52 protein-coding genes and 4 pseudogenes (1 of these 56 running past the window's edge) are annotated in these 55,565 nt (G+C 67.8%); 29 read left to right on the forward strand and 27 right to left on the reverse strand.

The window, feature by feature from the left end; all coding sequences use genetic code 11:
• On the forward strand, positions 1 to 555 hold a 555-nt coding region (locus DQP58_RS07390; RefSeq protein ID WP_205869366.1), incomplete at its 5' end, for an MCE family protein.
• A 52-nt stretch (positions 556 to 607) separates the two neighbouring features.
• Here the strand turns inward: DQP58_RS07390 and DQP58_RS07395 are convergent.
• Together DQP58_RS07395 and DQP58_RS07400 are read right to left on the reverse strand one after the other, a co-directional pair.
• The gene (locus DQP58_RS07395; RefSeq protein WP_112707805.1) at positions 608 to 1,525 is read right to left on the reverse strand and encodes a DMT family transporter; all 918 of its coding nucleotides are present in this window, start codon (positions 1,523 to 1,525) and stop codon (positions 608 to 610) included.
• Between the two features lie 100 nt (positions 1,526 to 1,625).
• Complete coding sequence (locus DQP58_RS07400; RefSeq protein ID WP_112707806.1) at positions 1,626 to 2,519, reverse strand: oxidoreductase; 894 nt, start codon at positions 2,517 to 2,519, stop codon at positions 1,626 to 1,628.
• 149 nt (positions 2,520 to 2,668) lie between these two features.
• On the opposite strand from DQP58_RS07400, the gene DQP58_RS07405 reads away from it, so the two are divergent.
• The 5 genes from DQP58_RS07405 (at position 2,669) to DQP58_RS07425 (ending at position 10,313) form a co-directional block, all read left to right on the forward strand.
• Positions 2,669 to 3,661, forward strand: a complete 993-nt coding sequence (locus tag DQP58_RS07405) for a diacylglycerol/lipid kinase family protein (protein ID WP_112707807.1) — start codon at positions 2,669 to 2,671, stop codon at positions 3,659 to 3,661.
• A gap of 422 nt (positions 3,662 to 4,083) precedes the next feature.
• Complete coding sequence (locus tag DQP58_RS07410) at positions 4,084 to 7,341, forward strand: thioester reductase domain-containing protein (RefSeq protein ID WP_112707808.1); 3,258 nt, start codon at positions 4,084 to 4,086, stop codon at positions 7,339 to 7,341.
• 32 nt (positions 7,342 to 7,373) lie between these two features.
• Complete coding sequence (locus DQP58_RS07415) at positions 7,374 to 8,282, forward strand: metal-dependent hydrolase (RefSeq protein ID WP_112707863.1); 909 nt, start codon at positions 7,374 to 7,376, stop codon at positions 8,280 to 8,282.
• 13 nt (positions 8,283 to 8,295) lie between these two features.
• The gene (locus DQP58_RS07420; protein ID WP_112707809.1) at positions 8,296 to 9,228 is read left to right on the forward strand and encodes an alpha/beta fold hydrolase; all 933 of its coding nucleotides are present in this window, start codon (positions 8,296 to 8,298) and stop codon (positions 9,226 to 9,228) included.
• A gap of 8 nt (positions 9,229 to 9,236) precedes the next feature.
• Positions 9,237 to 10,313 carry a PDR/VanB family oxidoreductase gene (locus DQP58_RS07425; RefSeq protein ID WP_112707810.1) on the forward strand — a complete coding sequence of 359 codons (1,077 nt, stop codon included), beginning with the start codon at positions 9,237 to 9,239 and terminating at the stop codon, positions 10,311 to 10,313.
• Between the two features lie 13 nt (positions 10,314 to 10,326).
• On the opposite strand, the gene DQP58_RS07430 is transcribed toward DQP58_RS07425, so the two are convergent.
• From DQP58_RS07430 to DQP58_RS07440, 3 genes are read right to left on the reverse strand one after another with little or no spacing between them, the layout of a single operon-like run.
• Positions 10,327 to 11,031 carry a class I SAM-dependent methyltransferase gene (locus DQP58_RS07430; protein WP_112707811.1) on the reverse strand — a complete coding sequence of 235 codons (705 nt, stop codon included), beginning with the start codon at positions 11,029 to 11,031 and terminating at the stop codon, positions 10,327 to 10,329.
• 41 nt (positions 11,032 to 11,072) lie between these two features.
• Positions 11,073 to 11,906 carry an alpha/beta fold hydrolase gene (locus DQP58_RS07435; RefSeq protein WP_112707812.1) on the reverse strand — a complete coding sequence of 278 codons (834 nt, stop codon included), beginning with the start codon at positions 11,904 to 11,906 and terminating at the stop codon, positions 11,073 to 11,075.
• Entirely contained in the window at positions 11,903 to 12,430 is a 528-nt protein-coding gene (locus DQP58_RS07440) for a MarR family winged helix-turn-helix transcriptional regulator (protein ID WP_112707813.1), read from the reverse strand. The genes DQP58_RS07435 and DQP58_RS07440 overlap by 4 nt, the downstream gene beginning before the upstream one ends.
• A 148-nt stretch (positions 12,431 to 12,578) precedes the next feature.
• Between DQP58_RS07440 and DQP58_RS07445 the strand changes: the two genes are divergently transcribed.
• The 3 genes from DQP58_RS07445 (at position 12,579) to DQP58_RS07455 (ending at position 15,666) form a co-directional block, all read left to right on the forward strand.
• The gene (locus DQP58_RS07445; protein WP_112707814.1) at positions 12,579 to 13,865 is read left to right on the forward strand and encodes a hypothetical protein; all 1,287 of its coding nucleotides are present in this window, start codon (positions 12,579 to 12,581) and stop codon (positions 13,863 to 13,865) included.
• A 45-nt stretch (positions 13,866 to 13,910) separates the two neighbouring features.
• Positions 13,911 to 14,201, forward strand: coding sequence for a YiaA/YiaB family inner membrane protein (locus DQP58_RS07450; RefSeq protein ID WP_112707815.1), 291 nt, complete (start codon positions 13,911 to 13,913; stop codon positions 14,199 to 14,201).
• Between the two features lie 136 nt (positions 14,202 to 14,337).
• Positions 14,338 to 15,666 carry an acyltransferase family protein gene (locus DQP58_RS07455; protein ID WP_112707816.1) on the forward strand — a complete coding sequence of 443 codons (1,329 nt, stop codon included), beginning with the start codon at positions 14,338 to 14,340 and terminating at the stop codon, positions 15,664 to 15,666.
• A gap of 52 nt (positions 15,667 to 15,718) precedes the next feature.
• On the opposite strand, the gene DQP58_RS07460 is transcribed toward DQP58_RS07455, so the two are convergent.
• Entirely contained in the window at positions 15,719 to 16,384 is a 666-nt protein-coding gene (locus DQP58_RS07460; RefSeq protein ID WP_112707817.1) for a response regulator, read from the reverse strand.
• The gene (gene macS / locus DQP58_RS07465; protein WP_112707818.1) at positions 16,374 to 17,534 is read right to left on the reverse strand and encodes a MacS family sensor histidine kinase; all 1,161 of its coding nucleotides are present in this window, start codon (positions 17,532 to 17,534) and stop codon (positions 16,374 to 16,376) included. Before macS ends, DQP58_RS07460 begins: the two co-directional genes overlap by 11 nt.
• Positions 17,535 to 17,676: 142 nt before the next feature.
• On the opposite strand from macS, the gene DQP58_RS07470 reads away from it, so the two are divergent.
• Positions 17,677 to 18,651, forward strand: coding sequence for an Acg family FMN-binding oxidoreductase (locus tag DQP58_RS07470; protein WP_112707819.1), 975 nt, complete (start codon positions 17,677 to 17,679; stop codon positions 18,649 to 18,651).
• Positions 18,652 to 18,660: 9 nt separating this feature from the next.
• On the opposite strand, the gene DQP58_RS07475 is transcribed toward DQP58_RS07470, so the two are convergent.
• Entirely contained in the window at positions 18,661 to 19,077 is a 417-nt protein-coding gene (locus tag DQP58_RS07475; protein ID WP_112707864.1) for a pyridoxamine 5'-phosphate oxidase family protein, read from the reverse strand.
• A 217-nt stretch (positions 19,078 to 19,294) separates the two neighbouring features.
• Between DQP58_RS07475 and DQP58_RS07480 the strand changes: the two genes are divergently transcribed.
• Positions 19,295 to 19,963, forward strand: a complete 669-nt coding sequence (locus tag DQP58_RS07480; protein ID WP_112707820.1) for a response regulator — start codon at positions 19,295 to 19,297, stop codon at positions 19,961 to 19,963.
• A 101-nt stretch (positions 19,964 to 20,064) separates the two neighbouring features.
• Complete coding sequence (locus DQP58_RS07485) at positions 20,065 to 21,672, forward strand: GAF domain-containing sensor histidine kinase (protein ID WP_112707865.1); 1,608 nt, start codon at positions 20,065 to 20,067, stop codon at positions 21,670 to 21,672.
• Positions 21,673 to 21,699: 27 nt separating this feature from the next.
• Here the strand turns inward: DQP58_RS07485 and DQP58_RS07490 are convergent, their stop codons facing one another.
• Both DQP58_RS07490 and DQP58_RS07495 read right to left on the reverse strand, forming a co-directional pair.
• Entirely contained in the window at positions 21,700 to 22,377 is a 678-nt protein-coding gene (locus DQP58_RS07490) for a PAS and ANTAR domain-containing protein (protein ID WP_112707821.1), read from the reverse strand.
• 83 nt (positions 22,378 to 22,460) lie between these two features.
• Positions 22,461 to 22,910, reverse strand: coding sequence for an Hsp20/alpha crystallin family protein (locus DQP58_RS07495; protein WP_112707866.1), 450 nt, complete (start codon positions 22,908 to 22,910; stop codon positions 22,461 to 22,463).
• A gap of 141 nt (positions 22,911 to 23,051) precedes the next feature.
• Between DQP58_RS07495 and DQP58_RS07500 the strand changes: the two genes are divergently transcribed.
• Both DQP58_RS07500 and DQP58_RS07505 read left to right on the forward strand, forming a co-directional pair.
• Positions 23,052 to 23,417, forward strand: coding sequence for a MerR family transcriptional regulator (locus DQP58_RS07500; RefSeq protein WP_112707822.1), 366 nt, complete (start codon positions 23,052 to 23,054; stop codon positions 23,415 to 23,417).
• 62 nt (positions 23,418 to 23,479) lie between these two features.
• Positions 23,480 to 24,016, forward strand: coding sequence for a DUF1360 domain-containing protein (locus DQP58_RS07505; RefSeq protein WP_112707823.1), 537 nt, complete (start codon positions 23,480 to 23,482; stop codon positions 24,014 to 24,016).
• Positions 24,017 to 24,034: 18 nt separating this feature from the next.
• Here the strand turns inward: DQP58_RS07505 and DQP58_RS07510 are convergent, their stop codons facing one another.
• On the reverse strand, positions 24,035 to 25,345 hold the full coding sequence (locus DQP58_RS07510; RefSeq protein WP_066876910.1) for an NAD(P)/FAD-dependent oxidoreductase: 1,311 nt from the start codon (positions 25,343 to 25,345) through the stop codon (positions 24,035 to 24,037).
• Between the two features lie 303 nt (positions 25,346 to 25,648).
• Between DQP58_RS07510 and DQP58_RS07515 the strand changes: the two genes are divergently transcribed.
• Positions 25,649 to 26,356 carry a GAF and ANTAR domain-containing protein gene (locus DQP58_RS07515; RefSeq protein WP_112707824.1) on the forward strand — a complete coding sequence of 236 codons (708 nt, stop codon included), beginning with the start codon at positions 25,649 to 25,651 and terminating at the stop codon, positions 26,354 to 26,356.
• A gap of 30 nt (positions 26,357 to 26,386) precedes the next feature.
• Here the strand turns inward: DQP58_RS07515 and DQP58_RS07520 are convergent, their stop codons facing one another.
• Positions 26,387 to 27,541: an NAD(P)/FAD-dependent oxidoreductase gene (locus tag DQP58_RS07520; protein WP_240629605.1), complete on the reverse strand. Its 1,155-nt coding sequence runs from the start codon at positions 27,539 to 27,541 to the stop codon at positions 26,387 to 26,389.
• Positions 27,542 to 27,624: 83 nt separating this feature from the next.
• On the opposite strand from DQP58_RS07520, the gene DQP58_RS07525 reads away from it, so the two are divergent.
• The 4 genes from DQP58_RS07525 to DQP58_RS07540 all read left to right on the forward strand — a co-directional run bounded on the left by DQP58_RS07525 (position 27,625) and on the right by DQP58_RS07540 (position 33,841).
• A complete protein-coding gene (locus DQP58_RS07525) occupies positions 27,625 to 28,806 on the forward strand; it encodes a zinc-dependent alcohol dehydrogenase (RefSeq protein WP_112707826.1) in 1,182 nt (393 codons plus the stop codon).
• A gap of 92 nt (positions 28,807 to 28,898) precedes the next feature.
• A complete protein-coding gene (gene glgX, locus DQP58_RS07530; protein ID WP_112707827.1) occupies positions 28,899 to 31,049 on the forward strand; it encodes a glycogen debranching protein GlgX in 2,151 nt (716 codons plus the stop codon).
• Between the two features lie 176 nt (positions 31,050 to 31,225).
• Positions 31,226 to 32,980: a sensor domain-containing diguanylate cyclase gene (locus DQP58_RS07535; protein WP_112707828.1), complete on the forward strand. Its 1,755-nt coding sequence runs from the start codon at positions 31,226 to 31,228 to the stop codon at positions 32,978 to 32,980.
• 93 nt (positions 32,981 to 33,073) lie between these two features.
• The gene (locus tag DQP58_RS07540; RefSeq protein ID WP_112707829.1) at positions 33,074 to 33,841 is read left to right on the forward strand and encodes an SDR family oxidoreductase; all 768 of its coding nucleotides are present in this window, start codon (positions 33,074 to 33,076) and stop codon (positions 33,839 to 33,841) included.
• A 9-nt stretch (positions 33,842 to 33,850) separates the two neighbouring features.
• Here the strand turns inward: DQP58_RS07540 and DQP58_RS07545 are convergent, their stop codons facing one another.
• The 3 genes from DQP58_RS07545 to DQP58_RS07555 form a co-directional block, all read right to left on the reverse strand.
• Complete coding sequence (locus DQP58_RS07545) at positions 33,851 to 34,822, reverse strand: aldo/keto reductase (protein WP_112707830.1); 972 nt, start codon at positions 34,820 to 34,822, stop codon at positions 33,851 to 33,853.
• Between the two features lie 13 nt (positions 34,823 to 34,835).
• On the reverse strand, positions 34,836 to 35,846 hold the full coding sequence (locus DQP58_RS07550) for a sensor domain-containing protein (protein ID WP_112707831.1): 1,011 nt from the start codon (positions 35,844 to 35,846) through the stop codon (positions 34,836 to 34,838).
• Between the two features lie 71 nt (positions 35,847 to 35,917).
• Positions 35,918 to 36,985, reverse strand: a complete 1,068-nt coding sequence (locus tag DQP58_RS07555; RefSeq protein ID WP_112707832.1) for a hypothetical protein — start codon at positions 36,983 to 36,985, stop codon at positions 35,918 to 35,920.
• 144 nt (positions 36,986 to 37,129) lie between these two features.
• On the opposite strand from DQP58_RS07555, the gene DQP58_RS07560 reads away from it, so the two are divergent.
• Both DQP58_RS07560 and DQP58_RS07565 read left to right on the forward strand, forming a co-directional pair.
• Positions 37,130 to 37,690, forward strand: a complete 561-nt coding sequence (locus DQP58_RS07560) for a hemerythrin domain-containing protein (protein ID WP_112707833.1) — start codon at positions 37,130 to 37,132, stop codon at positions 37,688 to 37,690.
• A 70-nt stretch (positions 37,691 to 37,760) separates the two neighbouring features.
• Complete coding sequence (locus DQP58_RS07565; RefSeq protein ID WP_112707834.1) at positions 37,761 to 38,429, forward strand: UdgX family uracil-DNA binding protein; 669 nt, start codon at positions 37,761 to 37,763, stop codon at positions 38,427 to 38,429.
• A gap of 21 nt (positions 38,430 to 38,450) precedes the next feature.
• On the opposite strand, the gene DQP58_RS07570 is transcribed toward DQP58_RS07565, so the two are convergent.
• The 3 genes from DQP58_RS07570 to DQP58_RS07580 form a co-directional block, all read right to left on the reverse strand.
• On the reverse strand, positions 38,451 to 40,244 hold the full coding sequence (locus DQP58_RS07570; RefSeq protein WP_112707835.1) for a thiamine pyrophosphate-requiring protein: 1,794 nt from the start codon (positions 40,242 to 40,244) through the stop codon (positions 38,451 to 38,453).
• Positions 40,245 to 40,753: 509 nt separating this feature from the next.
• The gene (locus DQP58_RS07575) at positions 40,754 to 41,806 is read right to left on the reverse strand and encodes a DNA topoisomerase IB (protein ID WP_112707836.1); all 1,053 of its coding nucleotides are present in this window, start codon (positions 41,804 to 41,806) and stop codon (positions 40,754 to 40,756) included.
• Positions 41,807 to 41,936: 130 nt separating this feature from the next.
• The gene (locus DQP58_RS07580; protein ID WP_112707837.1) at positions 41,937 to 42,335 is read right to left on the reverse strand and encodes a heme-binding protein; all 399 of its coding nucleotides are present in this window, start codon (positions 42,333 to 42,335) and stop codon (positions 41,937 to 41,939) included.
• Between the two features lie 450 nt (positions 42,336 to 42,785).
• Here DQP58_RS07580 and DQP58_RS07585 point away from each other — a divergent pair, with 450 nt between their 5' ends.
• Positions 42,786 to 43,073, forward strand: coding sequence for a DUF3349 domain-containing protein (locus DQP58_RS07585; RefSeq protein WP_112707838.1), 288 nt, complete (start codon positions 42,786 to 42,788; stop codon positions 43,071 to 43,073).
• A 6-nt stretch (positions 43,074 to 43,079) separates the two neighbouring features.
• Here DQP58_RS07585 and DQP58_RS07590 read toward each other — a convergent pair whose 3' ends face one another.
• From DQP58_RS07590 to DQP58_RS07610, 5 genes are read right to left on the reverse strand one after another with little or no spacing between them, the layout of a single operon-like run.
• Complete coding sequence (locus DQP58_RS07590) at positions 43,080 to 43,844, reverse strand: endonuclease/exonuclease/phosphatase family protein (RefSeq protein WP_112707839.1); 765 nt, start codon at positions 43,842 to 43,844, stop codon at positions 43,080 to 43,082.
• 58 nt (positions 43,845 to 43,902) lie between these two features.
• The gene (locus DQP58_RS07595; RefSeq protein ID WP_240629607.1) at positions 43,903 to 44,529 is read right to left on the reverse strand and encodes a class I SAM-dependent methyltransferase; all 627 of its coding nucleotides are present in this window, start codon (positions 44,527 to 44,529) and stop codon (positions 43,903 to 43,905) included.
• The gene (locus DQP58_RS07600; RefSeq protein WP_112707840.1) at positions 44,526 to 45,299 is read right to left on the reverse strand and encodes a PIG-L deacetylase family protein; all 774 of its coding nucleotides are present in this window, start codon (positions 45,297 to 45,299) and stop codon (positions 44,526 to 44,528) included. Before DQP58_RS07600 ends, DQP58_RS07595 begins: the two co-directional genes overlap by 4 nt.
• A complete protein-coding gene (locus DQP58_RS07605) occupies positions 45,296 to 46,246 on the reverse strand; it encodes an acyl-CoA dehydrogenase family protein (protein WP_112707841.1) in 951 nt (316 codons plus the stop codon). Before DQP58_RS07605 ends, DQP58_RS07600 begins: the two co-directional genes overlap by 4 nt.
• Positions 46,243 to 46,965 carry a glycosyltransferase gene (locus DQP58_RS07610; protein ID WP_165827816.1) on the reverse strand — a complete coding sequence of 241 codons (723 nt, stop codon included), beginning with the start codon at positions 46,963 to 46,965 and terminating at the stop codon, positions 46,243 to 46,245. Before DQP58_RS07610 ends, DQP58_RS07605 begins: the two co-directional genes overlap by 4 nt.
• Before the next feature lie 91 nt (positions 46,966 to 47,056).
• Here DQP58_RS07610 and DQP58_RS07615 point away from each other — a divergent pair, with 91 nt between their 5' ends.
• Positions 47,057 to 47,635 carry a nucleotidyltransferase gene (locus DQP58_RS07615; RefSeq protein WP_112707843.1) on the forward strand — a complete coding sequence of 193 codons (579 nt, stop codon included), beginning with the start codon at positions 47,057 to 47,059 and terminating at the stop codon, positions 47,633 to 47,635.
• On the opposite strand, the gene DQP58_RS07620 is transcribed toward DQP58_RS07615, so the two are convergent.
• From DQP58_RS07620 to DQP58_RS27575, 3 genes and pseudogenes are all read right to left on the reverse strand, one after another.
• Positions 47,629 to 47,886 carry a DUF7218 family protein gene (locus DQP58_RS07620; RefSeq protein WP_066870937.1) on the reverse strand — a complete coding sequence of 86 codons (258 nt, stop codon included), beginning with the start codon at positions 47,884 to 47,886 and terminating at the stop codon, positions 47,629 to 47,631. The genes DQP58_RS07615 and DQP58_RS07620 overlap by 7 nt on opposite strands.
• A gap of 74 nt (positions 47,887 to 47,960) precedes the next feature.
• Positions 47,961 to 48,330, reverse strand: a pseudogene (gene katE, locus DQP58_RS26750) (catalase HPII); the annotation flags it as partial.
• A gap of 6 nt (positions 48,331 to 48,336) precedes the next feature.
• Positions 48,337 to 48,586, reverse strand: a pseudogene (locus tag DQP58_RS27575) (catalase); the annotation flags it as partial.
• Positions 48,587 to 48,702: 116 nt separating this feature from the next.
• Between DQP58_RS27575 and DQP58_RS07635 the strand changes: the two are divergent.
• The 5 genes and pseudogenes from DQP58_RS07635 to DQP58_RS07655 all read left to right on the forward strand — a co-directional run.
• A pseudogene (locus DQP58_RS07635) lies at positions 48,703 to 49,014 on the forward strand (chemotaxis protein CheB); the annotation flags it as partial.
• Entirely contained in the window at positions 49,011 to 49,769 is a 759-nt protein-coding gene (locus tag DQP58_RS07640; protein WP_112707844.1) for an STAS domain-containing protein, read from the forward strand. The pseudogene DQP58_RS07635 and the gene DQP58_RS07640, both read left to right, overlap by 4 nt.
• Before the next feature lie 86 nt (positions 49,770 to 49,855).
• Positions 49,856 to 50,326: pseudogene (locus DQP58_RS27580) on the forward strand (CheR family methyltransferase); the annotation flags it as partial.
• A 475-nt stretch (positions 50,327 to 50,801) separates the two neighbouring features.
• The gene (locus DQP58_RS07650) at positions 50,802 to 51,968 is read left to right on the forward strand and encodes a glycosyltransferase (protein ID WP_112707868.1); all 1,167 of its coding nucleotides are present in this window, start codon (positions 50,802 to 50,804) and stop codon (positions 51,966 to 51,968) included.
• A 42-nt stretch (positions 51,969 to 52,010) separates the two neighbouring features.
• The gene (locus tag DQP58_RS07655) at positions 52,011 to 53,105 is read left to right on the forward strand and encodes a helix-turn-helix transcriptional regulator (RefSeq protein WP_112707845.1); all 1,095 of its coding nucleotides are present in this window, start codon (positions 52,011 to 52,013) and stop codon (positions 53,103 to 53,105) included.
• Positions 53,106 to 53,122: 17 nt separating this feature from the next.
• Here DQP58_RS07655 and DQP58_RS07660 read toward each other — a convergent pair whose 3' ends face one another.
• On the reverse strand, positions 53,123 to 54,508 hold the full coding sequence (locus DQP58_RS07660) for a flavin monoamine oxidase family protein (RefSeq protein ID WP_112707846.1): 1,386 nt from the start codon (positions 54,506 to 54,508) through the stop codon (positions 53,123 to 53,125).
• A 119-nt stretch (positions 54,509 to 54,627) separates the two neighbouring features.
• Between DQP58_RS07660 and DQP58_RS07665 the strand changes: the two genes are divergently transcribed.
• Positions 54,628 to 55,565 carry the 5' portion of an alpha/beta fold hydrolase gene (locus DQP58_RS07665; RefSeq protein ID WP_112707847.1) on the forward strand. Its footprint extends 28 nt past the window's final position, so 938 of the gene's 966 nt are visible here — the first part of the coding sequence; it begins with the start codon at positions 54,628 to 54,630; its stop codon lies off the right edge, out of view.

Consider the following 55,565-nt stretch of genomic DNA (forward strand, 5'->3'; position numbering starts at 1 on the left):
CGGGCGTTGTTGTCGGCGGCCGGGTTCGGTAACACCGGTGCCGAGCTGTTCAACAAGGCCGGGCCGTATCTGGCGCGCGGCGCCGAAGACCTGGTGCCCTCGGCGCAGCTGCTGGACACCTACAGCCCCGAAATCTACTGCCTGATGCGCAGCGAACACGATGCGCTGCCCGCCACCGGGGCGGCCGAGGGCGGGTTCAACGGCTACTCGCTGAACATGGACACCGAGGTGCTCTCCGGGCTGGGACTGATCGCGAACCCGGTATCCGCGGTGCCCGTCATCGCGTCGCTGGTCGGCGGTGTCGCCGGAGTCGTCGGGGGCGCGCCCAACCCGTACATTTGGCCGGAGAACCTGCCGCGGGTGAACGCGCGCGGCGGGCCGGGCGGTGCGCCGGGCTGCTGGCAGAAGGTCACCCGCGACCTGTGGCCCGCACCGGAGCTGATCATGGACACCGGCAACAGCATCGCGCCCTACAACCACCTCGACACCGGGTCGCCGTATGCCATCGAATACGTCTGGGGCCGCCAGGTCGGCGACAACACCATCAACCCCTGAGCGGACGCCGGCGTCGTGAGAACGCCTTTCCGGCAACCCTTTTCGGACTATCTCAGGCCTGGGTGGTCGCCGTGGGGCGGGCGCTGGATTTTACGTCCCGGCCCGCGCCGGCCGACATGGAGGCGGCCTCACCGCGGGCCAAGCCGACCGTCGCGACGATCACCACGACGAGCGTCGCCGCCAGCACAAACCATTCCCAGCCGCCGGCTGCCAACGTCTCGCGGAGCACGATGATGCCGAGGATCCCGCCGACCACCGGCTTCGCCACGATGATCGTCGGCAGCGAGGCGGTGAGCGCGCCGGCTCGATACGCCGATTGGTGATAGATCATCCCGGCCGCTCCGCAGAACACCAGCGCGTACAGCTCGAATGACACCCACACCTGGCCGGGGTGGTGTTCCAGGACGTCGACCACGCCCTTCATCAGCACGGCGAACACCGCCAGCAGCGTGCCGGCGACGGCCGCCAACAGCAGCGCCGCGACCGGGCGATCCGCCCAGATCCGCGCGCCCAGGAGCCCGAGCAACAGCAGCGGGCCGATTACCACGGCGACCACGATCCAGATGTGCAGCGGCGCCCGCTGCTGGCCGCCGGTGGGGTCCCCGACCGCGATCAGCACCGCCAACGCCACCGCCAGCACCAGCGCCCAGGTCCACTCCCGGCGGGTGATCCGGTTACCGGTCATCCGCGAATAGATCGGCAGGGCGAACAGCAGGGCCGTCACCTGCAACGACATCACCAGCAGCACCGAGCCCTTGTCGAGCGCGGCGGCCAGCAGCACGTAACTGCCGATGTCCCCCAAACCGCCCAGCCACCAACGCTTGTCGCGCAGCAACATGCCGAACAACGTCAGGTGGCCCACCCGCTTGTCGGTGACCTCCTGCGCGGAACGCTGCCGCACCACGTTGCCGATCGCGGACGCCAGCGCGGCGCAGAGGGCGATAATGGCCGCCAGATGCGCGTCCGACATGGCCTTACCTCCTCGTTGGGCGCGGTGCCGCTACCCATCCAATCTAGTCACGACCCGGACGACCGGCGCGTCGAAGGTCACCGAGCCAGCGAAGACGGCGTCAGAGCGGGAACGTCGTCCCGGTGAGCCGCTCGGACAGTTCCCACAGGGCGCTCGCGGTGCCCGCGCGCTTTGCCGGCCAGTTCCGCCACGTGGGCTGGGTACGGCCGTACAGGCCGAACCGCGGCCCGACGAAGGTGTCGCCCGGCAAATCCTGCGAGACCGCGTACAGCGTCTGGCGGGCGCCGAAGTCGGCATCGGTGGACACGATCCGGTCGACGGCCAGCACCGCCGCGTCGCCCAGTTTCCGGCCGGAGTTGCCCTGCAGGTTCGTCTGCGACCAGCCGGGGTGGGCGGCCAGGGCCCGCAGCGACGTGGGGACGCCGTCCAGCCGCCGCTGCAGCTCCTTGGTGAACAACAGGTTCGCCAGCTTCGATTGGCTGTAGGCCAGCCAGGCCGAATAGGGCCGGGACTGAAAGTTCAGGTCCTTGAGGCTGATGTAGCCGAAGTGGTGCATCAGCGAGGACACCGTCACCACGCGGTCGGTCAGCTTGGGCAACAGCAGGTTGGTCAAGGCGAAATGCCCGAGGTGGTTGGTGCCGATCTGACCCTCAAACCCGTCGACGGTGACCGCGTGCCTGGTGGCCATGATGCCGGCGTTGTTGATCAGGACGTCGACCTTGTCGATGCCCTCGGCAAAGCGCCGCACCGACGACAGGTCCTGCAGGTCGAGCTGACGCACCTCGGCCGTCCCGGTCGCCGGACCGGTTGCCGAACCGATCATGCGAGCGGCGGCCGCGTGGCCCTTGTCGGTGTTGCGGACGGCCAGGATGACGTGGCCACCCACCCGGAGCAACTCGCGGGCGGTGACCTCGCCCAGCCCGGCGTTGGCCCCGGTGATGACGATGTTCCGTCCGGCGAACGAGGGCAGCTGTGCTGCGGTCCAATCGGCCATGGCAGCCACCCTAACTTCGCACTTGCGACCCCGACCGGTGGGCCGACGGGCCCTGCGGCGACGGGCGGGAGCGATGTCGGTCACCCGCCGCGCCCAGGTATCGTGCCTGGGATGACCAGCGAAACCCCACCCGCCGCGGGGATCGCCGGATGCATCTAGGCGTCATCGTCAATCCGAAAGCGCGGAAAAATCGCTCCGCTTCCCGCGATCGCATCGCCGAACTGCGTCGCATCGTCGGCCCCTGGGGCGAGGTGCACGAGACCAACTCGATCGAGGAATTGCACGACACCATCGCGCAGCTGGCGCCGCGCGTCACCCACCTGGTGGGCGACGGCGGCGACGGCGCCCTGCACTGGTTGATCAACGAGGTCGAGCACTGCATCGGGGATCCGCAACGCTGGCCCGCGTTCGTCCCGACCAACGGCGGCAGCGTCAACGCCGTCGCCCGCAAGGCCCGGGTGCGCGGGCGGCCCGAGGCGATCATCCGCGCGCTGACCGCGGCCGCCGAAACCGATCGACCCCCGCCCGAAGTGGACCTGGACACGTTGGTGCTCGACGGCGCCACCGCCGACGGCGCGGCGTTTCATCGGCTCTGCTTCGGGCTGGCCGCCGGCGGCGTCGGAAACCGTTTCTACGACCGGTATTACGACTCACCCGATCACGGCCGGCTGGCCGTCGCGCGGGTGATCGCTCGCAGCTTCGGCGACTACATCACCTCCAAGGTCGCCCCCAGTCGAGTGAAGACGCCGAACTATGCGTCCATCCTGTTCACCCCGACGCAAGCGCGCGTGGTGATCGACGGCGACGAGGTCCCGTCGCGCACGCACAGCCTGCTGCACGCCGGCGCCATCGACCTGCGCATCGGCGGCCCACTTCGGTTGTTCCCGAAGGCTTCCGAGCCCGGTGCGCTGCATTTTCAGGCCGGATACCTGCGGCCGTCCAGGATCGTCGTGCAGCTTCCGACGGCCCTGACCAACGGCATGCTCCGCGGCGCCGGGCTACGCGATGTCAACGGCCGTGAGATGGTCATCGAGGCCGAGGACGAACCGCTGTCGCCCATCATCGACGGGGAGCGCTTCCTGGGCATCGTCAAACTGGTGGCCCGGCCGGGCCCGCGTATCCGCATCGCCCGGCCCGCCTAGCCCGGCCGTTCGGCGGGCGGCCGCCGTGGCGGGTTCTCCGGCGTCGATCGAATTGCGTTTTTCGATTTGCAATTTCGCCATTAGGCGTGACCAACGTAATAATATTCCCCGACCGTGCGTCCGGTCGCCGACGGTATCGAATTGCGCGAATTCGTAGATACGTAGTTCAGTATCTCAGGTGGTCGACGCGGCATAACACCAGCTCGTCCGCCACTGAGATACTGAAGTCCGTATGCGCGGATATCAGCATTAGTGCATTTAATTCTGCCATTTAAGTTTCACCTGTGAATGTGGTGTGCGACGGCCCTTAATGCGGCTCGACGCTTTGCTCAGGACGGGCTGGCGGCGCTACATTAGTCTTTATATTCACGACGGAAGTCGTTCTCGGGCTGAGCCAACCTGGAAGGGGGATCACTCCTACGATGGAGACACTGATCGATTACCTGCAGATGTGGGAAGCGCAGAGGCCGGACCAAACCCTCTTCCGGTTCGTCGATGCCGACGGCCGCGAACTCGAGCACTACACCTACCAGGCCTTCGCCGAACGCACCCGCGAGCTGGCCGCCTACCTGTCCACCGAGGCCGGCCTCAAGTCCGGCGATCGTGCGCTGCTGGTCTACCCGCCCGGTCTGGAAATGATCGCGGCGCTATATGCGTGCGCGCGCATCGGGGTCATCGCCGTTCCGGTCAGCCCGCCCTTGCCGATGTCCTTTGATTCCGGGCTGGCCAAGCTCAGCTTCATCGCGCGCGATTGCCAGGCGACGGCGGTGCTGTCGACGAAGCAGTTCGAGTACGACTTCCGCCTGCTGCTCGGCCAGCGCCGCGGGCAGGGCGTGTGGACGGACGAGTCCGACGCCGGCCTGCCGGACCTGCCCTGGTTTGCCACCGACGGCGCCCAGGACTTCGGCGGCGCCCCCGTCGCGGACACGCCCGGCGAGGTGCTCTTCCTGCAGTACACGTCCGGGTCGACCAGCAATCCGAAGGGTGTGGTCGTCACCCACGCCAACGTCATCGCCAACGGCTCCGCCTTCACCGGCGACGTGGTGCTGGCCTCGTGGCTGCCGCAGCATCACGACATGGGTCTGATCTCGGCCTACATGTTCATCGTGCTGCTGGGCGGGTCCACCCACGCGATGTCGCCTCTGGACTTCCTCGCCCGGCCCTCGTCGTGGCTTCGGCTCATCAGCGACGTGCGCGCCACCCACACCCCCGGACCCAACTTCGCGCTCGAATACTGCCTGCGCGAGGACAAGCTGCCCGCCGCCGAGCTGGCCGGCGTGGATCTGAGCAGCCTCGAATGCATCGTGGTGGGCGCAGAACCGCTGCGGGCCAACACCTTCGCTCGCTTCCGGCAGCGGTTCGCCGAGTACGGCCTGCGGCCCGAGGCGCTGACGGGCGCCTACGGCATGGCTGAATCCACCCTGATCGTGTCGATCCGCGGGCGCCAGACCATCGCGGTCAACAAGCGCGGGCTGGAGCGCAACGTCGCGCGCGTCGAAAAGGCGTTGCCGGAAAACAGCAACCAGGTCGCGTTGGTCAGCTGCGGCAAGCCCATCGAGGAGACGCTGGTCCGCATCGTCGATCCCGAATCGCGCCAGGCGCTGCCCGACGGGCGGGTCGGCGAGGTCTGGCTGGCCGGACCCTCCAAGGGCGCCGGCTACTGGAACCGTCCGGAGCTCACCGCCGAGATGTTCGGCGCCCGCATCGTCGGCGATGACGAACACACCTTCCTGCGCACCGGCGATCTCGGTTTCCTCTACGAGGGTGAGCTTTTCGTCTGCGGCCGCAGCAAGGACCTGATCATCGTCCGCGGCGTCAACTGCTACCCCTCCGACATCGAAGCCGTCGTCGAGCGCACGGCCGCGCACGTCCGGAGCGGCTGCGTCGCCGCCTTCTCGGTCGAGCACGACGAGTCCGAAGCGCTGATCGTCGTCGCCGAGGTGCGCGACGAGCACAACCTTCCCGACGCCAAGTCCGTGGCCCGCGCGATCCGCCGGCACTGCCACATCGATCCGCACGCGATCGTCTTCGCGCCGCCGCGCAGCATCCCCAAGACCACGTCCGGCAAGATCCGGCGCGCTTCGACGCGCCAGCTGTGGCTGGACGACGAGCTGCGCGCCTTCGCCACCTGGATCAACCAGTCCGCCAACCGGACGCACGGCGAACTGGGTGCCGGCGCCGGTCCGCTGGAACGCTTCGGCAACCTCATCGAGAGTTACGACCTCACCGGAGACGAGGACTGCTCGTTCGCCGATCTCGGCATCGACTCGCTGGCGCTGGCCGAGCTCCGCACGGACCTGCAGGCCCTGCTGGAGGAGAACGGCGCGGGGGAGCTCGCCGAAGAGGTCAACACCCGGCTGCTCCAGCGGCTGACGGTCTCCGAATTCTTCGGCCTGATAAGGCAATTCGGTGAGGGATCCGGCCAGCCGCTCGAGGCCCTGCGCCGGGCGCTGGACACGATTTCCGCCGAGTACGAGGCCCACGAGGCCGCCCAGATGCGGGCCGACGCGGCGCTGCCGCTGCCGGAGTTGGCGCCGGCGCGGCCGGGCGAGCCCACCGACCTGTTGCTGACGGGCGCGACCGGATTCCTGGGGCCGTTCCTGGTGAGCAGCCTGCTGTCGCGGACCTCCTACACCGTGCACGCACTGGTGCGCGCCACCGACCCCGCGCACGGCCTGGACCGCATCGTCGCGTCGCTGCGCCGCGCCCAGCTCTGGACCCCGGCACTGGAAGCCGATGTCCGCGCCCGGGTGCGCATCATCTGCGGCGACCTCGCCCAGCCCGCGCTGGGCATCGGCGAGGCGGCCTTCCAGCAACTGGCGCGCGACGTCGATGTCGTCGTGCACAACGGCGCACTGGTCAACTACGTGCGCACCTACGACGCCCTGCGGCCCGCTAACGTGGAGGGCACCCGTGAGCTGCTGCGGCTGGCGATGATCAACCACCGCAAGGCTTTCCACCTCGTCTCCAGCACGTTCATCTACGGCTGGAGCACCGAGCCGGTGGTCGGGGAATGGGATGCCAACGAGAAGATGGCCGGCCTGGACTTCGGCTACTCGCAGACCAAGTGGGTCGGCGAGCAGCTGGCGCTGGCCGCGCAGCGCAAGGGGCTCGACGTCCGCATCTACCGACCCTCGCTGATCTCGCCCACCCGGGCGGGCTTCGGCAGCCAGGACGACATCCTGGTGCGCCTGACGGCGTTCATGATCGAGCACGGGGTCGCCGTCAACGCGCTCAACCAGATCAGCCTGCTGCCGGCGGACTTGATCGCGGATCACATCGTCACGCTGATGGGCCTGCCGGACGAGTCGGGCAGCGTCTTTAACATGACCGCGGACGACTATCACAACCTCACCGACGTCACCCGTATCCTGTCCGAACGCTACGGGTATCGCTTTGAGTACCACGACATCCCGTCGTTCACCGAGCAGCTCAACCGCCGCTGCACGCCGAACGACCAGATGTATCCGCTGGTCGATTTCCTCACCCGGTCGGCGGACAAGATCGCGGCCATGCGCGACAAGCGCTACGACAACACCCAGTACCGCCACCGGCGGGGCCTGACCAAGGTCCGCCTGCGTGAGCCGGCCCTGACCGAGACGGTCGATCATCTGGTCCGGTTCTTGCGCAGCGAGCGTCTGATCACTGAGGTAGAGGACGACGCGCAACGCAGCGCCTAACCGGTACAGGCCAGACGGACGAAGGGATGGCGATGTTCACCGTCGATGACAAGGCAACGGGCCCGCATGACGCCGCGCTCGACCACGAGCGGATCGTCCTGCAGGCGCGTGACGTCGACTTCGACTGGTCGACGCTGCCGTTCTACTACGTGCCCAACGAACCGTTCACCACCCACTTCTGCAATGTGCTGCATTTGTTGCTGCCCGCGGGCGAGGAATTCATCGTCGGCGCCTTCAAGGACACCTTGCCGCTGATCAAAGACGATCAATTGCGCCGCGATGTGCAGGGTTTCATCAGCCAGGAGGCCATGCACTCCCAGGCGCACGCGGGGGTGCTCGGACACTTCGCGGCCAGAGGCATCGACGTGACGCCGTTCACCGACCAAATGCGTTGGCTGTTCACCCAACTCATCGGTGACCGGCCGGCGTGGAGCAGCCGCCGGCGGCAGAGCTGGTTGCTCGAGCGGGTGTCGATGGTCGCCGCCCTCGAGCACTACACCGCGATCCTCGGCGAATGGATTCTGGACACCCCGCAACATGACGCCATGGGCACCGACCCGGTGATGCTCGACCTGTTGCGCTGGCACGGCGCCGAGGAAGTCGAGCACAAGGCGGTCGCGTTCGACACCATGAAGCACCTGCGCGGCGGGTACTGGCGGCAGGTGCGCACGCAGCTGCTGATCACGCCGGCGCTGCTGTGGTTGTTCGTCCGCGGTGTGCGGTTCATGTACTCGGTCGATCCCTACCTGCCGCCCGGCACCACGCCGCGCTGGCGCGACTACTTCCGCGCGGCGCGGCGCGGGTTGGTGCCCGGGCCGTTCCAGTTCCTCCGGGTCATCGGCGCCTACTACACACCGAGTTTTCATCCGTCCCAGCTCGGCGGAGTCGGGCGCGCCGTCGACTACCTGGCCCGGTCGCCCGCGGCCCGGGCCTCGCACTGAAACGGCATTGACGATGACGACCGAAGTGGCTCCAACCACGGTCGCCGCCTCCGACGGCGTGCGACTGGCGGTGCACGCCTACACCGAGATCGACCCGGGCCGTCCGACAATCCTGGCCATCCACGGCTACCCGGATAACCACCACGTGTGGGACGGGGTCGCCGAGATCTTGGGCCGCCGGTTCAATGTCGTGGCCTACGATGTGCGCGGCGCCGGGGAATCGTCGAAGCCGGCCACGCGGGCGGGATATGGCTTCGGCCAGCTGGTTTCGGACATCGACGCGGTGATCGACAGCCTCGGGGTCGACCAGGTTCATTTGTTGGCCCACGACTGGGGTTCGATCCAGGCCTGGGCGGCGGTCACCGACGACGCGGTGATGAACAAGGTTGCCTCGTTCACGTCGATCTCGGGCCCGCACCTGAACTACGCGGGCAGGTTCCTGCGGTCCCCGCGCTCGCCGCGCGGCGTCTTCGACGTCCTCAAGCAGGCCTTGGCGTCCAGCTACATCTGGTTCTTTCTGTGCCCCGGCGTGCCCGAGCTGGCGATCTGGTCGCGGGCGACCGTGGCGGTCTTTGCGGCGGTGGAACTCATCGGGCGGCCGCGGGGCGCCGGGCATCGGCGCGCCGCGACCAGCCGCTCGATCCGCGACTATCTCAACGGGCTCAACCTGTACCGCGCCAACATGCCCAAGCCGATGCTCGCGCCCGGAAAGCGGTTGCCGCAGACCACCGTTGCGGTGCAGGTGCTCGTCGCGCGCCAGGATTACTTCGTATCACCCGCCCTGCAACGGTTTACCGGCTCCATCCCGGAGGGCGGCAGGGTCGTCCCGATCGAGGGCGGCCACTGGGTGGTCAGCGCCTACCCGGAGGTCATCGCCCGGCTCACCGGTGAGTGGGTCGACCTGATCGCCCACTCCGCGGACCGTCACGGCATTGGCCAGGCGTGAGGGCTATTGTGGCACAGAGCATTTGGGACAGCATTCCGGCCGACCTCTACGGCCGGCGCAAGCGTGACCGCATGTACACGGCGTTGTACGGCGTCGGCGCGCTGTTCGGCGGGCTGGCCTCGGCGTCGCGGTGGACGTCCTCGCGCGTGCAGCCCGTGCAGCGCACCACCACCGCGGTGGTGATCAACCGCGAGCTTGTGGCTCCCGACGTCGTCGCCTTGACGGTGGCCGACCCGGCCGGTGGGTTGTTGCCGTCCTGGACGCCCGGCGCGCACATCGACGTTCGGCTGCCGTCGGGACGTCGCCGGCAGTACTCACTGTGTGGTTCGCCCGGCCGGCGCACCGACTATCGCATCGCGGTGCGCCGCATCGCCGACGGCGGCGGCGGCTCGATCGAAATGCACGACACCTTCAAGGTGGGGGACAGGTTCGAGTTCGAGGGTCCCCGCAACGCGTTTTATCTCGTCACCGACGAGCGCGAGGTGCTGTTCGTGATCGGCGGCATCGGGGTGACACCGATTTTGCCGATGATCCAGACGGCCCAGCAGCGCGGAATCAATTGGCGCGCCGTGTATGCCGGGCGCACCCGCGATTACATGCCGCTGCTGGACGAGGTGGTTGCGGTGGGCCCGGACCGGGTGACGGTGTGGGCCGACGACGAGCGGGGCCGGATCCCGGCCGCGTCGGACTTGCTCGCCGGCGCCGGGCCGGCGACGGCCGTCTACGTGTGTGGCCCGACCGCCATGCTGGAGTCGGTGCGCACCGCCCGCAACGAACACGCGAACGCGCCGCTGCACTACGAACGTTTCGGCCCGCCGCCGGTGGTCGACGGGGTGCCCTTCGAGCTGGAACTGGCCCGCTCGCAGCGGGTGCTGGAGGTGCCGGCGAACCGGTCGGCGCTCGACGTCATGCTCGACCGCGATTCGACCACCGCGTACTCCTGCCAGCAGGGGTTCTGCGGCACCTGCAAGGTCAAAGTGCTTGGCGGGCAAGTCGATCGCCGCGGGCGCACCGCGGAAGGTGACGACGAGATGCTGGTCTGCGTCTCCCGGGCGAAATCCGGCCGCGTGGTGATCGACGCGTGATCGACGTCTGAAGTCAGCGCCGGATTCCCGTCAGCACGCGAGCGGGCAGCCACGGGGCGCCATACCAGTAGTTGATGCCGAGACCGCGGCTGTTGAGGTTGGTCATCGCGTCAGCGAGAACCCTTGCGTAGTCGGTGACGTGCATGATGTCGACCAGGACAAGCCTGCCGCCGGGTTTGAGGACCCTGGCCATCTCAGCCACCGCGCGGCGACGGTCAACGGGGTTCGAGATGTTGTGCACCGCAAGCGCTGAGGTGACGATGTCGAAGGAGCCGTCGGGAAACGGCAATTCGGTCATGTTCGCGGTGTGCAGCCGGATCCGGTCCGCCACGCCGCGGGCGTCGGCGTTGTCCCGCGTACGCGCGGGATCGTTGCCGGACTGGTCCCTGCTGCGCCATAGGTCGACGCCCTCGGCTCGCCCGCGCGGGAGCCGCTTGGCGACGGCGATCAGCACCGCACCGCTGCCACAGCCGACATCGAGTAGGCGCTCATCACCATTCAATGCCAACCGGTCCAGTTCCCGGCGCCACACGACGTGTTTTCCGCGCATCGTGGTGTGCAGATACAGCGCCGCCTGAGCGAACAACGCCGCCGCGGGAGCACGCCACCAGGAACCACGAGAGCGCGCCACGGCCAGCAGCGCTACACCGCCCAGCGCGAACCCCGCCGGCCAATAGGGCGCCTCGATCCCGTATCGCGTGGTGAACGGTACGTCCATCCTGCCATCTGCCTTCCGCGTCGACCTGGTCGGTTCTGCTCTTACAGCGTTTCGCGTCGTGCCGAGGTTTCCTGCTGTAGTCGGATGAGCAGGGCTTCGGCGAACGCGTCGCAATCGGTGACGAAACCCACGTGTCCGCCGGGCATTTCGACCACATCGCGGTTGAGCAGGCGGCCCAGTCGACGGCTCACCTCGTAATTGGGATAGCCCCGACATTCCCGCCCCACCGCGGGGACGATGCGATCGGCCCAGGGGCGCAGGGCTTCGGGGTGCACCGACACCGAGGTGTACTCGCGAAGCTCACGCTCGAACCAGTAGACCGCGTTCGCCACCGCGTGCGGGGAGTTCGGATTTCTGGACCGTTGCATGACCGCATGGTCTACCGCCGGGAATGTGCGTTCGCGGAACAGTTTCAACGCCGGGTCCGTTCCCGCGTGCCGGTATAGGTCATAGACGTCGGCGAAGAACTCGATCCATTGCCGGCCCTGCGGATGCAAGCACATGGCGGCCGGCTCGAACAACACGACGGTATCGATCACGTCGGCGTGTTCGAGCAGCAGGCGCAGCGCCACAACGGCTCCGGAACTGGTACCGAAGACGGTGGCCTCCCCGCCGCGCGCCACGTGCTCGATGAGGCGCCGCGCGTCCGCGGCGTCGGTGGACAATCGCCGTGAGTAATCCTGTGGGCCGTCAAGGCGACTGCGACTAAAGCCCCGCCGGTCGTATGTCGCTACCCGATAGTGTGCGGACAATCTGTCGGCGAGCGACTCGAAGACGTCCGCCTCGCCGTTGGCGCCGGGAATCAGCAACATCGGGGGGCCGTCGCCGCGGGTCTCGTAATACAGCTGGGCCCCTTCGACTTCCAGCACGCTCATCGCGGCGCCTTGCCGCGATAGCCGCCCGGTCCGTCGTCGGCAGAAAACGGCTGAGCTCGCAGTAGCGCCGCATGTCTGAACGTGATCTCGGTTCCTTCGGCGAGAAACCGCGCAATGGCGTTGAGCTGGTGCTCATCGAACTCCGACAACAGGGTCGCGAGATCGCCACGAAACGGCTCGAACACGTCGTGTACCTGTTGAAACCGCGCCTCGACCGGACGCAGAATTTGTTTGCGTCCGTCTTGCGGGTGAGGTTCACGGTGGAGGTAACCGGCCTTCTCCAGGCGCGCCACCACACCGGTGATCGCACCGGTGGTCAACCCGGTGGCCGCGGCGAGTTCGCTGCCCGTCATCGCGGATCGCTCACGCAGCAGATCAAGACACTTCGTGTCCGTGGGGCCAAGTCCCAACTTCTCGGCGACTGCGTGGTGGAAAAGCACTGCGGCCGTGCTGTATCGACGCGCGAGCGAGCCGGGCAGCAAGTCGAGGAGACGGGTTCGCTTTGTCTTGACCGCCGTGGGCATCCTGAGACCTCTTTCGACACACCGGTAAGAGTCGCTTAGATACTAAGCGAATTATTAAGTCATATGCAAGGCGTCGTGCTGCTGGTTCGCGGGCGAGACCGCGGCGCGTTCGTTGATCATTTCAGCGCCGCTACGTCATGCTTAGGCGATGCCGAAGAAATCGCTACCCGCGCCGGTGCGGCCGGAACAGGGCTCGCGGGAGCCGCTGCTGGGAACCTGGCGGGCCGCCGCGCTGAGCATGGCCGTGATCGCTTCCGCGGCGTGGTACGGGGTGGGCGCACTGCTGGGCGCGGCGGTCATGATTCCGGTGATTTACGCGCTGGCGCGGCTGCGCGGCCACTCGCCGCACGCGCGCAGCACCGCCGAACTGATCGGCGCCACCCTGGGCCCCCGAGCGGGGACGGCCGCGGGCATCGTTCAGTTGCTTGCCTACCTGGTGCTGGCCGCGGAGTTCGCGGCCACGCTCGGATTGCAACTGCTGCAGCTGCTTTGGCCCGATCAAGACCCCGTCAAGATCGTGTCGTGGCTGCCGGTCGGCGCCACAGCCGTGGCGGTGGTGGTCGGTGCCGCCGCCTGTTGGGCGTCGACGCGCGTCGTGGCGACGCTGGCGCTGCCGCTCGTGCTCGCCGGCCTGCTCCTCTACGTCTGCCTCGCGGTGTCGGTGACCGCCCTCGTCGCGCTGAGCACCGACCCCGTCGTCATCGGGACGGCCGCAACACCGCGCCCGCTGTCCGGCCAGCTCGTCGGCTTCGGCCTGGGAATGGTGGGCGTCGAACTGCTCACCGTCCGCAGCACGCGCGTTGCCAGGCCGGGGCGATCCATGTCGCTGGCCGTCGTGCTGGTGGCCGCGGCGGCGGTGGTGTTGTGGGTGGGCGATCACCAGGGCGTGGTAGGCCCGTGGCGATGGAGCGCCAAGATGTTGGCCGAGGCGGTGCCCGAGTTCTACGCCGACGAGGGCCGGCGGTGGCTCGCGGTGGCCACCCTCGCGTTGGCGGTGGCCGCCGCGTTGGTTTCCGCCTGGGCCGCGGTGCGCGTCGCCGCCGGCCTGGCGGTCATGCGCGGGGCGACGGCCGGCGCGGGCCTGCGACTGGCGGTCGTCGCCCTCGTCGCGTTGATCGGCGCCGTCGTCTCGGCGCACGGCGCGCGCTGGATCGGCCTGGCGATCCTGGGCGCGGCACCCCTGCTGCTGATGGCACTGTATGTGTGTGTCACAGAGGCTAATTCACGACTACCCGGGGACAGCGTGGTGGCATGGTGGGTTCGCCTGGTGACGCCCGCCCTGGGCGTGGTGGCCGTGGTCAAACCGCTCGCCGACTCCGGGTTCGCTTCGGTGGAGGTGGCGACGGTGATCGTCGCCGCGATCGGGGTGGCTGCCGCGGGCGCCGCTGCGGTGCTGCTGGCGCGGCCGGCCGATCGCACGGGCGAATCTGAGTAGTCTTACGGATCCTCGCGGGTGGTGTGCTGCCGCAGTCTGTTTGGCATGACCATTCCCAACAGCACGTCGAAAACCACCGCCGCCTTCTTCGTTCAGGCCGCCGTCGCGTTCGCGATCAGCTTCGTCGCCGCGCTCGGCGGGATCTACTTCCTGCCGCTTGACCCGTGGCCGCGATTGTTCCTCGGTGTCACCTTCCTGTTCCTGGTGTCGAGCGCGTTCACCCTGGCCAAGGTGATCCGCGACCAGCAGGAGGCCGCGACCGTCCGGGTGCGAGTCGATGAGGCCCGCATCGAAAAGCTGCTGGCCGACTACGACCCGCTCACCTCCGCGGGCTGAGTAGAACTACTCAGCGCCTACGCGTAGAAGTGCGCAGGCCCGCGCCCGCGCCACCGGCGATGCTTTTCAGATCGCACGATTCCTGCTCCACCACAACGCTTCGGCGTTCACACCACAGAAGGGCAGTTCCGCTCTCATGACCACTCTTGTCAGGTTTCCCGACGTCGCCGAGGTTGCCGCGAGTACGCCGGCCGATCGTGATCGCGTCCTGGACGTCATCCGCATCACGTCGCTGGTCGGCGTGGTGCTCGGCCATACCGTGATGGCGGCCAGCATCATCCGCGATAACGTCCTGATCTGGGACAACCTGCTCACCACCTCGGCGCTGTTTCAGGCGATGACGTGGCTGCTGCAGATCATGCCGCTGTTCTTCTTCGCCGGCGCGGCGGCCTGCGTGTCCTCCTGGGCGCCGGGCGCCAACTGGGGTGACTGGCTGATGAGACGCTGCACCAGGCTGTTCCGGCCGGTGTTCTACTATCTGGCGTTCTGGGCCGTGACGCTGACCGTGCTGTATCGGGCGCTGCCGCAACACGTCTACGAGCCGATCGCCGGTGTCAGCACGCAGCTGCTGTGGTTCCTGGGGGCCTACGTTCTAGTGCTGGCCGCCATGCCGGTGCTGTACCGCATCACCACGGCCGGGCGCCTGGCCGCCGGGGTGGCGGCGGTCTACGGGACGATCGCGCTGATCGACGTGATCCGCCTGCAGTGGCCGGCGCTGATGCCGCTGGGTTATCTGAACCTGGCCGTCTGGTTGATTCCCGCGATGTTCGGTGTGGCCTACCGGCGCCGGTTGCTCGGTGGCCGCGCCGCGCTGACCGTCGCCGCCGTCTTCCTCGCCGTCGATGTCGCGCTGGTGCACTGGGGGCCGTATCAGATCAGCATGGTCGGCACCGGCGATCACCACCTGTCCAACACCAGTCCGCCATCACTGCTGCTGGCCGGCCACGCAATCATCCTGAGCGCGTTGGCCATCGCGGCCGCACCGGCGATCGCGCGCTGGGCGCAGCGGCCTCGAGTGTGGTGGTGGACCGCCATCGGCAACTCGGGCGCGATGACGCTGTACCTGTGGCACATGCCGGTGCTGCTGGGTGTGCACCTGATCTTCGATTACCTTGGCTGCCCGCGCTTTCCAGGCGCACAGGATTTCCTCGCCATCGGCCTCGCGCAGGTGCTCATCGTTCTTGTCACGGTGGCGGTGCTGTTCGTCGCGCTGCGGCCGCTGGAGAACAACCCGCTGTCCGGCTGGGACGGTGCGCCCGCGGTGACGTCACGGGGCCGGGGCGTCGCCATCGGTGCCCTGCTATGCGTGGCCGGCGTGGCGCTGCTCGCGGCGATCAGGTGGGGCCTCAAAGACGACGGGCTGGTGTGCATGGCCGTGGTGGTGACCGCACTGGTGAGCGCGCGAATCATGGCCCAGCACAAGGGCGCAGTGCCGGTCGGGGCCGATCACGCCGCAACGCGGTAGCCCAGAGTCGGTGACCCGCGGGGTGGGTGCGGTTATCCGCCCGCCCCGCGGGTCACGGCTCTTCGTCCAGGCCGTGCTCGATGGCGTAGCGCGCTAGTTCCACCCGATTGGCGACCTGGAGCTTGCGGAAAGTCGCCTGCACATGGTTTTCCACCGTGCGGTGGCTCAACGACAGCCTCTCGGCGATCTGCTTGGCGGACAGGCCTTTTGCCACGTAACGCAGCACCTCCGTTTCTCGTTCGGTGAGGCTGGGGCGGGCGGGCCCGTCGTCCTTGCTCTGCGCGATGCGCCGGTATTCGCCAAGCACCAGCCCGGCCAGGCTGGGGGTGAACACGGCCCGCCCGGCCGCGGTGGCCGTCACCGCCTGTGCCAGTTCGGCTTTCGAGGCGCTCTTGACCAGGTATCCGGTCGCACCGGCTTTGACCGCCTCCAGCACGTCATCGCGTTCGTCGGAGGCCGACAGCACCAGCACCCGCGTCGACGGTGACACCGCGAGCACCGCGGCGGTCGCCTGCGCACCGTCGCCATCGGTCAGCTGCATGTCCATCACCACCACGTCGGGCTTGACCACGGCGGCCCGCCGCCCCGCGGCGGCCACGCCATCGGCCGTGGCGACCACGGCGAAGCCCTCCTCTGCCAGGTCGCGGGCGACCGCGTCACGCCAGATCGGGTGGTCGTCGACGACCATCACGGTCGTCGGCGTCTCGTCATCCGCCATGGCGTCCCTCCCCGCGTGGCACGCACAATTCCCACTCGGTGCCCTCGCCTGGGGCGCTGTGCAATTCGGCGCTGCCGCCCAGCGCCGTCAGGCGTCCGATGATCGATTGGGCGATGCCCAGGCGTCCCTGACGAGACGCCTCCTCGAGCCGGCCGGCGGCAATCCCCACCCCGTCGTCGCGGACACTGACCACGACCGAATCACCGAGGTCCTCCACCAGCACGTACGCGTGCGCGTCCGGACCGGCATGGGCGATGACGTTGTCCAGCGCATTGCCCACCGCGGCGTCGAGTTCGGTTGCCGCCCAACGCCCCAGCGGCACCGGGGCGCCCGGCAGGCTGAATGACACGCGATCGGATTCCCGGCACCGCAGCAGTGCGCGCAGGTCGAGCGTCACCCCGTCGGCGTCCGGCTCGATGTCCGTGCACGCCAGCCAGCGCCGCAACGCGCGCTCCTGCTCGCTGGCCAGGTCGGCGAGTTCTGCTGTGGGGCCGCCGATCTCATGGCCCTTCTTGGCGACCAGGGCCAGCACCTGGATCGCTCCGTCGTGGACCTGCCGGGACAATCGGTCGCGTTCGGCCACCGCGGCGTTCAGTTGGGCCGCTCGTTGCAGCTCGTCGTGGGCGCGCCGCGCCGTCTGCGCGGCCATCCCGATCGCCATGCCGATCGCCAGTTCGATGATGACGGTGGCGTTGTGCCCGAGGTTGAGCGCGAGGTAGTTTTTGACGGCGAAGTTGGTGGCCATCACCGCCAGACCCGTCAGCATTCCGCCGGCGGGACCGAACTGGATGGCGGCGGAGATCGTGGGGTTGCTCGCCCACAACGTCGTCGGCCAGGTCTGGTTCTCGGCCGCCCAGTGCGGGCTCGCGACGAGACTGTTCGACCACATCAGCAGGACGACGACCACGAGCTCGGCCAGCACCCACGCCGGCCGGCGCCCGAAGCCGCGCAGGTAGGCGACCGCGCACGCCGCGCTCCAGCCGATCAGCGCGCCGAAGAGCACCCAGCCCAGCACCGGCCGCATGAGATCCGGATTAATCGCGATTTGAAAGCCGGTGGCGTAGACGCAGCTCAGCAGCCGGAACACCTGGGCTGCGCGCCACAGCGGCGTGGTGGGATCGGGGCCGTGGTTCGCCATCGCCGTCAGCATAAGGGCGACGGGCCCGGGGGCGGGGCGGCCACGCAGATTGGCCGAAAGTCCCTTGAGTTAGAGCCGTCCTGCCCTCGTGCTGGCGAGAAGAACGCGTGATGGTGGATACCGGCAAGGCGCTAGGAGAGAAGGGGACCATGGCATGAACGCCCGCTTTCCGGACGCGGAGACGATCCGAACGGCCCTGACGCTGGCCTCGCGCGCCCCGTCGGTGCACAACACCCAACCGTGGCGGTGGCGCGTCGACGCGACCAGCCTGCAGCTGCACGCCGACGCTGGTCGCCAGCTGCCCACCACCGACCCCGACTGCCGCGATTTGATTCTGAGTTGCGGCACGGCGCTGCACCACTGCGTTGCGGCGTTCGCCGCGGTGGGGTGGCGGTCCAAGGTGACGCGGCTGCCGAACGTCGCCGACTCCAATCACCTTGCCACGCTGCAGCTTTCGCCGTACCCCGCCGATTTCCTCGACATCGCGCTCGCCGCGGCGATACCGCGGCGGCGCACCGATCGGCGCTATTACAGCTCCTGGCCGGTGCCTGTGGGCGACATCGCGCTGATGGCGGCGCGGGCCGCGCGCAACGGCGTCACGCTGTGTCAGGTGGAAGACATCGAGGCGCTGCACGGCATCGTGGTGCAGTCGGTCCGCGATCACCTGACCCAGGACTATCTCGTCGAGCTGACGGCATGGAGTGGGCGCTACTTCTCGGTCGCCGGGGTGCCCGCGCGCAATGCGCCGATATCGGACCCGCAGGCCAAGATCCCGAGCCGGCTGTTCGCGGGCGCGGCGCTGCCGATGGCACCGGACTCGTCCCCGGAAGAGGACAACGCGGTGGTGCTTGCGCTGGGCACCCGCCACGACGGCCGGTTGGCCCAGCTGCGCGCCGGTGAAGCCACCAGCGCGGTGCTGCTCACCGCGACGTCGACCGGCCTGGCCAGTTGCCCGGTGACCGAACCGCTGGAGATGGCCGACACCCGCGAGGCCGTACGCCGCGACATCTTCGGCGACAGCTACTATCCGCAGATGCTGCTCCGGGTGGGTTGGGCGCCGATCAACGCCGATCCGTTGCCTGCGACGCCGCGACGCCCACTCGATGACTTCGTCGAGTGGGTGAGCTGACCGCGGGCGCTAAACGTCACCCGGTGGTGAGCCGAACTGGAACCTGCGGCCCGTGACACTTTCCGGCACGATGCGCACATAGTGCGTCTTTTCCGGCCTGGTCCACGGCAGCACCTGTGCGCGCTCGGCCTCCTCGAGTTCCTCGGGGGTGTGCAGCGAGCGCGCCTTGCCCCTGACGATCACGCTCCACGCCTCGGCGACGTTGTGGTCGTCGGCTTCGAAGAGCACCCGATTGTTGATCGCGGAACTGACCAGCTTGGTGCCCCCCGCGGTGCGGAACAGCACGGTTCGGCGCTGGACGACGTAGTTGACCGGGAAGATGTCGGGCTGGCCGTCGGCGTAGGTGACCAGCCGCCCCAGCGCCAGGCTGCCCAGCAGCTCCCAACACTCGTGCACCGGCAGAATGACGACGCCCTCATCGGTCATCGAAAGCTCCTTTCCGCGGGTGCGGTTGACGCCGCAATGGACCACGGTCGCAACACTATTGGCGCACCACCGGCCGGGGCGTCGGCCGAAGGTCCCGACCCGTGGGGACCAAAGTCGTTGAACCCGTTGCGTCCCGGCGGCTGCCTTCGAAATATGGGATATTGGGTGGGTCGGTCGCAATCTTTCCAGTTGCCAGACCGGCAGGAAAGGGCTCGCCATGGTCAAGGTGTTCCTGGTCGACGACCATGAGGTCGTCCGCCGCGGTCTTTCCGATCTACTCGCCTCCGATCCGGATCTTCAGATCGTCGGCGAGGCGGGCACGGTGGCCGAGGCGAAGGCGCGCATCCCGGCGTTGCAGCCCGACGTTGCCGTGCTCGACGTTCGGCTACCCGACGGCAACGGCATCGAACTGTGCCGCGACCTGGTGGCGGATCACCCCGACCTGCGCTGCCTGATGCTGACGTCGTTCACCTCCGATGAGGCGATGCTCGAGGCGATCCTGGCCGGCGCCAGCGGATTCGTGGTCAAGGACATCAAGGGCATGGAGCTGGCCCACGCCATCAAAGAGGTGGGCGCAGGCAAATCGCTGCTGGACAACCGCGCCGCGGCCGCGCTGATGTCCAAGCTGCGCGGCACGACCGGGCGCGAGGACCCACTGTCCGGATTGACCGAGCAAGAACGCACGCTGCTCGGACTGCTCAGCGAGGGACTGACCAACAGACAGATCGCCGCGCGCATGTTCCTCGCGGAGAAGACGGTGAAGAACTACGTATCCCGGTTATTGGCCAAGCTCGGCATGGAGCGCCGCACCCAGGCGGCGGTGTTCGCGTCGAAACTGAATCAGCGGACCGGCCCACCGTCGAGTGCGCCGGACTGGTCGGGGTGAGCGGCGGCGAAAAGGGCTCGGCCTTCGCCGGACTCGGGCAGCGCGGGCTGGTCAGCAAGCTGCACGCCCAGCTCGACGAGCTGCTGGCCTCGCGCGATCAGATGGAGCAGTTGCTGCGGGTCATCGTCGAGATCGGCGCGGGCCTCGATCTGGACGCCACCCTGCGCCGGATCATCAGCGCGGCAAGGGAATTGACGTCCGCCCCCTACGGCGCGCTGGCCATCCGCGATCGCGAAGGCAACCTGATTTCGTTCGTCCACGAGGGCATGGACGCCGAGACGGTCCGGCGCGTCGGGCATTTGCCGGTCGGCAAGGGCCTGCTGAGTTTGTCGCTGCTGGATACGCCCGCGCTGCGGATGGACGATCTGACCACACACCACGCCGCCGTCGGCTTTCCCGACCACCATCCGCGGATGCGCGCCTTCCTGGCGGTCCCGATCACCATCCGCGACACCGTGTTCGGCAACTTGTATCTCACCCACGTCGATCCGGCGCGGGTGTTCTCCGAGTCCGACGAGGTTGCCGCGCGGGCCTTGGCGTTCGGGGCCGCCGTCGCCATCGACAACGCACAGGTCTTCGAACGCGAGCGGACGTCGATGAAGTGGATGGAGGCGAGCCGCGAGATCACCACCGCGCTGCTGGCGCGTCCCGAACCGCATCGACGTCCCCTGCAACTGATCGCCGAACGCGCGCGCCTGCTGACCGAGGCCGAACAGGCGATCGTCCTGGTGCCGGCCGACGCCGACGCGTCCGACGACGAGGTCGACACGCTGGTGGTGTCCGCCGCGGTGGGGTTGCACGCCTCGGAGGTGCTCGGGCAGCGGGTTCCGGTGCACGGTTCCACCAGCGGCGCGGTGTTCCGGTCCGGGGAACCGTTGATCACCGAGGAACTGCGCTACCCGATCCAGTCCTTCACCGACGTCGGGCAGCGCCCGGCGATCCTGATGCCGCTGCGCGCCCGCGACGAGGTCGTCGGGGTGATCGCCATCGCCCGCGGTGCCGAGCAGCCGCCGTTCAGCGAGACCTATCTGGATCTAGTCAGTGACTTCGCCACCCACGCCGCGATCGCGCTGGTGCTGGCGTCGGCGCGCGAGGACGCCCGGCAGTTGACCATTCTGGCCGAGCGGGAACGCATCGCGCACGACCTGCACGACCACGTCATCCAACGGCTCTTCGCGGCCGGGATGAACCTGCAGGGCACCCTGGCCCGGGCGCGTTCGCCGGAGGTGGCCGACCGGCTCAATTGCACGCTCGACGATCTGCAGACCATCATCGAGGAAATCCGCACCACGATCTTCGCGCTGAAATCGCCGGTGGCCGCCAGTGGCGATTTCCGGCAGCGCATCCAGCGGGTGGTGGCCGACCTGACGGGAAACCGTGATGTCCTCACCACCGTGCGCATCGACGGGCCGATGAGCGCCGTAAGCGCCGAGCTGGCCGATCACGCCGAAGCGGTCACCACCGAAGCCGTCAGCAATGCCCTTCGTCATTCGGGAGCGTCGCGGCTGACCATCGAGATCAGTGTCGCGGACATGTTCATCCTCAACGTCATCGACGACGGATGCGGCATACCGGACGGCAACACCCGATACAGCGGCCTGGCCAACATGAAGCGGCGCGCCGAGCAACTCGGCGGGAGTTGTGAGATCACCGGCGGGCCCGGGGGCGGTACCCGGGTGCACTGGGTCGCCCCGTTGCTCGACCACTGAGCATCGAAAAGCCTTGGCCTGCAGGCATCATTCGCGGTTACTCCGGACGCGTTCGTGCGCGGTCAACAGCAGATGGTCGAATTCCGACTGGGTGTTCAGCGGCAGGCCGGCGTTGCGGAAGTCCCGGGCGATCTGCTCGGCAAGCGGTCGCAGCTTGACGTTGGCTTCCTGCGACAACCACTTGAGCAACTCGAAAGCCGCGCTGTCGCTGATGCCGTAGATCAGCATCAACATGCCTTTGGCTTGCTCGATGCCGGCCCGATTCTCGCTGATCTCAGCGACTTTCGCGCTCATGGCGTCCTCGTGCGCCTGTTCGTAGGGCGCGGAGACCTCGATGTAGAACCCGTGCGTTCCGATCACGTCACCGTCGTCGTCGAAGAGCCGATCTCCGACGACGACGACGTGGTGCACCCTTCCCCGGGTATCGACGATCCGGTGGCGCGTGCTGAACGCCTTTCGGGTGTGGACGATTTGATCGATGGTGGCCGCGACGTTGCCGCGGTCCTCGGGATGCTTGTGGGACAGCACCAGTTCGGTGGTCGGGGTGATGCTGCCGGGCTCGTAGCCGTGCATGCGTTGCACTTGCTCGGACCATTCCCAGCGCTGGTCGGTGAAGTAGAACCGAAACCACCCCGCCGGCTGCGCGGCGCCGCCGGCCAACGCCTCTTCAACGTTGGCGGTTTGGCCGTCGAGTTCCCATTTCATCGTGCATCCGGTTGCCAGGAGCCGGGGGGGTGCGGCGGCCGCATGCCTGTGTGGGTACGGCCGCCGCCCGGCCCGCCGGTCGGTCAGGCGTTGATGACCTCGCGTTCGGAGGCCTTGTCGTTGATCGCCTTGTGGCCGTCGCCGCGGCCGACCGAGATCTTGCGCGGCTTGGCCTTCTCGGCCACCGGGATGTGCAGGCGCAGAACGCCTTCGGAATAGGATGCCTCGATCTTGTCGGTGTCGAGGTTTTCGCCGAGCACCAGCTGGCGGCTGAACACGCCGCGCGGCCGCTCGGTGGCCAGCATCTCGCGGTTGGGGTCGACGGCCGGTCGTTCGGCGCGCACCGTCACCACATTGCGCTCGATGTCGATGTCCAGCGAGTCGGCGTCGATGCCGGGCAGGTCGAACTCGACGACGAAGTTCTCGCCTTCGCGCCATGCGTCCATCGGCATCACCGCCGGACGGGCGGCGGTACCGAGGACCTGGTGGGCGAAGCGGTCGAGCTCACGGAACGGGTCTGAACGCATCAGCATGGTGGTCACCTCTCACTCCAATCTAGGCTGTGGGTCGGCAATTTCCTATGTCCAATGACATAGATTTTGTATAGCACTGTCGACAGAATGATGCAAGTGTGCTAAACAGATTTTCTAGTGGTGTAGCAACGGGGAGGCGCGATGGTCGACTACCGCGGAAACGCGGATGTTCCGGCGTCCGACCATGGGGTGTATGGCATCTCGGTGGCCGCCGAATTGTCCGGGACTGCGGTGCAGACGCTGCGGCTCTACGAACGCTACGGCCTGATCACGCCGTCGCGCAGCCAGGGCGGCACCCGCCGGTACAGCGCCGACGATCTGGCCAGGATCAAGCGCATCACAGCGCTGGTCGACTCCGGGGTCAACCTGGCCGGCGTCGCGCGCATCCTCGATCTCGAGGACCACAACGCCACGTTGTCGGCCGCCAACACCGATCTGCGGTCCACCAACCGCACCTTGCGAGAAGCCGCGAAAGCGGCGAGGCCCGTCGAGCCGGGCACCGTCTGAGCCTCGCGGATTGCAGCGGCCCGAGCCGGGTATCCGTCCCGCTATGCCTTTAAGGAGAAGCGATGGCTGAGTTGACGGAAACCGGTGCCCAGGTCGTCGACGGTGCGCGCCAGGAAGCGGACGCCTACCGCGGCGACAATGATCGCCCGCTGGGGGGCTACCTGGCGGTCATGGCCGTCTACGGCGTAGTGGTGGTCACCGCGGTGCTGGCGGCGCTGGCCACCGGCCGCACGTTGCCTACCCGGTGGCGGGTCCAGGACCTGCTCATCCTCACCCTGGGCACCCACAAGCTGTCGCGAACCCTGACCAAGGACGCGGTGACGAGCCCGCTGCGCGCGCCGTTCACGCACTATGCGGGCACCGGCGGGCCGGCCGAAGTCCAGGAGGAGGTCCGCGAGCGCAGCCAGCTCCGGCACAGCCTGGGGGAGTTGTTGACCTGTCCGTTCTGCCTGGACATGTGGGTGGCCACCGGGTTTGCCATCGGCCTGGTGTTCGCGCCGCGGTTCACCCGGCTGGTCGCCGGCGTGTTCAGCGCGCTGGCGGGCGCGGACTTTCTTCAGCTGGCCTACGCGATGGCCCAGCAGTCGGCCGAGGGCTGAACCCGAGACGCGGCCGGCTCAGCTCGTCTTCGGCATGGGGATGCCTTCGCTGGCCGTGAACTGCGCGTCGTCCTCGGAGGTCAACCCGATCGAAACGACGGAACGGGTGAACAGCGCGTCGGTCAGGTAGGCCAGCGACACCGCCCACCGGTTGACGCCGCGGGGGATCGCATACAGGTGGTAGGACCTGGTGACGGCTTTGGCGGGCAGCCCGGACAGGTGGATGTTCAGCGGGTTGGCCACCGCATAGCGCGGCCCAAGGTCGACCACCAGGCCGAGGTTGCGGTGTTTGTATTCCTTGCTGCTGCCATAGCCGAGGCTGGCGGCGACGTTGCGGGCCAGCGCTTTGCCCTGCCGGGTCGCGTGCTGGGCGGTCGGCGGGGTGATCTTCCCCGGCTGGGTCAGGTCGGGGACGGCGGCCGCGTCACCGGCCGCGAACACCTCGGGGTGATCCGGCACCTGCAGGTCGGCCTGCACCTTGAGCCGGCCCCTTTCGGTCGGCAGTCCCAGGTCTTGGATCAGCGGTGCGCCGGTCACCCCCGTCACCCAGGCGATGGTGCGCGTGTCGATGCGTGAATCATCGCTGAGCACAACGTGATCGGCGTGTGCCTCCTTGAGCGTGATGCCGAGCCGGACGTCGATTCCGCGCTTGCGTAACACCTTGAGCGCGGCGTCACCCAGCCGCTTTCCCACCTCCGGCATCACCTGGTCGGCCAGGTCCAGCAGCAGGAACCGCACCTCGGCGCGGTTGAAGCCCATCTGTTTGGCCGCCGCGTCGGCCAGCGCCCGCAGCTGTGCGACCAGCTCGGTCCCCGAATACGACGCGCCCACCACCACGACCGTGCGCCGGGCGGCGGCCGCTCGCGGATCGTCCTCGATGTTGGCCAACTCCAGTTGTTCGACGAAGTGGTCGCGCAGGTACAGGGCCTCGGCGGTGGTCTTCAACCCGCGCGCGTGCCTTGCCAGCCCGGGCACATCGAACAGCCGGGTCACCGAGCCCGGCGTCAGCACCAGCCGGTCCCAGGACATCGAATGACTGCGCTCTTCGGGATCGCAATAGGTCAGCGTGCGCTGGGTGAAATCCACCGCGTCCACGCGGCCACGCACCGCGCGCACGCCCTTGAGCGAATTGGCCAGGGGGACAGCGACAAAGCGGGCATCGACGACCCCACCGGCGACGTCGGGCAACAGCGGTGTGTACAGCATGTAGTCGACGGGGGAGATCATCGTGATGTCGACGGGGACGCGTCGTCGGCGCATAATGCGGGCCAGGCGACGGGCGCAGGTGAATCCGGTGAAGCCGCTTCCCACGATCACAATGGAGGTCACCGTCCCGAGTGTAGGCGTGCATCGGAGACGGGTCGCGTGGCCCCTTCACGTCATAGCCTCGTCGCCAGCGAAATACGTTGCCCGAGAAGGTTTTATAACGCCGGAGTCGGCAACGGAAGCGTGCGGGTATGCTGGCACGCCGGTGACGGGCCAGTATCCCTCGGACCGGTTCGTTATCCGGCCTTGCGCTTCGTTGTATGGCCCATAGACTTCTCGTTGGGCGTTCGCATTCGCACGCGTGTGGATGGCGCCATGAAGGCGAGAATGGGCTCTGCGGGCCGCGACGGCTCCGGGGGTGAACTTATGCGGGACGGCAATGCCACGATCGTCACTCAGCTCGTCGAGCTGGTGGCGAATCTGCAGCGCGAACAAAGCGATACCGCTTCCGGGTTGCACGAGCTCATCGAAAACGGCGTCGACCACGTCACCGGGTCCCAGTACGCCGGTATCACCCTGGCCAACAAGAACAAGTCGGTCAGCAGCGTGGTCGCCACGCATCGTTACCCGATGGTGCTAGACGCGATCCAGAACAGCGCCGGCGAAGGGCCGTGCCTGGCGGCGGCCTGGCAGCACCACATCATGCACATCGCCGACCTGAACGCCGAACAACGCTGGCTGCGCTATAGGCGGCTGGCGCTCGAGCAGACGCCGATCCGCTCGATCCTGTCGTACGAGTTGTTCATCGACGGCACCAGCATGGGCGCGCTCAATTTTTACGCCGACCGTCCGCAGGCCTTCAGCGAGGAGGCCGTCGAAGTCGGGGCGGTGTTCGCAACGCATATCGCCCTGGCGTGGTCGATGATGCGCCGGCAGGACCAATTTCGCAGCGCGCTGGCATCCCGCGACATCATCGGCCAGGCCAAGGGCGTGGTCATGGAGCGCTTCAACCTTGATGCCGTAGAAGCGTTCGAATTGCTCACCCGGCTCTCGCAAAAATCCAATATCAGGCTCATCGACATCGCGGCGGCGCTGATAGACGGCGAGCACCCGCTCAAAGGCCACCGCCACTAAGCGCAGATCCGAAAATCGTTCCCGCGGTGGTCAATTCATCGGAACCGGCGCGGGACGCTTGTCGGCGATGAGCCGCTCGCCGAGGTCGTAGTCGTCGTCGGCGTTGTAGGTCAGGACGCCGACGACGGCATTGCCCGAGTCATACCACACGGTGAAGCTGTCGCCATGATCGAGCATCCGGCTGCGTTCGTATCCGTCACCCCACGCGTGGTACTTCAGGGTCGCATCACCGACGCTGGTCCAAAATCCCGGCACCGCATCCCATTTCGCCTGTTGGCCTGCCGCGCGGGCCCCGGCGATCGTCCCTTGGTCGGTCGCGTCCTGCCAGTGCTCGGTGGCCACGCGCCGTCCGGCGATTTCGTGGTGCGCCAGCGCGACATCACCGGCGGCGTACACGCCCGGTACCGCGGTGGCCATGTCGCAACCCACCGCGATGCGCGAGTCCAGGGTCTGCAGGCCGGCCTCGGCCGCGATCCGGCTCAGCGGTGTCACGCCGGTGGCAGCGAGCACCAGGTCGCAGTGAATGGTGACGCCGTTGTCCAGACGCACCCCCGCCTCGGTGATCTCCTCCACCGTCACCCCGCCGACGTGGCGGGCCCCCGCCTGCTCCACCAGCCCACGCAACCGCTCGGCGGCCTCGCCACCCAGGCGCTTCTGCTGTGGAAGTTCCGACGGCGCAACGATAGTCGCCGCAATGCCGCGCCGGGCAAGCGATGCCGCGGCTTCGCAACCGATGAATCCCGAGCCGATCACCACGGCCGACGAGGCGTCTTCGGCCGCGCTGCGCAACGTGGCGGCGTCGGACAGCGAACGCAACAGCAGCGCGCGTTCCCCGCCGGGAAACGGCGGGGGTGCGGGCGCCGCGCCGCAGGCCAGGATCAACGTGTCGTACTCATACCGCCGATCGCCGAGGTGCACAGCGCGCTGCGCGAGATCCAGTCGGTCGACGGGCGCACCGGAGATGAACTCGATCGCCCGTTCATCGAACCACCGCTGTGGGTGTAGGGCGACGTCGTCGGTCTCGCCCCGCAGAAATTCCTTGCTCAACGGCGGCCGGGCATAGGGCAGGTCGATGTCCGCGCTCACGATCCGCACCGGTGTCTCGTTGTCGTGCTCGCGGAAGGCCTCCGCGGCGGCCACCCCGGCCGGCCCGCTGCCGACGATGATCAGTCCAGGTTGGGTCACCACCGGGTCATACCCGCGCCGCGCGGAGTCAACACTCCAGCGCTGCCGTTTCGACAAGTTCGAGGCGGGTATGCGCCACCCGTATGAAGGCTGTTACCTGGCAGGGCAAGCGCGACGTGCGGGTGGATTCGGTGCCCGACCCGAAGATCGAGCAGCCGACGGATGCCATTGTCGAAGTCACCTCGACCAACATCTGCGGTTCCGACCTGCACCTCTACGAGATTCTCGGGGCGTTCATGAAGCCCGGGGACATCCTCGGGCACGAACCGATGGGCATCGTGCGGGAGGTCGGCACCGAAACGGGTGACCTGCGGGTGGGTGACCGGGTCGTCATCCCGTTCCAAATCTCTTGCGGCAGTTGCCACATGTGCGGCCAGCAGCTCTACACCCAGTGCGAAACCACCCAGGTGCGCGACCAGGGCATGGGGGCGGCGCTGTTCGGCTATTCGGAGCTCTACGGCGAGATCCCCGGTGGCCAGGCCGAGCTGTTACGCGTGCCCCAGGCTCAATTCACCCATATCAAAGTTCCTGTGGGTCCGCCGGATTCGCGGTTCGTTTACCTGTCCGACGTGCTGCCCACCGCGTGGCAGGCCGTCGACTACGCCAACATCCCGGACGGTGGCTCGGTGACCGTGCTGGGGCTGGGTCCGATCGGGGACATGGCCGCGCGCATCGCCGACCACCTCGGGTACCGGGTCGTCGCCGTCGACCTGGTGCCCGAGCGGCTGGGCCGCGCCGCCAAACGTGGTATCCACACCATCGATTTGGGGCGGCTCGACTGCTCCCTCGGTGACGCGATCCGCGACTTGACCGACGGCCGGGGAACCGACTCCGTCATCGACGCGGTGGGCATGGAGGCACACGGCTCGCCGGCCGCCAAGCTGGCGCAGCAGGTGGCCGGAGTGTTGCCGGATGCGTTGGGCAAGCGGCTGATGCAGACCGCAGGGGTGGATCGGCTCAACGCGTTGTACTCGGCCATCGACATCGTTCGGCGCGGGGGCACGATCTCGTTGATCGGCGTGTACGGCGGAATGGCGGATCCCCTGCCGATGCTCACCCTGTTCGACAAGCAACTGACGCTGCGGATGGGTCAGGCCAACGTCAAGCGGTGGGTCGACGACATAATGCCGCTGCTGACCGACGACGACCCACTCGGCGTCGACGACTTCGCCACCCACGTGCTGCCGTTGGACCAGGCGCCGCACGCTTACGAGATCTTTCAGAAGAAGCTGGACGGTGCGGTCAAGGTCATACTCAAGCCGTGATCACTTATGCCACAAGGCTTTCGGTTCAGTCTTGGCGGCGTGAGGCGGGGCCCACGGTTTGACGGCCATGACGGCAGGGTATTGATTGCGCCATGACCACCGCAGACGCCCTCGCTCCCACGCCCACCGGAGAGGTGTGGCCGGGCCGGGCCTACCCGCTGGGCGCGACCTACGACGGCGCCGGCACCAACTTTGCCGTATTCAGCGAGGTGGCCGAGCGGGTAGAGCTGTGCCTGTTCGACGCCGAGGGCGTCGAGAGCCGCGTCACCCTGCCCGAGATCGACGGCTTCATCTGGCACGCCTACATCCCCAACATCGAACCGGGCCAGCGCTACGGCTACCGCGTCTACGGTCCGTACGACCCGGCCGCGGGGCTGCGCTGCAACCCCAACAAGCTGCTGGTCGACCCGTATTCGAAGGCCATCGACGGCTCCTTCGAGTGGAACCAGTCGCTGTTCAGCTACAACTTCGGCGACCCCGACAGCCGCAACGACGACGACTCGGCGGAAAGCATGCCCAAGTCGGTGGTGATCAACCCCTACTTCGACTGGGGCAACGACCGCCCGCCGGACCATCAATACGCCGACACCGTGATCTACGAGGCGCACGTCAAGGGCCTGACCCAGACCCACCCCGACATCCCCGAACCGCTGCGCGGCACCTACGCCGCGGTGGCGCACCCGGTGATCATCGAGCACCTCAAGGAACTCGGGGTCACGGCGATCGAATTGATGCCCGTGCACCACTTCGCCAACGACTCCACCCTGGTCGACAAGGGTCTGTCCAATTACTGGGGCTACAACACGATCGGGTTCTTCGCGCCCGACTTCAAGTACTCCAGCTCCACCACGCCGGGCGGGCAGGTCCAGGAGTTCAAGGCCATGGTGCGCTCGCTGCACGAGGCCGGCATCGAGGTCATCCTCGACGTGGTCTACAACCACACCGCCGAGGGCAACCACCTGGGACCCACCCTGTCCATGCGGGGCATCGACAACGCCGCGTACTACCGCCTGGTCGACGACGACAAGCAGTACTACATGGACTACACCGGCACCGGCAACAGCCTCAACGTCGGTCATCCGCATGCGCTGCAGCTGATCATGGACTCGCTGCGCTACTGGGTCACCGAGATGCACGTCGACGGGTTCCGCTTCGATCTGGCCTCGACGCTGGCCCGCGAGTTCTACGACGTCGACCGCCTGGCGACGTTTTTCGAACTCGTGCAACAGGATCCGACGGTCAGCCAGGTCAAGCTGATCGCCGAGCCGTGGGACGTCGGCCCGGGCGGCTATCAAGTGGGTAACTTCCCGCCGCAGTGGACCGAGTGGAACGGCAAGTACCGGGACACCGTCCGCGACTTCTGGCGCGGGGAACCCGCCACCCTCGACGAGTTCGCTTACCGGCTGTCCGGATCGGCGGACCTCTACGAGCACACCGCGCGCCGGCCGGTGGCCTCGATCAACTTCGTCATCGCCCACGACGGCTTCACCCTGCGTGACCTGGTGTCCTACAACGAAAAGCACAACGAGGCCAACGGCGAGGACAACAACGACGGCGAAAGCCACAACCGGTCCTGGAACTGTGGTGTGGAGGGGCCGACCGACGACGAGCAGGTCAACGCGCTGCGCGCCCGTCAGCAGCGCAACTTCGTGACCACGCTGCTGCTGTCCCAGGGCGTGCCGATGATTTGTCACGGCGACGAACTCGGCCGCTCCCAGAACGGCAACAACAACGGTTATTGCCAGGACAACGAGCTCACCTGGATCGACTGGGACAGCGCCGACGCCGGATTGCTGGAGTTCACCCGGGCGGTGTCGGCGCTGCGGGCTGAGCATCCGGTGTTCCGCAGGCGTCGCTTCTTCTCCGGAAAGCCGGTGGGCCGGCGCGGGCAGGACGGCCTGCCGGACATCGCCTGGTTCACCCCCGAGGGCACGGAGATGACCGACGAGGACTGGGGCGCCAGCTTCGCCAAGTCCGTTGCGGTGTTCCTCAACGGCCATGGCATCCCCGACCGCGATGCGCGAGGCCAGCGAGTGCTGGACGACTCGTTCCTGCTGTGCTTCAACGCCCACTACGAGCCGATCGAATTCACCCTGCCGCCAAAGGAATTCGGTGCGGCCTGGGAGATCGTGGTGTACACCGGCCCCGAAGAGACCACGCCCGCCGACGAGGTGCCCGGTGGCGGCGGGCTCAACGTGGAAGCGCACACCGCCGTGGTGCTGCGGGCCCTGCCCTCGGACTAGCCCTTCGCGACACCCACAGCCGCTGGTTCGCGGCTGCATCCGCCCGTTTCTGCGGATCGAGCGGATCGCTCGCGCCGAATAGGCGACATCGGTTAGCTTTTGCGCACACTATTGTTCGCATTGCTGCCGCCGATTCCGCGGCCGCGCCCCGAGTGCCGGGAACGAAGGGACAGCCGATGGACAGGGTCGCCCTCGGCGCGCGTGCGGAATCGGCCTTGCACCGGTCGGCCCGGACGGCCCCGCTGGCGGTACTCGTCATTGCCGCCGTGACGTGGCTCGGCTGGTCGACCGGGGTTGACGGGCTGACGCGGATCTATCCGAGCTGGCCGCCGATGACGCCGTGGACCGCGTTGTGGCTCGCGGCGTTGGGCGCCGCGATCCTGGCACAGTCCGGTCACCCGTCGCCCAATCGCATCTGGGTCGGGCGCGCCCTGGCGCTCATGGTGGCCGTGTTGGCCGTCGTAATCCTGCTCGAGTACACCCCCATCGGGTCGCTCGGTGTCGACCAGGTTCTGTTCGGGGACGCGGTGCGCGGGCGGCAAACCTCGTGGCCGGGGCGTCCCAGCCCACAGACGGCGGCGCCGGTCCTGCTGCTCGCCGCCGCCGTCGCGGTGATCCGAGTGGACCGCGGCACCCGTGCGGTCTGGCCGGTGTGCCTGGTGGGCAGTGGGGCCATCCCGCTCGTCACCGTCGGCGCCTACTTGTTCGATGCGCTTGCGCTCGTCGGTGTTTCGCCCTCGACCGGCCAGGCGCTCTCGACGGCATCGGCGCTGCTGGTGCTCATCGCAGCGACATCGCTGGCGCGACCCGATCGCTTTCCGGTCGCCTGGCTGCTCGCCCGCCCCGATCGGCGGTCTTTGGTGCGGCTGGCGGGAATCCTCGCCGGTTTTCCGGTGGTGGTGGCGCTTTCGAGGCCGGCGTTCTTAGCGTTCGGTCTGGGCGAGCACGCTGAGTGGACGTTTTCGATTTTGTTCAGCACCCTCATCGTTGGCGTGGTCACCTTCTACTTCAGTCAGCGCGAACAGAAGCTCCTGATCGCCAAGGAGCTCGCCAGCAAGGAGCGCGCGGAGGCCGAGGCGCGCTACCGCATCCTCGCCGACAACGCGGTCGACATCATCGTGCACTTTCGCGGGGGTGAGATCGCATGGGTCTCGCCGTCGGTGCAGGCCGCGCTGGGCGGCCCGCTGCAGCGCTGGACCGGCTCGGCGTTCGCCGATCACATCCATCCCGAGGACCGCGACAAACTCATTGCCGCCGTGCGCCGGATCTCCGACGGCGAACGGGTCCTGCAACGGTTCCGGGTGTGTTCGGTCGACGGCGACTACCACTGGGTCGACGGCCACGGAAAGCCCTACACCGACGCCGAGGGCAGAACCGACGGGCTGATCGCGGCGCTACGCGTCGTCGACGATCAGGTCGAGGCCGAGCAGCGGCTCGAACGGCTGGCGCGGTTCGACACCCTCACCGGGCTGGTGAACCGGGCCGAGGCCCTCAGCCGGCTCGAGTCCGCGCTGGCGCAGCCGCAACCCGCCGGAACGCATGTCGGCGTCCTGTTCTGCGACGTCGACCACTTCAAGGCGATCAACGACACCTGGGGACACGGCATGGGGGACTTCGTGCTGGCAACACTGGCGGCGCGGATCCGGGCGAGCGTTCGCCGCGGCGACACGGTCGGGCGGACCGGAGGCGACGAAATACTGGTGTTGTTGCCCGGCGTTCGCAGCACCGACGAGCTCACCCAGATCGCGGAAAAGATTCGCAGCCGGGTCGCCGAACCGATCCACCTGTCCGGCAACATGATTCGTGCGACGTTGAGCATCGGTGCCACGCTCGCCCGCTCCGCCGAGTCCGTCGACACCGTGACCGCGCGAGCCGACGAGGCCATGTACCGCGCCAAATCGGGCGACCGGAACACCGTCGTTCCGAACTAAGCGGCCCTGTGATCGCCACGCGGCGCCCGCCATCCGGTAGGTTTCTCGCGACAGCGTCTTGCGTTACAAGAGAGGACGAATATGTCAAGGACAGTGGTGGTCGGCGCCTCCAGCGGGCTGGGGCGTTGCATAGGTGTCGGTCTCGCGCAGCGCGGTGATCAGGTCGCGCTGCTTGCCCGCCGTCGGGAGCGTATCGAGGCCGCAGCCAAGGACGCCGGTCCGAACGCCGTCGCCATCGAATGCGATGTCACCGACCAGGCGTCGTGCCGCTCGTCCATCGACCGCGCCGCCGACGCCCTCGGCGGCATCGACAACGTGGTCTACACGCCGGCCGTCGGGCCGCTGGTCCGGATGGTCGACACCGATGCCGACACCTGGCGGCGGATCTTCGACACCAACGTCATCGGGGCGTCGCTGGTGACGGCCGCGGCGGTGCCACACCTGACCGCGTCGGCCGGCAAGGCGGTCTACCTGTCCTCCGACGCGGGCACCTTCGGGCCGCCGTGGCCGGGCCTGGGCGCGTACGGCGTCAGCAAGGCGGCCCTCGAACGCCTGGTGGAGGCGTGGCGGGCCGAGCACTCCGACATCGGCTTCACCAACCTGATCGTCGGGGAGTGCGCGGGCGGCGAGGGCGACGGTCAGACCGGCATGAACGAAGGCTGGGACATGGACCTCGCGATGAAGGCGGTCCCGCTGTGGTCCTCGCGCGGCTGCATGCCCGGCAAGTTGATGCCCGTCGAAGACCTGATCGACGTGGTGCACACGATCCTGCGGACCAACTCCTCGACGTCGATGCCGCTGGTGGTGGCCCGCGGCGCGCCGGCCAGCCCGGCGGCGTTCGCCGAGGCCAATCAGTCGTAAGCCGGCACCTCAGCGGCGGCCGAGCTTCTCCTTGGCCAGGTCGGTCACGAAGCGCGCCGCCGAGGTGGGCCGGAAGGCCAGGGCCGCCTCGGTGAGCGCGTCACGGGATGCGGTGGGCAGCTCGATGTCGGCCGCCGCGACGTTGAACTCCAGCTGCTCGACGGACGAGGCGCCCGGAATGGCAACCACGCCCGGATAGCTGATCAGCCAGGCCAGGGCCACCTGCGCCGGCTTGGCGTCGACGTCCCTGGCGACGTCGCGCAACAGCTGCAGCAGCGGCTCGATGCGGCGCAGGTTTTCGGTGCCGAACCGGGAGTTCACCGCGCGCACGCCGCCCGGACGGTTGTCCACGCCATACTTGCCGCCCAGCAGTCCCTGTTCCAGCGGGCTGTAGGCGATCACGATCCGGTTCTCCCGCTCGGCGAACGGCACCAGATTCTTCAGCGCCTTCGGGTAGGCGAGCGAGAAGTGCACCTGGTTGCTGATCACCGGCCGGCCAAGCGCGGCGTCGGCCTTCCGCCAGCGCTGCAGCGAATAGTTCGAGACGCCGGCGGCGCCGATCTTGCCGCGCTCCAGCAGGTCACGCATGCCCGGCATGATTACCGAGTCGGGAAACACCGGGTTGGGTTGGTGGATCTGATAGAGCGGGATGCGGTCCAGCCCCAGCCGCTGCGCGCTGGCGCGGGCGCGTTGCTTGACCACCGCGGGGAAAGGCGCGACCGGCATGATCTTGCTGGCCACCGCCACCTCGGCGCGCTCGTCGCCGAGCGCCTCCCCCAGGATCCGCTCGCTTTTGCCCAGGCCGTACACCTCGGCCGTGTCGAACAGCGTCACCCCCAGGGCTCGGGCGCGGCGCACGATGTCACCCGCGGCGCCGGCGGCGTAGCTGTCGCCGTAACCCCACTCGCGTGATCCGAACTGCCAGGTGCCCAGGCCGATCCGGCTGACCCGGCCGACCCCGTCGACGTCGACAAACTTCATGCGGACAGCCTACTTAGCCGGGGATCTTGCCGAGGATGTAGTTGGCGATGCTGACCGCTGCCGCGCGGGGTGGCGCGCTGTCCGTGGTGCCGCTGGCGGACACGTTCAGGTCGATGACGACGTTCGCCTTGGCCGCGATCGCCCGTGCCGAGCGCACCTGGATGCCCTTGGGCGTCAGGTCCAGGGTGGTGATGCCGTTGCCGGCGTCGGCGGGGGCGCTCACCGACATCGGGATCGGCTGTCCGCCGGGAGCGGAGACGGTGACGGTCGAGCCGCCGCACTTGTGCCATCCCGACTGCAGGGTGGCCAGCTGCGCCTGCGCCGCGCCCGGATCACGGAACGCCGCGACTCCCTGGATGACCTGCATGGACTTCAGCATGCTGCGGGTGTCGGTGAATTCGCCGGCGTGATATCCGGCCAGTGCCCCGGGGGTGTACGCGTCGGGGCTGCCGGCGGCGATGCTTTCCCAGCACTCCGGGCGGTCGATGCTGCCGTCATCCGGCGAGCGGCCGGGGCTGTTCCAGGTCGGACCGACGTCGAGGTTCGCGTCGCCGGTGATGTTGCGCAGCGCATCGAGCCCGGGCAGCAGGGTGGCGATGGTCTCCGGCGGGACGGTGGGCGGCGGTGGCCCGGCCGCCGTGCTGGAACCGGGGGATGCCCGGTGCGACGAGGTCGAGCCGGCCAGCGTGGCCCAGCCGGCCAGGGCGACGACCGCCAACAGGATGAAGATGTACGACAGCGTCACGCCCACCAGCGCACGGTCGCGGCCGAGCTCGCCAGTGCGACGGATCTGCGCCAGCCCGAGGTGCCCCAGGATCGCCCCCGCGGGCGCGAACAGGAACGCGAAAACCAGCGACAGCGTGGCCAGGGTGTTGACGGGCGGCCGGTAGGGCGCGGGCGCGGGCGGCGGTGGGTACGGCGGCGGTGGGGACACCGGAGGCGGTTCGACATCGGGGGGTGGGACGCGGCCCAGCGGGTCGTAACTCAGCGGGTTCTGCCAATACGGGTCCTGCGGGTTGGTCACGCAGCGCCTCCTTCGCCGGGAGAACCTGCCCGAAATGTAGCCGACAAGGACGTGGGGCTAAACCACGGCCGTCACAGGCGCGGTTTGGCGATGCCGACCACGTAGGGCGCCTCGACGAACGTCAGGTAGACCCGATGCGGCCCGACGGCCATGCCCGACAGGCGCGCCGGCCGCGCGTCGGGAGGCAGCCCCGACCGGTAATCGATGGTGCGCAGCACGGGAATCCGCCCGTCGGGAAAGCCGGTGAAGCTTGCGGTCTCGAGCGTCACCAGTTCGTGGTCGGTGGCGGCGTAGATCCTGGTGTCGTCGGTGCCGAGCGCGCGGATCGGCGCCGGCAATCGCGTGCTGGCCAGCACCTCCATGCCCCGTCCGCCGCGGCGCGAGTCGACGGCGCGCAAGGTGTCGTCGTCGTGCCCGGCGACGTAGCTGCGGGTGACCGCGGTGCCGTCACCCGCCGAGACCGCGACGTCGATAGTCAGGGAGCCGTGCTGCGCCGGCGGTGATGTCGTGCCCTTGAAATGCCGGATGCCCGACGCTCCATACAGGTGGTAGTCGAGTTCGCGTCCGCGGTTGGCGCCGTCGATGGTGTCGGCGCTGGTGTCGGTGATCGCCGTGGGGAGCTTGCGGTAGCCGTACTGGTCCACCGGTGTCACCGCCATCCCATCGGCCGACAGCGCCAGCAGCATGCGCAAGCCCGCGTCTTCGGCCAGGTAGGCCGGCGCCGGTCCCGCGTCGAAATCGTCGACCTGGCGCAAACTTTCCAGGTCGACGGCGGCGACCTTGCCGCGGTCGGGCTGCGGCACGAACACCAGCCGCTGGTCCTTCTGGCTGATCTGCATGTTGCGCCCGGATGCCATGGGCGCGGAGAAGCGCGTCTTGGCATCGCTGCCGTGATCGTCGGCGGTGACCTCGGCCAACCGGTGATCGCCGGTGAGCGCGAGCAGGGCGCCCGTGCCGTAAGACCACACCGGTTCGTGCAACGGCACAGCCACCCGCCAGACGTCGACCGCGGGCGCGCTCTCCAGCGACGCCCCGGGTCGCGAACAGGCCGTGATCAGCGAGGCCGCTGCCAGCGCGCCGACGACCGCGCAGCGCAGCAACGGCCGGATGCGCTGGCCCGTGCGAAGTTCGGCGCCCATCGGCCACCCGCTCCTTTCGACCGTTTGCCCAGGACATACCCCACGCGGGCGCCGCCACACCCCGTTTGGCGGTCGGATTGGTCGGGTAGCCGATTCGGGAGCGAGCACAGCCCGCGCGCCGCACCAAAGGTGGGAAGGGACACTGTGGCACCGAACGCCATCCAATCGCCCACCGACGTGGTCGACTTTCTTGTCAGTCAGCATCAGCAGATCAAGGCGATGTTCGCCGAAACCCTGGCGGCGTCCGGAAAGGCCCGCGAGAAGGCCTTCGTCGAGCTGCGGCGCCTTCTCGCCGTGCACGAAACCGCCGAGGAAGAGATCGTTCATCCGCGCGCCAAGCGCAAGATCTCCGGCGGCGCCACCGTCGTCGACAAGAGGCTGCGCGAAGAGCACGCGGCCAAGACCGTCCTGCAGAAGTTGGAAAAGCTCGACGTCGACAGCGAGGAGTTCACCCGCCAATTGACGAAGCTGCGCGACGCGGTGATCGAACACGCCGAGATTGAGGAGCACGACGAATTCTCTAAGCTGGGTGAGGAACTCAGCGGCGACGAGCTGGAACGGATGGGCCGCGCCGCCAAGCTCGCCGAAGCGATCGCCCCCACCCGCCCGCACGCCGGTGTGGAATCCCAGGCGGCCAACCTGGCCGCGGGACCGTTTGCCGCGATGCTCGACCGCGCCCGCGACGCCATCATCGGCAAGGGCTGAGGCAGCCACCCTGGCGTGGTACCCCCGCTCGGTGGGGGAGCGGGGGTACCACGCCGCTGAGAAAGAGATCATGGCCGCAACGCCGAAAGCCCCCGGTGCCGACCGCTACCTCCCGCAGGAGCGCGGCCTGGATTCCTTGCGGACGGCGGCCGAATCATGCCACGGCTGTTCGCTTTTCGAAGACGCCACCCAGACGGTGTTCGGTAACGGACACCCTGGCGCGCCGATCATGCTGGTGGGCGAGCAGCCCGGCGATCAGGAGGACCGCGCCGGTGTGCCGTTCGTCGGCCCGGCCGGGCGCCTGCTCGCCCGCGCCCTCGAGGACGCCGGCATCGCGCCGGACTTGGTATATGAGACCAACGCGGTCAAGCACTTCAAGTTCACCCGCAAGGGCGGCAAGCGGCGCATCCACCAGAAGCCGGGCCGCACCGAGGTCGTCGCCTGCCGGCCCTGGCTCATCGCGGAGATCGAAGCGGTGCGGCCGCAGGTCATCGTGTGCCTGGGCGCCACCGCCGCACAGTCGTTGCTGGGTAACACTTTTCGGGTTTCCACCCAGCGCGGCCAGCAGTTGCAGTTACCGTCATCGGTCGACGTGCACGTGGAGCCCGAACCGACCGTGGTCGCGACGGTACATCCCTCGGCGGTGTTGCGCGACCGCAGCGACCGGCACGACGAGGTCTACAAGTCGTTCGTCGACGACCTGCGCAGTGCGGGTTCAGGCGTCACCAAGCACGGCTGAGGCCCGAATCCGCACTGCGAGTCAACTCTTCTTGTGCGGCAAGAACTCCTGCGCCTTGGTCTTGAGGCCGACCTTGACGAAGCCCACCCGGTCCTCGTCACCGGAGAGCACCGCCGCGGTCGCCGACTTGAACTGCTCCCACGTCGCGTGCGGCGGGATCGGTGGCATATCGGGGTCGGTGTGCACGTCCAGCACCGTGGGACGGTCCGCCGACAGCGCGTTGCGCCAGGCGTCCGACAGCTCCTCCGGATCCTTGATCGCCATCGCGTTCAGGCCCAGGCTGGCGGCAAAGGCGGCGAAGTCGATGTCCGGAAGATTCTGGGACTCAGCGAATTTCGGCGCGCCGGCCATGGCGCGCATTTCCCAGGTGACCTGATTGAGGTCGTTGTTGTGCAGGATCGCGATGATCAGGCGCGGGTCCTTCCATTCGTTCCAGTACCGCTTGATCGTGATCAGCTCGGCCATGCCGTTCATCTGCATGGCGCCGTCACCGCTGAACACGATGACGGGCCGGTCCGGGTGGCCGAACTTCGCGCCGATGCCGTACGGAACCCCGGGGCCCATCGTGGCCAGCGTGCCCGACAGCGAGCCCCGCATGTTACCGCGGAACCGTAGGTTGCGCGCGTACCAGTTGGCGGATGAGCCGGAATCGGCTGCGACGATGGCGTTTTCGGGCAGCTGGGGCGACAGCTCGGAGAACAATCGCAGCGGGTTGACCGGGTTCGCGCTGACCATCGCCTCCTTGTCCATGGTCTCCCACCAGCGGGCCACGGTCTTCTCGATGCCCTCGCGCCAGGACCGGTCCTCCTTGCGGCGCAGGTGCGGGATCAGCGCCCGCAGCGCGGTCTTCGCGTCGGCGACGAGGTTGACCTCGTAGGGGTAGCGCATGCCGATCATCCGGCCGTCGACGTCGATCTGCACCGCGCGGGCCTGACCGAATTCGGGCAGGAACTGGGTGTACGGGAAGCTGGACCCGACCGTCAGCAGCGTGTCGCAGTCGCGCATCATCTCGTAGCTCGGCCGCGTCCCGAGCAGCCCGATCGAGCCGGTGACCCAGGGCAATTCGTCCGACAGGACGTCCTTGCCCAGCAGGGCCTTGGCCGCTCCTGCGCCAAGCAGGTCGGCGACCTCGGCCAGCTCTTCGTGGGCTCCGCGCGCGCCGGTGCCCACCAGGATGGCGACCTTCTTGCCGGCGTTGAGGACGTCGGCCGCCCGCGCGATGGCGGTGTCGTCGGGGGCGATCTTTGGGTATTCGATGCCGAGGCTGGAGGGCACCATTTTGAACGCGTGCTCGGGCGGCGAGTACGGCAGTTCCTGGACGTCGCTGGGGATGATCAACGCCGTCGGGGCCCGCTGGGTCATCGCTATCCGGATGGCGCGGTCGAGCACGTTGGGCAATTGTTCTGGCACGGTGACCATTTGGACGTAGTCACTGGCCACGTCCTTGAAGAGGTTCAGCAGGTCGACCTCCTGCTGGTAATTGCCGCCCATCGCGCTGCGGTTGGTCTGGCCGACGATGGCCACCACCGGGACGTGGTCGAGCTTGGCGTCGTAGAGGCCGTTGAGCAGATGGATCGCGCCGGGGCCGGATGTGGCCGCGCAGACCCCGACCCGGCCAGTGAATTTCGCGTAGCCCACCGCCTCGAAGGCGCTCATCTCCTCGTGGCGCGACTGGATGAATTTGGGTTTGTTGTCCGCGCGGCCCCACGCGGCCAGCAGCCCATTGATGCCGTCGCCGGGATACCCGAATACATGTTCAACGCCCCACGCCCGCAAGCGCTCTAGCAAATAGTCGGAAACCTCTTTTTTGGACATGTTTTCCCTCCTCGGCAGACGGTTCTACTGTGCTGGCGGATGGGCGTGTGTGGCTATTGTTTGAACCACCTGCATGGCACCGCCGACGATGCGCGCGCCAATCGAGCGCGGCTCCCGCTGACGGGCGTGACGTACGCAGGCTGCCACCGCATGGGCGGCTTCGGCACTTCCCACCCGAGCCGTATTACCCGGATTGGGCGGTGTTATTCGCCGAAACGACGCCGGCTGGCCGACTCTCAGCCAGTTTTCAGCTGGCGAGTGTGCAGCGGCGTCCGGCGCCGGGACCGGAACGGTCGGTGTGGGGATCAAAAGCCTTGTGGCACAACATTTCCCAGTTAGCCCCGGCCCGCTTCACGCACCGCGGCCGGATTCAGCGAGTTAGGGGTCGTCGACCGCCGTCACCCCGCATTGCTGCAGACGGTGGTCGGTGGCCATCCGGTTGGGGCGGTGATCACAGGACCGGTTTGCCCGCACGCACCGAGAGTGTCGGCCGAGGCTGCGGTATTTGCTCAGGCGCTCTTCGGCAGCGACGATCCCGACGTGCTGTTGGTCTTGGCGAGTCGCCGGATCAGCATGCGGGTCGCCTTGTCCAGTATTTCCTGCGCCACATCCGGCTTGCGGACGCGCTCGGCACGGCGCACCGCCGCGGCGATGGTCAGTCCTTGTTCGTAGCCCGTGACGACACGGGGGTCGACGTAGGAACCGCGCGCCACGGCGGGGGTGTTGCCCAGCTCCTGGGCCACCTCTTTCATCACCGCGGATTCCACGCGCTTGGCGACCCGTTGTGAGACCGCCGGGTCGGCATCGGCGAACGCCGTGGCCGCGAGCACCGTCCCATGCCATGTTCGCAGGTCTTTGACGGTGTACTCGTCGCCCACCAGCTCCTTGAAGCGGGCGTTCAGGTCATCGGCTCGCACGTCGAGCCACCCGGAAGCGTTGCGGCACACCAACAGTCGCTCGGTGCGGTTGGGCCGGCGCATCAGTGCGCGCACCGCACGGACCACTTCGGGGTCCTCGATTTCCACGGTGCGCCGCACCCCGCTCTTGGCTGGAAAATCGAACTCGACGGCGTCGCGCCGGACCACCACGTGCTCGCACAGCAGCGTGGACAGGCCGTAGGACTCGTGCTCCTCGGCGTATTGCTCACCGCCGGCGCGAAAGTAGCCGCGATCCAGCAGTCGTAGCGCGAGTGCCAAGACCCGCTTGCGGGTCAGTCCCTGTCGCGTCAGATCTTTGGCTATCTCGGCGCGCCACATCGGCAACCGGGTGGACAGTTCCAGCACCCGGTCGAACTTTTCCTCGGCACGCTCCTGCTGCCAGGCGGTGTGGTACAGGTACTGGCGGCGACCAGCCGCGTCGACGCCGACAGCCTGGATGTGGCCGTTGGCGTACGGCGAAATCCACACCTTCTTCCACGCCGGCGGAATAACCAGATCCTTGATGCGCTGCAAGGTTTCCGGGTCGGAGACCGGCTTGCCATCCGGGTGGTAATAGGCAAAGCCTTTGCCGCGACGCTTGCGCGCGATTCCCGGCTTGCTCAGCACGCTACGGCGCAACCGCATTGTCGTCCTCCAGTTCTGGTCGCTGACTGCACAATTACCCGCCGGAGAAGTCGTTCACACGGCCAAGAAGCGCGGCCGGAATGGAAAACGACCCGCCACAGCGTCGTGGCGGGTCGTCTCGGGACTCCGGTCAGCCGGCCATGAATTCCTGGTAAGCCGACTCGAGGTACGGCGGCAGGGCGGTGACATTGCACTGCCGTTCGGTGTCGCCGATCGGTGCCAGGATGCCGCGCAGGTCGTTGTATTCCTGCGGGTGGCCGGTGAAATAGCTGCGCAGGCTCGACTCGGCCTGGGGCCGGGGCTGCCCGTAGGCAGCCGTCACCACCTGGTTGGCGCCCGGGTGCGCCGCCAGATACTGCTCGGCCGAGCCCTGCACCGCTGACACGGTGTTGTTCACCCCGCCTGGGCTGCAGTCGGGCGCTGCTGCCGCCGACGGTGCGCCGACGATGCCCATGGCCATTCCCCCGAACAGGCAGCCGGCACTAATTCCGGCCACTTTCCGGCGCGCGACGATGCTGCTGATTTTCATGATTGTGATGTCCTTCGAAAGCGAAATGATTTTCTCTGAAGAGAGGCTCCCGATCCTCGAAATCCAAAGTAGCGGAATCGAACAGTGCGGGCTTCGCCCACAACGAACGCCGACGGCCGTCGTGGCCTCTCTAGGGGTGATTTGCTAAGCGAACGATCAAACGATCCAAGGATTTCTAAGAAACGGGGTCGGTTCTTAAGGAATTGTCATCGAGATCGTGATGCAATCGTTATCTGAAGCTGGCGCCGGCGCGGACGCTGCCGAGGAGCGCCAGAAGAAGAACCAGTAGGCCACCCGTAAGGGGCCTGGTCCGATCGTCGGACCGGTTCCTTTGCGCGCGCTTAAGCTATGCCGGCGATCGCCATTCGACTGGTTTCAAGCCGTCCCGCCGGGCTATTCCCCGGCTTGAGCCGGTTTTGGCGGGTGGCGTGCGGACGAGTGGGGTGGCGGATGAGCCTGGGACAGCGGGTATCGAGCATGATCGCGTTTCTGAGTGCGGGCCGCCCCAGGGGCGCGCCCGACTTCGGCTACGCGCCGCTGTTGGCGTTGCTGCCACGGCGCGTGACCGACGACGAAGTCACCGCGATCGCCCGCAAGCTGCTCACGCCCCGGCGACTCGGGATCGACAATGCGGATATCGGGGTGGCCATCATCGGGGTCACCGACGCGTTGCCCAACACGGCCGACGTCGAGCGTGTGCTGGTGGCGCTGAGATCGGCCGGTGCGCAAGAAGACTGAACGGGTTCAGTCCCGGTGTAGGTCCACCACCAGCGGGCGGTGGTCGGAAATGGTCATCAGGTCCGCCTCGACGGCGCCGCCGCGCAGCCGGGGATCGTCGGTCAGGATGTGGTCGAGCTGACGGTTGGGACTGTCCGCGGGAAACGTCTGCGCCGCGGCCAGCGCCCGCATGCCGGACCAGCGGCGCACCGTTCTGGGGGTCATGTTCAAATCGCCGGTCAACAGCCGCGGGCCGGGGAAGCCGCGCAGGTCGCAGATCACCCTGCGCAGCTGGCGCCGATTCCACCCCGGAACGAAGGACAGGTGCGTGTTGGCCACCGTCAGCCCGCCCATCGGGGTGCGCAATTGCGCGATGACCGCCGCCCGCGGCTCCTCGTCGACGACCATCACCCGGTTGGGACCGGGCAAGTACATGGGGAACCGCATGGGAATCCGCGGCAACCGCAGCACCTGCCAACTGGCCACCGGGTAGCGGGACAGCAGGGCGATCCCGTAGGCCGCGGTACCCGGCTGTTCGCGGCCGGTGGCGGCCATCCAGGTCGCCCCCGGTGTGCCGGAAATGGCCGCCACAAAACGGTGTTCGACCGCTCCCATGGCCTCGGCCGCCGCGGCGGTCAGGTCGGCGCGCTCGGACCGCGGCTGATCACAGTCGACCTCTTGCAGGCTCAGCACGTCGGGATCGAGGCGGCGCACGCAGTCGCGCAGCCGGTCAACCACCACGCCATTGCCGACGGTGCGACCGTGCAGGATGTTGAATGTCGCCACCCGCATAGGCTTTCAGCTACCCACTTTCGTCGGCGCGCAGTCACCGCGGCACTTGCGCCACGGATCAGTTCGCGCCGGGCACTTCTTCGCGGGCGGCCACGGACCGCCCGTCGCCGGTGTCGAACACGTCGATCACGACATCGTCGTCGCGATAGCGGCCCATCGATGTGAGCCCGGGAGTTTGCGCGATGACCTCATGGGCCGCGTCGCCGGTGAGCGGGTAGTCGGGCACGGGATGACGCCAATGCGCGGCAACGACATTGGCCCCGGGCTGCAATTTGGGACACTCGCGGCGCATGACCTCGGCCAAGGTTTCGGCTTCCAGGTAGTAGGCGACCTCGCTGAGCACCAGCAGATCGAACGGTCCGCGTGGCCAAGGCGCATCCAGCGACGAACGGATCAGCGTGACCCGCTCGCGGCAGCCGGTTTGGCGCAGCCGGGCGTCGGCGCCGCGCAGCGCCGCCTCGGCGACATCCACCGCGGTCACCTGCGTACAACGCTGCGCCAGTCGCGCCGTGAGTGTGCCGATCGAACAGCCCGGCTCGAATCCGTGCCGGTAGTGGCGTTGCGGCAGCAGCCCCAGCGTGATCGCGTATTTGCGTTGTTCGTACCACCGGGTCGACAGCTGCCACGGATCGTCCGTGCCGACGTACATCTCGTCGAAGTAGGCGTCGGGTAGCCGCGCGGTCACCGGAAAACGACCTCGCCCACCGCGAGCAGTCGCTGAAGCACAAAGCCCGGCAGGATCGGCGACGACTGAGTGCCATTGGGTTCGAACTGACTTCGATAGAAGTGCGCGGCACGGCGCTTGTGTTCGACCGCCCAGCCGGGTGCGGGTACCGAATATGCCTGGTTCCACGGCACCGCGGGATCGGCCGGAAGCGCCCAGTGCCACATCCAGATCGGATATTCCAGCAGTGTGGCGCCGGTGCGCGCACATGCGGCCGCGGCGGCCCGCCCCACTGCTTCGTGATCGGGATGGCCGTCGCCGCGCCAGGTGGCCGCGCACCACGTCGCCGGGCCGGCGGCCGTGAGGATGCCGGTCAGCATCTCGGTGAGCTTGTCTTCATGATCCGTCAGCTCGCCGTCGGGCAGGCCGAGCGACATCGGGGGCGGGGTCCGCAAAATGCCCGTAGCCCGGCGCATCTCATAGCGTCGGGTGGTTTCCATCCGCAGCCGCTCCGAAGGCGTCGCACCGGGGTGCGCGGCGCCGCCGTCGGTGACGGAAACCACCCGGACCGGGACTCCGGTCGCGGTCAGTTGCGCAATCAGCGCGCCCATCCCCAGCGTCTCGTCGTCGGGATGAGGAGCCACCACGATCAGCTCCGGACACTGCGTCAGATCCAATGCCCGCAACGGCTTTTCGTCAAAAGCTGCGAGCCACAACGGCGCCGGAGTTCCGCTGTGGGTCAGCGGCTTGACCGCAAATCTGGCGCAGTTACCCGCCGGCAGGGTCATCATGGCGCCGTCGCCTGCTGACCCGCCAGCCGCCCGAGCTCGGCCAGATCCCGCTCGGCGTGGCTTTGCCTGATGTAGATGCTCAGATCGGCGACCCGTTGCGCGTGCCGACCGTCCTGGCACAGCGGCCCGGGGCCCAGCGCCCGTCCGGTGCGTGTAATCGCTTCGTCGACAGCGTGTTCCACCACCGTGCGCACACGACGGGCCAGAAGTTGCGCGGTCTCGTCGCGGTCGAACGGGTCATCGTCGACCTGGCTCGCGGCCGCGGCCAGGATCGCGTCGCTTGCGGCGAGCGCGGCATCCACCGCACCCAGGTGAGCGAGCGAGTACGCATCGGCCGATTGGCTTGCGGCGCAGCGGTACAGCGGATCGGCGACCCTGCGCGCCCCGCCGAGCCAACACGCTGCCACACCGATGGCGCCATGCCAGAATCCGGGCCGGCTCAGGTACTCTCCGGGATCGCCCACCGCGACGGCCTGGGCGTTGGTGAACTGGACCGGCCTCGTGTCGCTGCCGGCCATCCCGGCGTTCCACCAAGTGCTCGGCAGTGCCCTTACGGTGGGTTCGGTCACCGACACCGCGAACAGGCCACGCGTTCCATCCTCGAGCCGCGCGGTCACCAGGGCATGGGTGCAGAATCCGGCGCCCGAGCACCACACCTTGGTGCCGCTCAGGGTGAACGCCCCGTCGGTGTTGGTGGCGGTCAGCCCCGCGTCGGGCGCTTCGGCCGCCCACACGCCCCACAGCTGCCCCGGCTCGGGTGGCTTGCCGCCCAACTCGTGCAATATCGCGACGGCGTCGACGTGGGCTTCGGCGATCCTGGCCGCCACAATGTTTTCCTCGGCCAGACGGGCCAGCCGCTGCCAGCGTTCGGCCGTGCGCCCCGAGGCGGGCAGTGGCAGCTCGAGGCGTCCAGACTCCAGCCAATGCTGAACCAAGCCCGCGGTCACACGCAATCACCCGCCACCGTTCTCCCCAGTTGCCTGAGGTGGTGGGCGAATCCGAGCGGGGCCCGAGAGTGGATTCGCGCCGATGTGATGACCGACAAGTCGGTGTCTCGCTGAATCCGGTATCCGGCGGCTTCGAACCGTTCGACCAGATCGACATCCTCGCCGGTCGGCAGGGTGCGAAATCCGCCGACGCGCCAGTAAGCCCGGGCGCTGAAGCCCATGTTGGCGCCGTGAATGTGTTCGTGACCCGCGCCGTCCGCCGAGTCCTCTTGGTAGCGGCGCAGATAGCGGTCGGCGACGCCGGCATCGTGTTGGCGCCAGTCGGTGACGCGTACGACGCCCAAGACCATGTCCGCACCCTGACGCAACTGGTGGGCGAGCCAAGCCGGGTCCACCCGGCTGTCGGCGTCGGTGGTGGCGAACCAGCACCTCGCGTCGTCGCCCAACAGTGAGCGCGCATAACCGAAACCGACGGCGCGCGCCGTGCCGACATTGTGCACGTCGACCTTGATGAAGTGGACGTCGGGACCATACTGACCTGCCAGCTCGTCGCTGCCGTCATCACAGTCATCGAGAACCACCACGATGGTGACCGGCAACGGCGCACACAGGGCGGCGGTCAGCACCGCGCTCAGGCAGGCCGGCAGCTTCGCGCGCTCGTTGCGGGCGGGAATCACGACGGCTGCAGCGTCATACGCACATGGCACGGCGGTTGACATAACCCGGAGATTTCCCAATTAGCCGCAAGTTAAACGGCTTTAGCGACGCGCCAGGTTGCCCGGCCCGCCCGCCGGGTATGACCTAAGCACCATGGCCACCACCGAGGCGCACCCCGATCTATCCGCCTGCGCTGGGCAGCTGCGTGAGGCGCTGCGCCGCGCCGCGTCGGCACTGAAGGAAAGCGGGCCACGTTTCACCTTGGCCGGCAGTTACGCGCTATGGGCCTACGGTGCACCCGAGCCCAGCCATGATGTGGATCTTGTCGTGGCGGAGGCCGAGGTGGAGGCGGCCGTCGCCACCCTGGCCGGCGCCGGATTCGCCATCGAACGTCCGCCGGAGGACTGGTTGTTCAAGGCCCGCACCGCCGGCGTGCTCGTGGATATCCTGCATCGCATCAATGGCGTGCCCGTGGACGCCGACACGCTGGACCGGGCCGAACAACGCGACGTGCTGGCGATCCGCATGCCGGTGCTGCCTCCCACTATGGTGCTGGTCCAGCAGCTGCGCTCGCTGGACGAGCACCACTGCGACTTCGCCAAGTTGTTGCCCGCGGTCCGCGCGGTGCGCGAACGACTGGACTGGAAAGCCATTCGGGCACAGACCGCCGACAACGACTACGCCGTCGCGTTTCTGGTGCTGGTCGACCGACTCGGTCTGACGGGTCAGTGATTACGCAGTTTGGCGACCAGTTTGTCTTTGCTCAGGCTCGAATACCCGGACATGCCAAGCTCTTTGGCGCGCTTCTTGAGCTCCGGCACGGTCCAATCCTGGTAGGACCCCGACTTGCCGCCCTTGCGGGAGACCTTCGACTTGCCCTGGCCGGCGGCGGCGTTGGAGATGCGCGCGGCCTTCTCCTTGGAGTCGCCCTTCTTGCGCAAGTCCTGGTACATCTTTTCGTTCTTGATCGACGAACGCGGCATGATTCATCCTCCTGTCCGCGGCAGACATCTTTGTCAGTAGTGCCCGCCTCGGCCGGTTCAAAAACCTGCTCAGGCGGCACCGGATCTGTGCGCCTTTCCCAGCAGCGGTGTCGCGCCAGCGCGGCTGCGAATCCTCGGCGAAGCGGTCGGGCAGCTCGTCGGCGGCCGCCTTGGTGGTGATGACGGATGGTCTTGAGGACGTCGGTGTCCTCGGCGAGCCGGTTGGTGATGCGGGCGGCATGCAGCAGGTCGACGCCCGCCCCGTAGGCGCAGATCGGCTTCAGGTGCTTACGCCTCGTCACGAAGTGCACCGCGTAGCCATCGTCGGGCAGCGTCGATACCGACCGCGGCCCACACGCGACCACGACGGCGTCGTAGAGCACCGACGCCATGGTGGTGAACGAGCGGTCGACGGGTTAGCTCGTCGCCGGATCCGCCCTCCAGCTTGGCCGGTTCGAAATAGCCGTAGGCACCGGCGCCGCGCGCGCATGACGCGTTCCGGGATGTGCTCGCGGTCGAAGTGGATGACCTTCTCCCGGGGGTGAAAGTCCGCCAGGAGCGTCGGACCCCGCTCGCCGACCGTCAGCGAGTCGTCGGTGTGGTCGACGCGGACGCCTTGCGCAGTGGTCAGGTATCCGGTGTTGCGACGAAACCGGGCCGGTTCGGAATCGCGTTGCTTGGGATTCTGGTCGGTGGCCATGCCATACCGGACACCACTGGCCAACCGGCACAAACGGTGGGAATGCGCAGCTATTCGGCGGCCGGCCGATTACCTACCATCGATAGGGGTAGTCGAAAGTGGTGGTTCAGACGGCCCCATCGGGCTACACCCTGCCCCGACTGCAATGGCTCCTGGTTTCGATCAGCGAGGGCGATTTGCGCTGCCAGGTGGGACAAGCCGGCACGGCCGAGGCCTTGCTCGACGCGCGGGACACCGAGCTCGAGGGGGCGCTGTGGATCGGATCGCGGTACGCAGCCTGCAGGAAAAGGCCAGGCTGGCCCGGCAAAGCCGGAACCGGGTTGCTGCAGCGGCGCTACACGGCCATCGCCGAAGAGACCGAACGTGCGCTGACCCTGCTTGGCGACCGGCTGTTTACCACCGCAAGGCGGCGTGGTGAAGCCGGATGACCGATGAAGGACCGCCCATCCGGATCGAGCTGGAAACCTCTCAGGAGCTTCCGGTCCTGACCGTGGAGGGCATACTCGACAGCTCTACCTACCGAACCATCCGTGACGCCGTCATCAAGGCCGCGATCGACGAGCCGCGCGCGGTGCTTGTCGACATCAACCGTCTCCACGCGACATCGGCTTCGGCCTGGACGGTGTTCACCAGCGCTCGCTGGCACGTCAGCGTGTGGCCCGATGTGCCCATACTGCTGGTGTGCGCGGCGCCGGAGATAGAGCAGGCGATCAGGGGGGCCGGTGTCACCCGGTATGTGCCCATTCACCGCAGCCGTGAGCTTGCGCTGGATGCCGTGGCGGCCCAGTCCCCGCGGGTCCGCAGACGGGCACGTGCGAGCCTTGCGCGAAACATCAGCAGCCTGGAGGTCGCGCGCGGAGTGATCGCCGAGTGGCTGACCCGGTGGGACATCGGCGAGGTGATCCCGGTCGCCGCCACGTTGGCCACCGTTTTCGTCGAAAACGTTCTGGACCACACCGACAGCGCGCCGGAGTTGATCGTCGAAAGTTATCAAGACGCGGTCACGGTCGCCGTCGAAGACACCAGTTCCCGGCTGCCCGGGCGGCGTGAGGACGTCGGTTACGGCGCAGACATCGTCTCCGGGCTGGCCATCGTCGCCGCGCTGTGTCGGGCTTGGGGCGCGACCCCGACGTCGTCGGGCAAAACTGTCTGGGCACTTGTCGGTCGAGAAAACCGGTTCTGACCGCGAGTAGTGGCCTTCGGTAAACCCTTGTCGACGGGACTTGGTTTGGAATCCACCCCTGACGAGGCGTTCGAAGCTTCGACTTCCTGATCAACGTCACCTCGTTTTTCGGCGGCCCTGATGCCTGGGAGTTCGTCAGCACCGAGGTAATCCCCCGGTTGCTGGCCGAGCGCGGGCCCGACGACCCGATTGGGGTATGGAGCGCCGCTGGGACCGGACGGCTTCCGGCAGCGGGTCAAGATCTACACCACCGATGTCGACGAGGACGCGCTCAGCGAGGCACGCAGCGCCTCCTACGATGCCAAGGCGGTCGAATCGTGCCGCCTGATCTGTTGGCCCGCTATTTCGAACAGGTCAACGGCCGCTACGTATTCCGCAAAGACCTGCGGCGCGCGGTGATCTTCGGCCGCAACGATCTGGTCAAGGACGCGGCGATCTCGTGGGTCGATCTGCTGGTTTGTCGCAACAGTCTGATGTATCTCAACGCCGAGACGCAGCGGAACGTGTTGGGGCGCTTGCACTTTGACCTTGCCCCGCAGGGCACCCTGTTTCTCGGGCAACCGGGGCTGCGAAGAGCTCTGGGCGCTGCGAGCCGACAAAGCGACGGGCTCCGGGCTTACCATTTGGACATCGGCTTGCCGCTCGACAGCGTGCGGCCGTTGATCGGCAACGCTTTTGTCGATCCGGAGAGTTCCGGTCAAGTGGTGGCGGACGCGGTCAACCGGCGTGGCCGTCCGGCTACGGTGCGCATCACATGCACGTCGTTCCGCTCCAGCGAGGGGGACGATGGGCGCGCCAACAGGGCCACCCAATCAATGCCGGCGCCGGGCCCGTGAGTCTGCATTCCTCAAGTCTCCACCTTGCCGACCCACGCCGCAGTCCCGGACGATCCCGGTTTAGCGCTTGCCGCTAGTCCACGTGGCGAACCTCGGGCCAGCAGGCGAAGAGGCCGTCGCGGCCGTTTCGCGATTTTCGCGCAGGGTATGCCATCTGGTGTTGGCAGAGGGCGGTGGCGCGAAGGGAATTTTGCAGTTGAGGGCGGCAATTGTCAGCGGCGACGACGTCGTCGGGGAGGACCCGGAACAGCTGTGCGCCGCGTTGGCGGCTCAGGGCTACGACGCCACTTTGTGCCTGCGACGAGCCAGTCGACGTTCCGCTCAGGCGGCGGCCGAGGGCAACTACCATCGCGTCTCGGTTCCCGTCGGTCCGCGCAAGGCGGCATCGCCGGTTGACGTGCTGCCCTCTGTGGGCGATTGGGCGGCCACTTTGGACCGGATCTGGTCGACCGAGCGACCCGACGTCGTGCACGCCTACGGCTGGCTGGGCGGCTTGGCCGCTCAACTGGCTGCGCGCCGTCGACGTATCCCGACCGTGCAGACCTTCCTGGGATTGGCCGCGACATCGCGTGGCCACGCGGGAGCGGAGCGAAGCGAACGCGAGCGCATCGAGCCACTGCTGGCGCGCAGCGCGACCTGGGCGACGGGCGAGAGCAGCGACGATGTCGATGCGCTGGCCCGGCTGCGTCATCGCCGAGCGCGGGTGTCCACCCTGACGTGTGGCGTCGACGCCGAGCGCTACAGTCCGGCCGGCCCGGCCGCCTCGCGCAATGGCATGCAGCGAGTCCTGTACGTGGCCCCAAATCCGTTGTGGTGCAACGGCCTCGATATCGCGATCCGCGCGCTGCCCAAGGTGCGTGGCGCCGAATTGGTGATCGTGGAAAACGACACCACCAAAAACGGCCACGACCATGCGCGGGCACAGCTGCAACGGCTGGCGTCCGAGCTGGGTGTGGAGGACCGCGTGCGCTTCGCCGGCCGGGTCGCCGATGCCGAACTGCCCAAGTTCATCAGGTCCGCCGATGTGGTGGCGTGCACCCCCCGCCAACCGCCACGGGCCACCACCGTGTTGCAGGCCATGTCCAGTGGGGTGGCGGTGGTCGCGGCCACCGTAGGTGTGCTGGCCGACGTCGTGCTCGACGACATCACCGGTCTGGTGGTGCCGCCGGAGAATCCCGTCGTGTTGGCCGCGGCGGCGAGACGGCTTCTCGCCCAGCATTTTCAGTCCAAGAGTATGGGTTCGGCGGGCCGCAGCCGAGCCATGTCACGTTTCGCGTGGCAGCGTATTGCGCTCGACGCGCTGAACATTTACGAGACCGTCGCGCCGCAGCACCGGGGCGCTTCACCATCGACGGCGCGATGAGGCAATGATGCGGGGCCAGAACGCAAAGCATTCAGGCCGGCCATGACCACCGTGACGCGTGAGGCCGGTCGCGAGCCTGCCAAGCCGGCAGTGGGGCTCGTTGGGGAATCGGACGAGGGGTCCGGGTCCGGTTATTGTCCCGCGCGTCCGGCACTCGGCCGTGATGTTCAACCGGTTTTCCGCCCGGTGGCGGTGCAGTACAAGCAGTTCCGTACCATCGATGCGCACGCCGCGCGGCGGTTCTTTGCCGGTGCCTATCAACCGGGCTGGCGGATCTCCGGGCTAGCCAGTCAGGCCGCGATCTCGCATCGCCGCACTGACGCCGGTTCGATGACGGTCGACGAGGTGACGATCCAGGGCCGTTTGACTTTGGAGATCCCAGCGTCCGACACCATTCTGGTCGTCCAGCCGCGTGCGGGAACGTTGAGCGTCGCGGGAGGGCCACTGGCCACCACGGACTTCCCGATCCTCGTCGCCCACGGGATGTCGTGCGTATTGCACTGCAGCAGCGCACATTTCGACGTGATCAAGCTCGAGTCGGAGGCGTTGCAGAGGGTCGCCGCGGACTGGCATACGTCGCTGGGGCAGCACACCCAGTTCGTGAATTGGCGTCCCCGCTCCCGTGCCGCCGTGCGGGCCTGGCACCGGGCCCTGGACTATGTGGTGGCGACATTGGCTTCCGCCGATACCGCCGCGCAGCCGCTGATCGCGGCGGGTATGGCTGGCCTGCTGGCCGGCGCGCTGCTTGAGTGCTATCCCTCCAACCTCACCGAGCAGGACCCGGCCAGCGATCTCGCCGGGCCCGAAACACTCAAGCAGGCGGTGTCTTTCATCCATCGCCACACCGCCGAAGACATCGGCATCAACGAGGTCGCCGCGGCGGTGCACCTAACCCCCAGGGCGGTGCAGTACCTCTTCCGCCGACGGCTCGGCACGACACCGACCGACTACATGCGCCGGGTCCGGCTCGCCCGCGCTCATCAAGAGCTGGTGACAGCGACTGCCGCCAATTCGACCGTCACCGAGATCGCCCAGCGGTGGGGTTTCGCGCACACCGGCCGTTTCGCGGTGCTCTACCGGCAGACCTACGGCCAAAGCCCGCACACCACGCTGCGGCAACAGGTGGCATCCTCCTGACGGCCAAGCCGGCCGGGTCACCCGTTCAGATGATGCAGGAGCTGGTTCGCGGCATAGCGGCCACTGGCCAGGGCGCCCGTCGCGGTCGCCGGATTGTCAACGCCCACCGCCTCGCCCGCCAGGTAGAGCCGCTCACCGATCGGTTGCTGTAACCGGCGCCGGTCGTCGAGGCCGGAGCCGGGCGGGTGAAACGAATAGGCGCCGAGGGCGTACGAGTCGCCGGTCCAGTTCGAGGTCCGCACATCGGTCAGCGAGATGTTGTCGCCGAAGACCCGGCGGGCCACAGGCAGCGCGCTGGCCAGGACCTCCCCGGGCGAACGCGACTCGACGAATCGCCCGCGCTCGCCGCCGTTGAACGCCAACACGATTGGGCCCGCATCGCCGGGCAGGGTGAACCACTGTGACCACAGCCCGCCTTCGGGCCCGAGGTACTGGTAGAAAGCGTTGTCTACCTTCCACGTTCGCTGGTCCACGCGAAAGAAGCTCTTGGACAAGGCGCCGAAGCCCAGTGCCGTCACGGCCCGGGCGTGCGCGTCGGGCAGCGGCGGATCGAAGGCTATCGCACCGGATTTCAGCACGCCGAGGGGAACGGTGACGATCGCGGCCGGACCCCGAAACGACTTTTCCCTGGTTCGCACGATGACGGCGTCATCGCGTTGCACGACCGCGGTGACCGGCGTGTTGAGCTCGATGGTCAGCCCGTCGGCAAGCGAATTGGGCAGGGCGTCATAGCCGTTGATGATGACGTCCTGGTCGCCGCCGGCGTAATCACCCTTGTCGAAGGTGGCGGCCGAAAGCTGATTCGCGTCGGCGGCGTATTCGTCCTCGATCTCGGTGGTCAGGTAGAAGGCCAGCTGGGCGCGGTCGGACGCGGACAGCCGTGCGCCGTCGGCGGCGGTTTGCACCGCGGCACCCAGGCTTGTCACGTCGCGCAGACCGCGCGCCCGTTCGACGAACGATCGCCACGTTGCGCTTTGGTAATCCAGCGGCTGTAGCGCGGGGTCGACCGCGAGCCTGACCCACCCGTAATAGTCCGTGCTCACCAGTTGTGACCGCGCCCGGTGGGCCAGCTCGGTCAGCGGGTTGTCCGTCGTGCCGTGGATCCACGAGGCGCCCAGCTCCAGGGGCGGGCCCCAGCCGCGGTCGGTGCAGATCCGGCCACCGATGCGGCCGCGGGCCTCGATGACGCGAACCGGGCGACCGGCGTCGGCAAGGCTGCGAGCGGCGGACAAACCCGCCATCCCGGCGCCGACGACGAGGATCGAGGTGGTGTCCGGCGCCTGCTGAGGGGACGGGCGGACCGTGGCGGGTGTCGGCTGGTTCGGTGCGCACGCCACAGCGAGCGCGCCACCGGCCACGCCGGTCGCGGCCGCGAAGAATGCCCGGCGCGACAACCCCGACACGAGTCTAAGCGTCTCATAAGAATCGTTTGCCGGATTTACCAAAAGCGAACCGAACTTAGGGATAAAATCGCCCCATCCTTAGCTGCGGCAACGGCGCCGCGTTGGAGGGGGGAGCGGTGATGAGTGCTCGACGATCGGCCCGCCCGGTTGACCCGTTCCCCGACCCGCTGCCGCCCAGTGAGACCGTCACGGTCCGGGCGGCCGACGGCACCCGGTTGCACGCGGAGGTGTTCGGGCCGCCCCACGGTTATCCGATCGTCTTGACGCACGGCATCACCTGCGCCATCCGGGCGTGGGCGTACCAGATCGCCGACCTGTCCCACGACTACCGGGTGATCGCCTTCGATCATCGCGGCCACGGCCGCAGTGGCTTGCCGCGAGCCAACAATTACAGCCTCAAACACCTTGCGTCCGACCTGGATTCGGTGCTGGATGCGACTTTGGCACCGCACGAACGCGCCGTGGTGGCCGGCCACTCGATGGGCGGCATCACCATCGCCGCGTGGTCGGAGCGCTACCGCCACAAGGTTCCCCGGCGCGCGGACGCGGTCGCGCTGATCAACACCACCACCGGCGATCTGATCCGCAAGGTGCAGCTGTTGCCGGTGCCCTACGGGTTGTCGCCGGCCCGGGTTCTGGCCGGGCGCACCCTGATCAACGCGTTCGGTGGGTTCGCGGTGCCCGGTGCCGCCCGCATCCCGAGCCGCTATGTGGTGGCGATGCTGGCCACCGGACAAGACGCCGATCCGGGCATCGCCAGGCTGGTCTACGAGCTCTTCGAGAACACCTCACCGGCGGGCCGGGCGGGGTGCGCGAGGGCGCTGGTCGCGTCTCTCGGGTCGCGCTATCTCGACCTGGAGGGTTTGACCGTTCCGACGCTGGTCATCGGCAGCGAACGCGACCGGCTCACCCCGATCAGCCAGTCCCGCAGGATCGCGCGCAGCGTGCCCAACCTGATCGACCTGGTCGAACTGCCCGGTGGGCACTGCTCGATGCTCGAACACCCCCGCGAGGTGAACCGCCAGCTGCGCGCGCTCGCCGAAACGGCGATGCGCAA

The organism is Mycobacterium colombiense, from assembly GCF_003284975.1.
Taxonomy (GTDB): Bacteria; Actinomycetota; Actinomycetes; order Mycobacteriales; family Mycobacteriaceae; genus Mycobacterium; species Mycobacterium europaeum_A.

What these genes read in the sequence shown, in the direction of transcription:
- DQP58_RS07445 (WP_112707814.1), top strand. Translation starts at nt 12,579, where the DNA reads ATGCCGAAGAAATCGCTACCCGCGCCGGTGCGGCCGGAACAGGGCTCG.
- DQP58_RS07640 (WP_112707844.1), top strand. Translation starts at nt 49,011, where the DNA reads ATGACCGATGAAGGACCGCCCATCCGGATCGAGCTGGAAACCTCTCAG.
- DQP58_RS07460 (WP_112707817.1), bottom strand. Translation starts at nt 16,384, where the DNA reads ATGGCGGATGACGAGACGCCGACGACCGTGATGGTCGTCGACGACCAC.
- DQP58_RS07615 (WP_112707843.1), top strand. Translation starts at nt 47,057, where the DNA reads ATGGCCACCACCGAGGCGCACCCCGATCTATCCGCCTGCGCTGGGCAG.
- DQP58_RS07495 (WP_112707866.1), bottom strand. Translation starts at nt 22,910, where the DNA reads ATGCTGATGCGTTCAGACCCGTTCCGTGAGCTCGACCGCTTCGCCCAC.
- DQP58_RS07395 (WP_112707805.1), bottom strand. Translation starts at nt 1,525, where the DNA reads ATGTCGGACGCGCATCTGGCGGCCATTATCGCCCTCTGCGCCGCGCTG.
- DQP58_RS07420 (WP_112707809.1), top strand. Translation starts at nt 8,296, where the DNA reads ATGACGACCGAAGTGGCTCCAACCACGGTCGCCGCCTCCGACGGCGTG.
- DQP58_RS07490 (WP_112707821.1), bottom strand. Translation starts at nt 22,377, where the DNA reads ATGAAATGGGAACTCGACGGCCAAACCGCCAACGTTGAAGAGGCGTTG.
- DQP58_RS07485 (WP_112707865.1), top strand. Translation starts at nt 20,065, where the DNA reads ATGGAGCAGTTGCTGCGGGTCATCGTCGAGATCGGCGCGGGCCTCGAT.
- DQP58_RS07470 (WP_112707819.1), top strand. Translation starts at nt 17,677, where the DNA reads ATGAACGCCCGCTTTCCGGACGCGGAGACGATCCGAACGGCCCTGACG.
- glgX (WP_112707827.1), top strand. Translation starts at nt 28,899, where the DNA reads ATGACCACCGCAGACGCCCTCGCTCCCACGCCCACCGGAGAGGTGTGG.
- DQP58_RS07545 (WP_112707830.1), bottom strand. Translation starts at nt 34,822, where the DNA reads ATGAAGTTTGTCGACGTCGACGGGGTCGGCCGGGTCAGCCGGATCGGC.
- DQP58_RS07590 (WP_112707839.1), bottom strand. Translation starts at nt 43,844, where the DNA reads ATGCGGGTGGCGACATTCAACATCCTGCACGGTCGCACCGTCGGCAAT.
- DQP58_RS07455 (WP_112707816.1), top strand. Translation starts at nt 14,338, where the DNA reads ATGACCACTCTTGTCAGGTTTCCCGACGTCGCCGAGGTTGCCGCGAGT.
- DQP58_RS07600 (WP_112707840.1), bottom strand. Translation starts at nt 45,299, where the DNA reads ATGATGACCCTGCCGGCGGGTAACTGCGCCAGATTTGCGGTCAAGCCG.
- DQP58_RS07655 (WP_112707845.1), top strand. Translation starts at nt 52,011, where the DNA reads ATGACCACCGTGACGCGTGAGGCCGGTCGCGAGCCTGCCAAGCCGGCA.
- DQP58_RS07400 (WP_112707806.1), bottom strand. Translation starts at nt 2,519, where the DNA reads ATGGCCGATTGGACCGCAGCACAGCTGCCCTCGTTCGCCGGACGGAAC.
- DQP58_RS07570 (WP_112707835.1), bottom strand. Translation starts at nt 40,244, where the DNA reads ATGTCCAAAAAAGAGGTTTCCGACTATTTGCTAGAGCGCTTGCGGGCG.
- DQP58_RS07525 (WP_112707826.1), top strand. Translation starts at nt 27,625, where the DNA reads ATGAAGGCTGTTACCTGGCAGGGCAAGCGCGACGTGCGGGTGGATTCG.
- DQP58_RS07620 (WP_066870937.1), bottom strand. Translation starts at nt 47,886, where the DNA reads ATGCCGCGTTCGTCGATCAAGAACGAAAAGATGTACCAGGACTTGCGC.
- DQP58_RS07555 (WP_112707832.1), bottom strand. Translation starts at nt 36,985, where the DNA reads ATGGGCGCCGAACTTCGCACGGGCCAGCGCATCCGGCCGTTGCTGCGC.
- DQP58_RS07480 (WP_112707820.1), top strand. Translation starts at nt 19,295, where the DNA reads ATGGTCAAGGTGTTCCTGGTCGACGACCATGAGGTCGTCCGCCGCGGT.
- DQP58_RS07580 (WP_112707837.1), bottom strand. Translation starts at nt 42,335, where the DNA reads ATGAAAATCAGCAGCATCGTCGCGCGCCGGAAAGTGGCCGGAATTAGT.
- DQP58_RS07440 (WP_112707813.1), bottom strand. Translation starts at nt 12,430, where the DNA reads ATGCCCACGGCGGTCAAGACAAAGCGAACCCGTCTCCTCGACTTGCTG.
- DQP58_RS07585 (WP_112707838.1), top strand. Translation starts at nt 42,786, where the DNA reads ATGAGCCTGGGACAGCGGGTATCGAGCATGATCGCGTTTCTGAGTGCG.
- DQP58_RS07475 (WP_112707864.1), bottom strand. Translation starts at nt 19,077, where the DNA reads ATGACCGATGAGGGCGTCGTCATTCTGCCGGTGCACGAGTGTTGGGAG.
- DQP58_RS07515 (WP_112707824.1), top strand. Translation starts at nt 25,649, where the DNA reads ATGCGGGACGGCAATGCCACGATCGTCACTCAGCTCGTCGAGCTGGTG.
- macS (WP_112707818.1), bottom strand. Translation starts at nt 17,534, where the DNA reads ATGCTGACGGCGATGGCGAACCACGGCCCCGATCCCACCACGCCGCTG.
- DQP58_RS07575 (WP_112707836.1), bottom strand. Translation starts at nt 41,806, where the DNA reads ATGCGGTTGCGCCGTAGCGTGCTGAGCAAGCCGGGAATCGCGCGCAAG.
- DQP58_RS07505 (WP_112707823.1), top strand. Translation starts at nt 23,480, where the DNA reads ATGGCTGAGTTGACGGAAACCGGTGCCCAGGTCGTCGACGGTGCGCGC.
- DQP58_RS07610 (WP_165827816.1), bottom strand. Translation starts at nt 46,965, where the DNA reads ATGTCAACCGCCGTGCCATGTGCGTATGACGCTGCAGCCGTCGTGATT.
- DQP58_RS07450 (WP_112707815.1), top strand. Translation starts at nt 13,911, where the DNA reads ATGACCATTCCCAACAGCACGTCGAAAACCACCGCCGCCTTCTTCGTT.
- DQP58_RS07565 (WP_112707834.1), top strand. Translation starts at nt 37,761, where the DNA reads ATGGCCGCAACGCCGAAAGCCCCCGGTGCCGACCGCTACCTCCCGCAG.
- DQP58_RS07500 (WP_112707822.1), top strand. Translation starts at nt 23,052, where the DNA reads ATGGTCGACTACCGCGGAAACGCGGATGTTCCGGCGTCCGACCATGGG.
- DQP58_RS07410 (WP_112707808.1), top strand. Translation starts at nt 4,084, where the DNA reads ATGGAGACACTGATCGATTACCTGCAGATGTGGGAAGCGCAGAGGCCG.
- DQP58_RS07415 (WP_112707863.1), top strand. Translation starts at nt 7,374, where the DNA reads ATGTTCACCGTCGATGACAAGGCAACGGGCCCGCATGACGCCGCGCTC.
- DQP58_RS07535 (WP_112707828.1), top strand. Translation starts at nt 31,226, where the DNA reads ATGGACAGGGTCGCCCTCGGCGCGCGTGCGGAATCGGCCTTGCACCGG.
- DQP58_RS07430 (WP_112707811.1), bottom strand. Translation starts at nt 11,031, where the DNA reads ATGGACGTACCGTTCACCACGCGATACGGGATCGAGGCGCCCTATTGG.
- DQP58_RS07435 (WP_112707812.1), bottom strand. Translation starts at nt 11,906, where the DNA reads ATGAGCGTGCTGGAAGTCGAAGGGGCCCAGCTGTATTACGAGACCCGC.
- DQP58_RS07405 (WP_112707807.1), top strand. Translation starts at nt 2,669, where the DNA reads ATGCATCTAGGCGTCATCGTCAATCCGAAAGCGCGGAAAAATCGCTCC.